Annotated in this window: 49 protein-coding genes; 41 read left to right on the top strand and 8 right to left on the bottom strand. The window is 38.1% G+C overall.

The features are described 5' to 3' along the window. Positions 1–839: 839 nt before the first annotated feature. From RZN25_05705 to RZN25_05610, 20 genes are all read left to right on the top strand, one after another. Positions 840–1,340 carry a sigma-70 family RNA polymerase sigma factor gene (locus tag RZN25_05705; protein MEQ6376320.1) on the top strand — a complete coding sequence of 167 codons (501 nt, stop codon included), beginning with the start codon at positions 840–842 and terminating at the stop codon, positions 1,338–1,340. Between the two features lie 807 nt (positions 1,341–2,147). Further along, entirely contained in the window at positions 2,148–2,396 is a 249-nt protein-coding gene (locus tag RZN25_05700) for a type II toxin-antitoxin system Phd/YefM family antitoxin (GenBank protein MEQ6376319.1), read from the top strand. A 267-nt stretch (positions 2,397–2,663) separates the two neighbouring features. Then, positions 2,664–3,029: a sigma factor-like helix-turn-helix DNA-binding protein gene (locus tag RZN25_05695; protein ID MEQ6376318.1), complete on the top strand. Its 366-nt coding sequence runs from the start codon at positions 2,664–2,666 to the stop codon at positions 3,027–3,029. Between the two features lie 637 nt (positions 3,030–3,666). Next, positions 3,667–3,858: a YwbE family protein gene (locus RZN25_05690; protein MEQ6376317.1), complete on the top strand. Its 192-nt coding sequence runs from the start codon at positions 3,667–3,669 to the stop codon at positions 3,856–3,858. A 240-nt stretch (positions 3,859–4,098) separates the two neighbouring features. Next, on the top strand, positions 4,099–5,289 hold the full coding sequence (locus tag RZN25_05685) for a sugar diacid recognition domain-containing protein (GenBank protein ID MEQ6376316.1): 1,191 nt from the start codon (positions 4,099–4,101) through the stop codon (positions 5,287–5,289). 144 nt (positions 5,290–5,433) lie between these two features. Continuing rightward, positions 5,434–5,592 carry a hypothetical protein gene (locus RZN25_05680; protein ID MEQ6376315.1) on the top strand — a complete coding sequence of 53 codons (159 nt, stop codon included), beginning with the start codon at positions 5,434–5,436 and terminating at the stop codon, positions 5,590–5,592. 36 nt (positions 5,593–5,628) lie between these two features. Further along, positions 5,629–7,341, top strand: a complete 1,713-nt coding sequence (locus tag RZN25_05675) for a sugar phosphorylase (protein MEQ6376314.1) — start codon at positions 5,629–5,631, stop codon at positions 7,339–7,341. A 19-nt stretch (positions 7,342–7,360) separates the two neighbouring features. Continuing rightward, positions 7,361–8,713 (top strand): glycosyltransferase family 4 protein, encoded by a 1,353-nt coding sequence (locus RZN25_05670; protein ID MEQ6376313.1) that lies wholly within the window; start codon positions 7,361–7,363, stop codon positions 8,711–8,713. A 253-nt stretch (positions 8,714–8,966) separates the two neighbouring features. Then, on the top strand, positions 8,967–10,145 hold the full coding sequence (locus RZN25_05665) for a glycerate kinase (protein ID MEQ6376312.1): 1,179 nt from the start codon (positions 8,967–8,969) through the stop codon (positions 10,143–10,145). 21 nt (positions 10,146–10,166) lie between these two features. Then, the gene (locus tag RZN25_05660; protein MEQ6376311.1) at positions 10,167–11,627 is read left to right on the top strand and encodes an extracellular solute-binding protein; all 1,461 of its coding nucleotides are present in this window, start codon (positions 10,167–10,169) and stop codon (positions 11,625–11,627) included. A gap of 72 nt (positions 11,628–11,699) precedes the next feature. Next, entirely contained in the window at positions 11,700–12,623 is a 924-nt protein-coding gene (locus RZN25_05655; GenBank protein ID MEQ6376310.1) for a sugar ABC transporter permease, read from the top strand. Between the two features lie 12 nt (positions 12,624–12,635). Further along, positions 12,636–13,487: a carbohydrate ABC transporter permease gene (locus tag RZN25_05650; GenBank protein MEQ6376309.1), complete on the top strand. Its 852-nt coding sequence runs from the start codon at positions 12,636–12,638 to the stop codon at positions 13,485–13,487. A gap of 21 nt (positions 13,488–13,508) precedes the next feature. Further along, positions 13,509–14,618 carry an ABC transporter ATP-binding protein gene (locus RZN25_05645; protein MEQ6376308.1) on the top strand — a complete coding sequence of 370 codons (1,110 nt, stop codon included), beginning with the start codon at positions 13,509–13,511 and terminating at the stop codon, positions 14,616–14,618. Between the two features lie 218 nt (positions 14,619–14,836). Then, positions 14,837–16,765, top strand: coding sequence for a glycoside hydrolase family 125 protein (locus tag RZN25_05640; GenBank protein ID MEQ6376307.1), 1,929 nt, complete (start codon positions 14,837–14,839; stop codon positions 16,763–16,765). A 27-nt stretch (positions 16,766–16,792) separates the two neighbouring features. Further along, a complete protein-coding gene (locus RZN25_05635) occupies positions 16,793–17,689 on the top strand; it encodes an ROK family protein (protein ID MEQ6376306.1) in 897 nt (298 codons plus the stop codon). 892 nt (positions 17,690–18,581) lie between these two features. Beyond that, positions 18,582–18,929: a hypothetical protein gene (locus RZN25_05630; protein ID MEQ6376305.1), complete on the top strand. Its 348-nt coding sequence runs from the start codon at positions 18,582–18,584 to the stop codon at positions 18,927–18,929. Between the two features lie 26 nt (positions 18,930–18,955). Beyond that, on the top strand, positions 18,956–19,420 hold the full coding sequence (locus tag RZN25_05625; protein ID MEQ6376304.1) for a hypothetical protein: 465 nt from the start codon (positions 18,956–18,958) through the stop codon (positions 19,418–19,420). Further along, positions 19,395–19,772: a hypothetical protein gene (locus RZN25_05620; protein ID MEQ6376303.1), complete on the top strand. Its 378-nt coding sequence runs from the start codon at positions 19,395–19,397 to the stop codon at positions 19,770–19,772. The genes RZN25_05625 and RZN25_05620 overlap by 26 nt, the downstream gene beginning before the upstream one ends. Positions 19,773–20,063: 291 nt before the next feature. Further along, positions 20,064–20,495 (top strand): hypothetical protein, encoded by a 432-nt coding sequence (locus RZN25_05615; protein MEQ6376302.1) that lies wholly within the window; start codon positions 20,064–20,066, stop codon positions 20,493–20,495. Between the two features lie 165 nt (positions 20,496–20,660). After that, positions 20,661–20,852, top strand: a complete 192-nt coding sequence (locus RZN25_05610) for a YwbE family protein (GenBank protein MEQ6376301.1) — start codon at positions 20,661–20,663, stop codon at positions 20,850–20,852. A 273-nt stretch (positions 20,853–21,125) separates the two neighbouring features. Here RZN25_05610 and RZN25_05605 read toward each other — a convergent pair whose 3' ends face one another. Continuing rightward, positions 21,126–21,746, bottom strand: a complete 621-nt coding sequence (locus RZN25_05605) for a DUF3298 domain-containing protein (protein ID MEQ6376300.1) — start codon at positions 21,744–21,746, stop codon at positions 21,126–21,128. Positions 21,747–22,307: 561 nt separating this feature from the next. On the opposite strand from RZN25_05605, the gene RZN25_05600 reads away from it, so the two are divergent. The 3 genes from RZN25_05600 to RZN25_05590 are packed head-to-tail and all read left to right on the top strand — an operon-like array spanning position 22,308 to position 26,092. Beyond that, the gene (locus RZN25_05600) at positions 22,308–24,434 is read left to right on the top strand and encodes a BglG family transcription antiterminator (GenBank protein MEQ6376299.1); all 2,127 of its coding nucleotides are present in this window, start codon (positions 22,308–22,310) and stop codon (positions 24,432–24,434) included. A gap of 16 nt (positions 24,435–24,450) precedes the next feature. Continuing rightward, positions 24,451–24,714 carry a PTS sugar transporter subunit IIB gene (locus RZN25_05595; protein ID MEQ6376298.1) on the top strand — a complete coding sequence of 88 codons (264 nt, stop codon included), beginning with the start codon at positions 24,451–24,453 and terminating at the stop codon, positions 24,712–24,714. Positions 24,715–24,727: 13 nt separating this feature from the next. After that, entirely contained in the window at positions 24,728–26,092 is a 1,365-nt protein-coding gene (locus RZN25_05590) for a PTS ascorbate transporter subunit IIC (GenBank protein MEQ6376297.1), read from the top strand. 603 nt (positions 26,093–26,695) lie between these two features. Here RZN25_05590 and RZN25_05585 read toward each other — a convergent pair. The 5 genes from RZN25_05585 to RZN25_05565 all read right to left on the bottom strand — a co-directional run bounded on the left by RZN25_05585 (position 26,696) and on the right by RZN25_05565 (position 32,453). Further along, positions 26,696–28,099, bottom strand: a complete 1,404-nt coding sequence (locus tag RZN25_05585) for an MBL fold metallo-hydrolase (protein MEQ6376296.1) — start codon at positions 28,097–28,099, stop codon at positions 26,696–26,698. 84 nt (positions 28,100–28,183) lie between these two features. After that, positions 28,184–29,515 carry an ABC transporter substrate-binding protein gene (locus tag RZN25_05580; protein MEQ6376295.1) on the bottom strand — a complete coding sequence of 444 codons (1,332 nt, stop codon included), beginning with the start codon at positions 29,513–29,515 and terminating at the stop codon, positions 28,184–28,186. Between the two features lie 96 nt (positions 29,516–29,611). Then, the gene (locus RZN25_05575; GenBank protein ID MEQ6376294.1) at positions 29,612–30,436 is read right to left on the bottom strand and encodes a carbohydrate ABC transporter permease; all 825 of its coding nucleotides are present in this window, start codon (positions 30,434–30,436) and stop codon (positions 29,612–29,614) included. Positions 30,437–30,454: 18 nt separating this feature from the next. Then, positions 30,455–31,345 carry a sugar ABC transporter permease gene (locus RZN25_05570; GenBank protein ID MEQ6376293.1) on the bottom strand — a complete coding sequence of 297 codons (891 nt, stop codon included), beginning with the start codon at positions 31,343–31,345 and terminating at the stop codon, positions 30,455–30,457. A gap of 13 nt (positions 31,346–31,358) precedes the next feature. Further along, positions 31,359–32,453, bottom strand: a complete 1,095-nt coding sequence (locus RZN25_05565) for an ABC transporter ATP-binding protein (protein MEQ6376292.1) — start codon at positions 32,451–32,453, stop codon at positions 31,359–31,361. Positions 32,454–32,907: 454 nt separating this feature from the next. Between RZN25_05565 and RZN25_05560 the strand changes: the two genes are divergently transcribed. The 5 genes from RZN25_05560 (at position 32,908) to manA (ending at position 37,433) form a co-directional block, all read left to right on the top strand. After that, a complete protein-coding gene (locus RZN25_05560; GenBank protein ID MEQ6376291.1) occupies positions 32,908–33,747 on the top strand; it encodes an HAD family hydrolase in 840 nt (279 codons plus the stop codon). 53 nt (positions 33,748–33,800) lie between these two features. Continuing rightward, on the top strand, positions 33,801–33,947 hold the full coding sequence (locus tag RZN25_05555; GenBank protein ID MEQ6376290.1) for a hypothetical protein: 147 nt from the start codon (positions 33,801–33,803) through the stop codon (positions 33,945–33,947). A gap of 162 nt (positions 33,948–34,109) precedes the next feature. Then, on the top strand, positions 34,110–35,276 hold the full coding sequence (locus tag RZN25_05550) for a nucleotide sugar dehydrogenase (protein MEQ6376289.1): 1,167 nt from the start codon (positions 34,110–34,112) through the stop codon (positions 35,274–35,276). Positions 35,277–35,548: 272 nt separating this feature from the next. Then, positions 35,549–36,415 (top strand): ROK family protein, encoded by an 867-nt coding sequence (locus RZN25_05545; GenBank protein ID MEQ6376288.1) that lies wholly within the window; start codon positions 35,549–35,551, stop codon positions 36,413–36,415. A 76-nt stretch (positions 36,416–36,491) separates the two neighbouring features. Further along, positions 36,492–37,433 (top strand): mannose-6-phosphate isomerase, class I, encoded by a 942-nt coding sequence (gene manA, locus RZN25_05540; GenBank protein ID MEQ6376287.1) that lies wholly within the window; start codon positions 36,492–36,494, stop codon positions 37,431–37,433. Between the two features lie 277 nt (positions 37,434–37,710). Here manA and RZN25_05535 read toward each other — a convergent pair whose 3' ends face one another. Together RZN25_05535 and RZN25_05530 are read right to left on the bottom strand one after the other, a co-directional pair. Beyond that, complete coding sequence (locus RZN25_05535) at positions 37,711–38,697, bottom strand: aldo/keto reductase (protein MEQ6376286.1); 987 nt, start codon at positions 38,695–38,697, stop codon at positions 37,711–37,713. A 5-nt stretch (positions 38,698–38,702) separates the two neighbouring features. After that, on the bottom strand, positions 38,703–39,488 hold the full coding sequence (locus RZN25_05530; protein ID MEQ6376285.1) for an SDR family oxidoreductase: 786 nt from the start codon (positions 39,486–39,488) through the stop codon (positions 38,703–38,705). Between the two features lie 1,226 nt (positions 39,489–40,714). Between RZN25_05530 and RZN25_05525 the strand changes: the two genes are divergently transcribed. The 13 genes from RZN25_05525 (at position 40,715) to RZN25_05465 (ending at position 57,179) form a co-directional block, all read left to right on the top strand. Next, positions 40,715–42,322, top strand: a complete 1,608-nt coding sequence (locus RZN25_05525) for an ABC transporter substrate-binding protein (protein ID MEQ6376284.1) — start codon at positions 40,715–40,717, stop codon at positions 42,320–42,322. A gap of 584 nt (positions 42,323–42,906) precedes the next feature. Next, positions 42,907–43,848, top strand: a complete 942-nt coding sequence (locus tag RZN25_05520) for an ABC transporter permease (protein MEQ6376283.1) — start codon at positions 42,907–42,909, stop codon at positions 43,846–43,848. 25 nt (positions 43,849–43,873) lie between these two features. After that, positions 43,874–44,713, top strand: coding sequence for an ABC transporter permease (locus tag RZN25_05515; protein ID MEQ6376282.1), 840 nt, complete (start codon positions 43,874–43,876; stop codon positions 44,711–44,713). A gap of 15 nt (positions 44,714–44,728) precedes the next feature. After that, positions 44,729–45,739, top strand: a complete 1,011-nt coding sequence (locus RZN25_05510) for an ABC transporter ATP-binding protein (GenBank protein ID MEQ6376281.1) — start codon at positions 44,729–44,731, stop codon at positions 45,737–45,739. Further along, entirely contained in the window at positions 45,706–46,692 is a 987-nt protein-coding gene (locus RZN25_05505) for a dipeptide ABC transporter ATP-binding protein (protein MEQ6376280.1), read from the top strand. Before RZN25_05510 ends, RZN25_05505 begins: the two co-directional genes overlap by 34 nt. Next, positions 46,689–47,348 (top strand): DUF1028 domain-containing protein, encoded by a 660-nt coding sequence (locus RZN25_05500; protein MEQ6376279.1) that lies wholly within the window; start codon positions 46,689–46,691, stop codon positions 47,346–47,348. The genes RZN25_05505 and RZN25_05500 overlap by 4 nt, the downstream gene beginning before the upstream one ends. Before the next feature lie 21 nt (positions 47,349–47,369). Beyond that, the gene (locus RZN25_05495) at positions 47,370–49,187 is read left to right on the top strand and encodes a helix-turn-helix domain-containing protein (GenBank protein MEQ6376278.1); all 1,818 of its coding nucleotides are present in this window, start codon (positions 47,370–47,372) and stop codon (positions 49,185–49,187) included. A 156-nt stretch (positions 49,188–49,343) separates the two neighbouring features. Then, the gene (locus RZN25_05490) at positions 49,344–50,681 is read left to right on the top strand and encodes a plasmid pRiA4b ORF-3 family protein (protein MEQ6376277.1); all 1,338 of its coding nucleotides are present in this window, start codon (positions 49,344–49,346) and stop codon (positions 50,679–50,681) included. A gap of 299 nt (positions 50,682–50,980) precedes the next feature. After that, the gene (locus RZN25_05485; GenBank protein MEQ6376276.1) at positions 50,981–51,988 is read left to right on the top strand and encodes a LacI family DNA-binding transcriptional regulator; all 1,008 of its coding nucleotides are present in this window, start codon (positions 50,981–50,983) and stop codon (positions 51,986–51,988) included. A gap of 472 nt (positions 51,989–52,460) precedes the next feature. Beyond that, complete coding sequence (locus RZN25_05480; protein ID MEQ6376275.1) at positions 52,461–53,696, top strand: extracellular solute-binding protein; 1,236 nt, start codon at positions 52,461–52,463, stop codon at positions 53,694–53,696. 63 nt (positions 53,697–53,759) lie between these two features. Next, on the top strand, positions 53,760–54,620 hold the full coding sequence (locus RZN25_05475; GenBank protein MEQ6376274.1) for a sugar ABC transporter permease: 861 nt from the start codon (positions 53,760–53,762) through the stop codon (positions 54,618–54,620). Positions 54,621–54,625: 5 nt separating this feature from the next. After that, the gene (locus RZN25_05470) at positions 54,626–55,444 is read left to right on the top strand and encodes a carbohydrate ABC transporter permease (GenBank protein MEQ6376273.1); all 819 of its coding nucleotides are present in this window, start codon (positions 54,626–54,628) and stop codon (positions 55,442–55,444) included. Between the two features lie 46 nt (positions 55,445–55,490). Further along, entirely contained in the window at positions 55,491–57,179 is a 1,689-nt protein-coding gene (locus tag RZN25_05465; protein ID MEQ6376272.1) for an alpha-glucosidase, read from the top strand. Positions 57,180–57,671: the final 492 nt, after the last annotated feature.

Genomic DNA, 57,671 nt, shown 5'->3' with positions numbered 1-57,671 from the left:
GCTTCATTATTAAGTTCTTTCGCTACAGTTATTGTGTGTTTAGATAGTCCACCTTTCATGAGATTAGATAGAAAACGAGAAAAGGGTAGAATTTTTCTTATTGGGAACGGTTACAAATTATGCATTCCCAAAAGTGGTCTTATGGGAGAGTCATTAGACCCTCTAAAATTCAATCAATTTCTTTATTTTCCATAAAAGTCTCTTATTTATAAGACTATTATCCCTTTAAAACTCAAATATTCTACCGCCTCCACAACCCCAAAACCACCCAGTATAAATAATTAACAAATTATACAAATTTGCACATAAATGACACAAATTAGTGTGCTGGTAGGGACGGTTCTCGCCAACACAGCTAAATGCTAAGTGTGCTGGTAGGGACGGTTCTGGCGAGGAATTTTTGTCTCGCATTAATGGGCAGCCAACCATGAAGCAAACTTCACTAACAAGGATGAAAAATTTAATGTTTTTATTTCATGGGGAATAATACTCCACTTCAATTCTTATGTGAAACGAAAAAAAGTAGGCGGGGATAAACTGCCCGTAAGTGTCCGACTGGTTCAAGGGCTTTTAGGTCATAACCCTTGGGTGATAACAATCAATGGGAGTAAAAAATCCCCCGTTGATTGAAGTTTCCCTTTATTTTGGTGGTTTTGTGAGGTTTGGGGATGGGTGGTTCAGGTGGTAATGACGTTTTGCCAGGGAAATTTAGTTGTATGGAAGAGGGGAATATGGTAGATACGTAATGTTTCGGGATTATTCAATGGGTAAAAGGGGCTCTATACTGAGGTTACTGCAGAATACATGAGAGGCATGCTTCTTCCTTGGAGAAGTTTTGAATGGAAGAGTTTCAAGATGTGGTTATTCAGTATGAGCCGATGGTCTACCATATTATGAACAGGCTAGGTATTCGTGATTATGAGCAGGAGTTTTACCAGGAGGGGCTGCTTGCGCTTTGGGAAGCCTATCGTACCTATGAAGAATCGAAAGGGAAATTCAACACGTATGCTTATAGTTTGATCAGGAATCGTTTGATTGATTTGATTCGGTCTAAAAGTCGGAAGCAAGAAAAATTGAATCAATTGGTGGAGGAGCTCACCTATAACTGCCCTAGTTATACCATGAACGAAGAGGTGGACCCCGAATTCTGGAGGCATTTACGGTCTATCCTTACTGACAACCAATGGAATTGGCTGATTGGTAGTGTGCTAGAAGGGAAGACGAGCAAAATGATCGCCCTTGAACATGGAACTACGGTTAGTGCTGTGAAAAAATGGGCAGAGCTTGCAAAACAAAAATTGAGAAGAGACCCGAGGGTGAGACAGTGGTTTCGGAAGTAGGGAAGGATCAAATGGAAACTCTAGGTGTGCTGGTAGGGACGGTTCTCATCGTGAATTTCCTTTATTTACAAGGGTAGAAAGGCCGAAAACCCCGACTTATCCCCGAAGCAGATCTGGTCGGGGGATTGCTATTTAGTTTGACAACTAAATTTGTAAGGGAGCTTATTTTTGGGTCTACCTCCACTCAGCAAAAGTGAATAGGTTTATATGTTAAAGAGTAATGTGGTCATATTTTGCAAACTGAAAAAGACGTATGGTGTTTGCTCGCAGCAGAGGACTTTTCAAATAATAAGAGGTATACGATTTTTGTTATGGTATCGCATACCTCTTGGTTATTATCAAAAGAATTCCATTACCTTTTTGTCTACTACATCCTAACTACGGTAGATTTATGGGTACAACGATTCTAGCCTAAGGAAATCAGGCATCGTAGTCCATACTGTTAAAAAGCAATTGCATCATTTAATGGGAACTGCTCAGGTAGATACGATTTTCGGAAGAAGGGGCATCGCTTAGAATAAGGATAGAACCATTTGTGATGTTATTCGAATCGCAATAATATGGATGTTGCAATATTAAATGAAGCTATAAAAAGTTACTTAGGAAGTAAAGACAAGAATATTTCTTTGTTGTTGAAATATGCAGAAGAGTTAAGGTTTAAGAAAATAATGGTAAGAAGCTACTTGCAGATATTATTATGAAAGGTTCCAGAGATTAGGTAATATGATTTTTGTTTGGTGTTGCATAATTTTACAAATTATCTTACGTAAAATAATGCTATAATAACAACCACGAAAAAGACTTGTTATTATACCAAATATTAAGTCTGTTTCTGATTTAAGGAATTACGAAGTTTTAAAGGATATCACTGTTGGAGAACCTGATTTCTTAACCAAAAATGGGCGAGATAGATTTGCCATTGTGGACATTGGTGATTATGAAAAAATTCAAGCTACAATCAAACTTCTTTCTAAACTGTTAGAAGCAGAGGAAGCGATAAAGACTGGAGTTGAATGGCTTTCTGAAGAGGATATAAAGAAAGATCTAGGAGTTTAATCTTTATGCTTAAACTAAGAATTACCCCCTTTTGCTAAACAGGACTTGATTGGTATCAAGGAATATATTTACCAAGAGTTTGATCATCTTGATGCAGCCGTAAAAGTAATTTCGGGATTTCAGATACCATTCAATGTTATGGAAAGTTAAAGGAGTTCCCTTTTTTAGGAAAATGGTTATCCTCTAAAGTGAAAGTCGAAACTGATTACAGGTATGTAATTTGTGGGGACGATGAAGCGCTTGATAAATTAGGGAAAGAGGTCAATGATGCCAAATAATGATCAAATAACTAAAGAAGACGCTTTATTTTATTTAGACATGATTAACTCAAAGTACGGTCCGACATACAAACCTAAAAGAGGACAATCAAAGGGTTATTACCCATTGTTAAAGGAAAAAGACTCTAAAGAATACAACAGATTTATCCGCGTTTATGTATATTTTAAACATAACCTAAAAGAAAGAGAACAAACTATTTTAAATTTACAATATGGGATAAATAGCAATGTTCTCTCGTTGGGTGAAATCGGGGAAAGTATTGGTGTAACGAGCTCTCGGGTTTCTCAATTAAGAAACAGAGCAGAAAGAAGATTAGCTAGTATTATTCGCGATTACGTAAATGGGATGAAGTAAAAGCAATCTTTCAGTTCACTCATTTCATTACAGTCAGATGAAGTTCTAGAGGAATTGGACTAGCCACTCTCCTTGGAGCCTATCATTCAACATTATTTTGATCAGGAGTAACCTAGATATTACAAGAAACGAAAGGGGTTAGAACACATTCTTTGTCGTATGTGGACAGTAGGAGCTATAAATGAAAAAGGTGAATTTATTGGTGAGCCTGAGCTAGAACCAGAAAACCATAAAACAAAGGTTATTAGACACGTGTCTACAGGTGTAGTTATGAGTCTTAATTCTGCAAAATCTTTATATGATTGGTTAGGAAAACATATTGATACTTTAGAAAAGGAAAGGAAGATCAGAGTGGAGGAGATAAATCATGATTTCTGTCGCTTATGATACTCATCCTATGTGTACTCCTCAAATTAGAAGAAGTATGAATGGTGGCTTAGCTGCATGTCTGACGATTATCCCTCAATAGAGTTAGACTGTAAACATAATAAAATCCGCAGACACCAGATCCGCTTTGCGGATAAGTCGGTTATATGGGTCTTCGGTCCTTATAATAAAGGGTTTTCTCGGTGAGAACCGTCCCTACCAACACACAGTAAGGATATCGAATGCAATAATACAAGAAGGGATGATTTTCTTGAACGGTAAGAATCGAAAAGAAGTACAGGTTGGATCTACGGTTGATATTGTCTTAAAACAAGATCAAAAATCAGGCAAGCTAACAAGGGGAGTAGTTAAAGATATTTTAACCAATTCAGCAACTCATCCACATGGAATTAAAGTTAGGCTTGAGGATGGGTCGGTTGGAAGAATAAAGGTGATTCATTAAATGTATCTCCCGGTGATGGCCGGGTGTTTGTATAAATAGTTGGTTTAAATACAGATTTAAGTAGTTGCTTGGAGTTGTTCGATTTCGCTATCTTAAGGGGAGCGTCTCTTTTGCCTAGAGGGCTGACTGTTTGGGTCAAGGATACTAAAGTGCAAAAGTTGTGTTAATAAGATAAAATAACAGTGTAATTATCTATACTTTGATTTTTACCATATTAGCATTAAAGAATGAGGTGTTACCATGTCCATATCGTCGGATTATGCTCAATCTATAGTAGAAGAGATGGAAAATATCATTCAGCGGAATATTAACTTTATGAATGAAGCCGGAGTTATTATTGCGAGTATAGACAAAACGCGTATTGGAACGGTCCATGAAGGTGCCTTGCAAGCTGTCCAAACGAAGAAGACAGTAGTGATAAAAGATATCGATATAGAAAAAGGTGTTAAGCCGGGTATCAATTTTCCAGTTTTTTTAAACCAACAAGTTGTAGGTGTAATTGGGGTAACAGGTCAAGAAGAAGAAATTGAACCATTTGGTAAGGTAATTAAGAAAATGACGGAGATCCTACTAAAGGAAGCTTACCTTGAGGAGCAGACTGATCTTGAGGAGAGGGCTAAAGAATTCTTCATTGAAGAATGGATTTCTGCAAACTGGGAAAATGACAAGTTATTTGCTGCAAGAGGTTGGATTCTTGGGATAAATGTCCATTTACCAAGGGTTGGTGTTTTAATTAATCTCAAAGATTTTAATGATCTTATCTACAATAAGCTTAAAAGTGCGAATGCAAATGTAGAAGGGGAGCTGGAAATTCAAAAATACCGCCTTACCATACAGAAAACAATTGAGGGGCAGTTAAAATATGAAAAACAAGATATCGTTATTCCGTCAGGAAGTTCAAAATATGTAGTCCTGTTAACGATAGACCCTCATCTCGATAGTAAAATCCAAAAAGAAATGATTGTATATCGATTAGAGCAAATCAGAACGAAATTGAAAGAAAAACATGGAATTGAAACATCGATTGGGATTGGTAGATATCACTCAGAGATGAATGGTCTACCTAAGTCTTTTAATGAAGCGAAGAGAGCAGCAAAGATAGCGAGTAAAAATAATAAGATAGAGTTCTATGACCAGTTGGGATTAGAATCATTCATTGAAGAAATTTCACCGGAATCGAGATATGACTTTATTGAAAGGATACTTCGAATAAGAGAGCAACCAGAAATGGAACAATTACTAGAAACAGCAGATGTCTTTTTCCGTTGCAACCAATCAATTAACGAAACAGCTGACAAGTTATTTGTTCACAAGAACACAGTTCAGTATCGATTAAAAAAGATAAAAGAACTGACAGGGTATGATCCTAGGAAGTTTCAAGATGGTGTTCTCCTTAATGTAGCACTTTCCTTTTACTTGATTGAAAGTTAATGAAAGTACAACTTTAGCATAATCCGATTTTATTCTAGAATCCATTGTTACAAATAACAAAAAACCTTAAATCAAATAAGGTTTTTTTGTTTTGAGTAACATAGTAACCGTTTTTATATTTGTGTAAAATGAAGGAAACTAATCATGGGAGGACAATCAAAGGCTCCCATCTTCAGTAATATTAAAAATATCTGCAGAGGAATAGCCGAAGATGTATATAAAAATGGGATGATTGGCCCTAACTTTTTAAAGAACGCTTCTGAAACCATCCAGCAGAAAAACGTATCAATGAGTAGAGAATAGGTATCTTATAAAAAACTTTCCTAAAGGATGATTTATGTGAAAAACAGCAATGAAATACTAGAAAAATTAACGTTTGTGTATGGAAATGAGAAGGCTCAGCGAATAAACAGCCAGATTGAAAAGCTGAAAGATAAGTATATTGAAAAAGAAACTTTCAATAATAAATGGATTGATGAAAAGGATATTATGGTAATTACCTATGGGGATTCCATTAAAGAAGATGGAAAAACTCCTCTTCAAACTCTAGATGAATTTCTAGTCACCCATGCAAAAGAAGAAATAAGTGCGGTTCATATTTTGCCATTTTATCCGTACTCCTCTGATGACGGATTTTCTGTAATTGATTATAAAGAAGTGAATCCTGAACTTGGAAATTGGGATGATATTAAGAGGCTTTCGAACCATTTTGATTTAATGTTTGATGCTGTTATTAATCATATCTCTCAGCATAGCGAGTGGTTCCAAGAGTACGTAAAGGGTAACCCAGAATATGAAAACTATTTTATTGAAGCAGACCCAAATGCAGACTACAGTAAGGTTACAAGACCTCGAGCTTTACCATTATTAACAAAATTTGAAACAAGTAAAGGTCCGAAATATATTTGGACAACCTTTAGCGATGATCAAATTGATATAAATTTTGAAAATGAAAAGGTCTTTTTAGAAATTCTTGAACTATTAATCATGTATGCAAAAACAGGTGCGCGATTCATTCGTCTTGACGCAATTGGCTTTATGTGGAAAAAATTAGGAAGCAATTGTATTCATTTAGAAGAAACACATAAGATTATTCAAATTTATCGTAAGGTACTTGATGAAGTTGTACCAGGTACAATCTTAATTACAGAGACAAACGTACCTCATCAAGACAATATTAGCTATTTTGGTAATGGATACAATGAAGCGCAAATGGTGTATCAATTCCCGTTACCACCACTAACTTTGTTCTCGTTCCACAATGGAAATGCAACTCAATTATTAAAGTGGGCTGATTCATTGGAACCAACATCTGAGCAAACGACCTTCTTCAATTTTCTTGCGTCACATGATGGAATTGGAGTTCGTCCTGTTGAAGGAATTTTAACAGTCGAAGAAGTGCAAGGCATGCTTGAGAAAGTTACAGAAAACGGAGGGTTTGTATCCTATAAGGACAATGGAGATGGTACGAAAAGTCCTTATGAGTTAAACATCAACTATCTTGAAGCATTATCTAGCGTTAATGATAGTAATGAAACAAAGGTAGCTCGCCTTATTGCGGCACAATCCATTTTATTATCGATGATGGGTGTTCCAGGAATTTATATCCACAGTCTTCTAGGGTCAGGTAATGATTTGAAGGGTGTGGAGGAAACGGGACGCTACCGTTCCATTAACCGAGAAAAATTAAATAGAACTCAGCTAGAGGAAGAGTTAAAGCAACCAGAATCTGTTCGTTCACTTATTTTCTCTCAGTTTAAAAAGATGATTTCACTCCGCAAATCACAGAAGGCTTTTCATCCAAATGCCCTTCAAGAGGTACTGTTTTTAGACGAGCGTTTATTTTCAATTAAGCGTACATCCTTAGATGAGCAAGAAGAAGTTGTGGTGCTAATCAATGTATCAAACGAAACTGTATTTATTCAGGAATCAGTTCGTATTGAAAAGGGTAAGAACTTAACCGATTTAGTATCAGGTAAAAAAGTAGAAAATAAAGATGGAATTATTAACATTGAAATTGTGCCATATCAAGTCTTATGGCTAAAAGCATAATTCAACAAGGGGTGATAACGTGAAAATTGCATTGGCTCATTTTCGAGTTGGGGAAACAGATGGTGTGTCGTTAGAAATGGAAAAATGGAAGCTTGCACTTGAAAAGATGGGGCATGAGGTACTCTTTTTGGCAGGAAGTGGAGGGCAAACATCCGCGTATGTAATTGAGGAGCTTTATTACATGCACCCGTTAAATAATAAGTTTGTATATAATGCCTATGATCGATTGATGGATTATGAAGATGAGGAGTCCTTTAAGAACGATATCCTTCTATTTACTTCAAAAATAGAACAAAAGTTAATGAAATTTATAGAGAATGAAAAAATCGACGTGCTCATTCCAAATAATATCTTATCGTTGGGGTGGGGATTGCCTGCAGCGATTGCATTTTATCATGTAGCTGAAAAGATGAATATTACGTATCTTTGTCATCATCATGATTTTTACTGGGAAAGGGAGCGCTATAGTACTCCAACTTGCTCATTTATCAATGACTGGTTAGAACAATATTTTCCGCCAGCATTAGACAATGTGAACCATGTCGTGATTAACAAAATTGCACAAGATGAATTAATAGAACGACGAGGCATTTCATCTAAGGTTGTTCCGAATGTATTTGACTTTGATGGTAAACGATGGATAGTTGACGATTATAACTATGATATAAGGGAAACGCTTGGGCTTGATGAAGACGATATCATAATCTTACAGGCAACTCGTATTACAGAACGAAAAGCAATTGAGCTCGGAATAGATGTTGTATCTGAAATCCAACGCCAAGTGAAAGGGATGGTTGGAAAAAAGCTCTATAATGGCAAGAAAATTATTCCAACTACAAAGGTAGTTTATGTTCTAGCGGGATTACCTGAATCAATGCCTAGGTATCTGGAATTATTGAAAAAGAAAGCCAACCAACTTGATGTGGATATCCGTTTTGTAAATGAACGAGTTGACCATTCACGAAGATTGGAAAACCAGCTTAAGATTTACTCACTCTGGGATGCATACGTGATTGCGGATTTTATCACATATCCAAGTATTTTAGAAGGTTGGGGAAATCAGCTGTTAGAAGGAGTTTTCGCGAAAAAACCAATTGTAATCTATGAATATCCTGTCTTTCAAACAGACATAGCAGATAAGGAGTTTATGTTTACAAGTTTGGGTGGTCAACATACCGTGGCTTCAAACGGCTTAATTGAGGTGCCAGCTGATAAGGTGGTGCAAGCAGCACAAGAAATTGTTAGGATTTTAACCGATCCAACGCTTTATCAAACTTGTACAGACCATAATTTTGAACTCGGCAAAAGATATTATTCCTATGAGGCATTACAACAATATTTAGAAAGTGTTATGAAACCTCTTTTCGCATAAGCGTAGGAGGTTTTTTAAATAATAAGACCGGTATTTATGTTCTCTGTAACAAAAATTCCTGTGTTAACTTTGTTATGAGTAACATAGAAAACGCTTTTATAGTTTTGTATGATAATAGCAAGCCAGTCAAATTGTATGTACAAGTTAAGTGCTAACATGTGCGCATAAAAAATGGAGATGCAGGAAACGACATTCTCTATCAAGATTTATGAGGAAACTACTGACTCTACGGCCGACAAAAGGAGAGAATAATATGAAAATTGTCATTGCACCTGATTCCTTTAAAGGGTCGGTGCCAAGTACGAGTGCTGCGGCCAAAATTGAAGATGGCATCAAGCAAGAAAATAGTGACATAGAGACAATCAAGATACCAGTAGCTGATGGTGGAGAAGGTACAGTAGAAGCCTTTTTAACATTCATGAATGGTGAAAGGGTGATTGAATGGGTCGAGGATCCATTAGGGCGAAGTATCGAAGCAGCATATGGCTGGATTGAAGAAAGTAAAACAGCAATTATTGAAACCGCTTCCGCATCCGGATTGCCGTTGCTTTCTGAAACTGAGAAAAATCCTCTTAAAGCCTCAACGTTTGGGACAGGCCAACTCGTTAAAAGTGCGTTAAAACGAGGAGCCAAGAAAATCTTGATTGGTCTTGGTGGCAGCGCAACTGTCGATGCGGGTACAGGGTTTTTGCAAGCACTTGGTGTAAAATTTTACGACGAAAATCATCAACCTCTAAAAGGTTGCGGAGATTGTTTGGGGAATGTCCAATCAATAGATTGTTCACAGCTATACCAAAACCTACATGAAGTAGAAATCACGATTGCATCAGATGTAACAAACCCGTTACTAGGAAAAAATGGCGCTGTCTATGTTTTTGGGCCGCAAAAGGGCATTCAAAATGAGAAACTTGAAGAATTCGAGAAAAACATGGAGCATTATGCTTCAGTTGTAAACAGAACAGTATCGAAAAATGAAATTGATTCACCTGGAAGTGGCGCTGCGGGTGGTTTTGGTTATTCATTACAATCGTTTTTAAAAGTTGAGATGAGAAGTGGGTTTGAGTTAATTGCGGAAGCCAGTAATCTTGAACATCACATCAAAACGGCAGACATAGTGATTACCGGAGAAGGAAAGTTCGATACACAATCGTTAAATGGTAAGGCCCCGGTGGGAATCGCAAGAATTGCAGCAAAGTACCATGTACCAGTTGTTGTTTTTACAGGTCAGTTTGAAGGTGATATGTCATCCTTAAAGCAAGAGGGAATACACCTAGTGTCACCAATTGTTGACCAAGTTATGACTCTGAATGATTCAATGGGAACGGGTGAGGAATTACTTGAACGTGCTGCAAGAAGATTAATGAAAGCGATTGAATTAGGAAGAATCACAAATAACTCAGGATTTAAAGTTATAAACACTTTAAAAATATAAAATATTAGGAGGAAAACCTTCATGAAAAAGTTATTTTCAATCATAATGACTGCAATGCTTTTAGTTGGGATTTTAGCTGGTTGTTCAGGCAGTGACAATTCAAATGCTTCAAAAGACACGGGCGAAGAATTCAAAACTGATGAAATTACTCTGTACATCCGTATGATGGAAGCACAAGATAAGTGGTTTAGAGAAAACATTATAAAAGGCTTTGAAAAGGAATATGGGGTAAACGTTAATGTTCGTACGTATGAGTCTGGTGTTGATTTAGAGAACGTTCTAAAGCTTGACAAAGACAAGAACACAATCGGACTTATTAAAACTTTACACTCTGACTTAGTACCATTTGTGGAAAAAGGATTAATGATGGACCTTGAAACTGCAGCTGGTGAAAAAGTAAAAGAAGATTTAAAAGAGTACACAGATATCTCTATTGAAATGGGAACTATTAACGGGAAACCATACTATATCCCAAGAAAAATTGAAACAAACACATTGCTTTATGTGAAGTCTAAGGTGCAAGACGCAGTAGACAACTGGTCAAAGTTTGAAGGCGATATTGAATCAATGTTTAAAGCTGAAAATAGTGTTGGGCTTCCTGCAGATTATGCACTTGAAGCAGATCCAAACGAATGGGATTGGTACGACCTTGCTGTTGTAGGATATTACTGGTCAAACACAGAGTATGATGGTTCAACAGAGCCAAGAATCGCACACCGCGCACAGAAATATGAAGGAACAACAACGGAGCTTGTAACAAAGGTATACCAAGCAGGTGGAACTCCAGAAGATGTACTTGATATGAATTCACAACCAGTAAGGGATATGTTCCAATGGGAAGTATTCATGAAAAACAATAATCTATATAACCCAGGTATGTGGGAAGAAGGTTGGTCAGGTGGTGGAATCTGGCAAGCAATGGCTAACGGTAAAGTATATTTAGCTTTTATGCACCAAATCGATGCTTTCTTTATACACGGTGGATCTGACCCAAGTATGACTGGTTATTTGGCAAATCCAGATGACATGGGATTAGCAATTATGCCTAAAGGTGTATCACTAGACCTTGAAAATGGTCAACCAGTTCGTGAAGGCTCACACGGATCTCAACTAGCAGGATTCTGGTGGGGTATTCCACAATCAACTCCAGATGCAGAACTTTCTTATGAATTAGCTCGTTGGATTACAAATGCAGAAAACCATAAAGCAGAAGCACAACAATTTGGTATGATGCCAATTCGTAATGATATCGTAGAAGACCTTGGCGGTACATTTGCTGAAGAATGGATGCAAGAAGTATTTGATGTAGCAAACCTTCAAGTGGAGGAAGGCGTTCAAAAAATGCCTCAAGTAACAGTATGGCCTGAATATGTACAATTGTATTTAGATGCATGGTATGACATTGTAGTTGATGAAAAATACACAGTAAATCAAGGGATTACTGAGGTTTATGGCCCTAAGTCACAAGAATTAAGCAAGTAACACGATGATTAATGGTGAAAGAGGGAGCACGTTCCCTCTTTCCAATTAATCTTTTGGAATGGAGGATCGTTTATGGGTCTATCAGAAAAAAATGAAGAAAAACGAAGCTTCGTTAATAAGATCAAAAAGAATAGCTTTTTGCTTCTTACGTTAATACCAGGCTTTCTCTATATATTAGCGTTTTTTCTAATTATCGTTTTCTTTATTTTACAGATGTCTTTAACAACGTATGTTGGGGGAATGGTAGAAACCAGTCCAACCTTACAAAACTTTGTAGATTTAACGAGTAGTGAAGAATTTAAAGATGCATTTTCTCGAACTTTTGTGTTTGTTATCATTTCCACCCCTCTTCAACTTATAACTGGTCTTGTGACAGCAATAATTGTCAACAAAAGTTTTAAAGGAAGAGGAATTGTACGAAGTATTTTTCTATTACCCCTTGCAATTCCAACCATTGTTACGACAGCAACGCTATTGTTACTATTCTCCAAAGGTGGACATGTAACGAGCCTACTTATGGGGGACTATAGCTGGTTTCCTGCAATTGTAGATTATGAAATTTCGTTCCTAAACAATGAAACACTTGCAATAGGATTATCTATCCTAGGTAAGGTATGGCGTGATACGCCGATTTCAATGTTGATTTTATTAGCAGGTCTACAATCAATTGATGAATCTCAATATGAAGCAGCTAAGACAATGGGAGCAAATAGTGTAAGGCAGTTCATGTATATCACAATTCCACTATTAATCCCAGCTATTTCTTCGGTTTTAGTATTACGTTCAATCGAAGCTTGGAAAGAGTTTATCTTCCCGTATATCTTAGCACCGTCATATCCGATTTTGGGCGTATTGATCGAGAAATATTTCGTACAATTGAACAATCCGGGAATGGCAGCGGCAATTGGTGTGATTTTAATTTTCTTAATTGTCATCTTTACAGTATTCTTGAACTGGCTCTTGAAAAAAGTAAACGAGCTCTTAGTAAGAGTGTAAGGAGGGGACATAATGATGAAAAAATGGAGCATAGAAAAAATCTTTTGGCTATTTTTAATGGTTTTCTCGATTGTAATCGTGTTGTTTCCAATATATATCATGTTTAAATATTCAATCAGTGACCGTACAAGCTGGATCACAGGTGGCAAATATCCAATCCCTTGGTGGCCCTTTGACCCAAACTTTGAAATGTATAGCTACTACTTATCTGATGGCCGTTTCTGGTCAAGTGCTTGGTTTAGTTTAAAAATTGCATTTTTAACGATCATTATTTCAATGGGCTTAGGTGCACCAGCAGCATATGCCTTGGCGCGCTTTAAATTTTGGGGAATTGGCCTCGTTTTATTCTTAATCTTATCTGTGCGTATGTTCCCAGATGTATCATCTGTACTACCAGTTGCGCAATTCTTTAATTTGGATATCATTTATAACATTCCGATTACACTGAAGGTAGCGATGGGACACACCTTATTAGGACTTCCGTATATTATCTTAATTGCAATTGGAGTATTCCAGACGATTCCGATTGATCTAGAAGAGCAAGCCCAAGTAATGGGGGCAACAAAATTCTACGCATTTACTAGAATTATCTTACCAGTCGCATTACCGGGTTTAGCAGCTGGTGCAATCTATGTGTTCTTATTATCATGGAATGAATTTGTATTTTCTTATTTCATTACGGCAACATCAACAGCTGATGTGATTCCGTTACCTGTTTACTTAAAAACATTATTAGGTGCATTCTCACCAAACCCTGTATCGATTGCAACGTTATCATTATTAGTATCATTGCCAGTTATCATTTTTACATTTATTGTGCAAAAATACATGATTGCAGGGGCAACAGCAGGTGCTGTGAAATAATTGCTTTAGGAGGGTGAAATAATGGCAGGACTTCGTCTTGAACATATGCAAAAAAAATATCCGAATGGCTTTGAAGCTGTTAAGGATTTAAGTATTGAAATAAATGATGGTGAATTTATATCACTTGTTGGCCCGTCAGGCTGCGGTAAATCAACTACACTTCGGATGATTGCTGGGCTTGAGGATATCAGTGGTGGAAAGCTATTAATTGGCGATAAATTGGCAAACAATGTCGCTTCAAAAGACAGAGGTATTGCGATGGTATTTCAAAGTTATGCGCTATTCCCACATATGACAGTGGCAGCAAACATTGGTTTTGGGTTAAAGATCAATAAAGTAGATAAAAAGATTCGTAACGAAAAAATTGAATGGGCACTAGAACTATTAGATTTAAACGGATTAGGTGACCGCAAACCATCTGAACTATCTGGTGGTCAACGACAGCGTGTTGCGTTAGGACGTGCATTAGTACTTGATCCAGAGGTGTTACTATTGGATGAGCCACTAAGTAACCTTGATGCAAAGCTTCGTGTCAAAATGAGAACAGAGCTTAAGAGAATTCATAAGCACTTAAAATCTACAATTGTTTATGTAACTCATGACCAAGCAGAAGCGATGACACTTAGTGACCGTATCGCTATTATGAAAAATGGTGACCTCATGCAAATCGGGACACCAACTGAGATATATACAAATCCAGCAAATCGATTTGTTGCAGGGTTCATTGGAAGCCCTCCAATGAACTTCTTAGAAGGTGAACTTGTAAAAGAAAACGGAATTTATACGTTTGTAAATAACGAAGCGAAATTTGCTCTACCAAATAGTATGAAATCGTATATTGAAACAAACATTACGCAAAAAGAAGTCATTTTAGGCATGCGTCCTGAAGATCTTCAAATCAGTCTTAAGCCAGTGACAGATGGAATTGAAGGTGTGTCTATTGTAACTGAAACTCTAGGATCTGATGACTTTATTGCTATTGAGGTTGGCAAGAAATTATTTAGTGTTCGTACAGAGCCAGGCAGCAATTTTCCATCTGACCGAAAAGTATACCTCACTCCTGCAGAGGACAAATTACATTTATTTAACAATGATGCGATATCTGATGATGCAAAGGTACGATTTGCATAATTGAGCATTTGCCTTTAGCTCGCCAATTGGCGGGCTTTTCTTTATAAGATAACCAGAAAGTATAAAATTCACTTTGAGAATTGTCCAGCTTCAGTGCCTAGCTCCCTGAGTCGCTTTGGGCCAACCACTTGTCACGGCTGACTAAGTAACTTGCTCTTTTCTTATAAATCCTGTATTCTGGATAATTTCATATTATTTACAATTTGGAGGATAAACTAATGCAGTTACAAAATGTAACAAAAGTAGCTAATCTACTGCCATTACTTGAAAGTTCCCTACAAAAACCGGTTGATGTGGGGAATGGTTCACTCGCTGTAAGTATAAATCAGGAAGGACGAATTTGTTCAATCAACCGACCCCACCATGAGCATGGATATATGACACTAGCATCAGTGGAGCAATTTCCGAATGATAAGTTTTATGATACACCTTTTGTTAGAAATTACAGAAGACAACTTGCTGTAAGCTCAACTGGGTTTGGATTCTGTCCATTTGGTTTTAGTAAGAAACCAACGGTGTATCTACAGGATGGAAAATTCCCAACTTATAAATATGAAGATAGCGGTGTTGAAGTCTGCTCAACATTTTTTGTTGAAAAAACAAATGGTGTTGATGTACTTATTCAACAATTGGAACTTGAAAATAAGGGTGAGAATGATAGTTTACTACCAATTGAATTCTCAGGACAATTAAGTTTAAATCGTAGCAGCTATGGGCAGCTGACAGAGGGTGGTCCAATCCCAATTCCACCTGTGGAAAATAATCTTTCCATAGAAGGTAACAAAATCGTACTTCAAAATGTAAATTTAGGAGCACGGGCAGAAATTTTGGTGTTTGAACAAAGCAAACCATTTATTTTAAATGCAGATAAAAAATCTGCAGACCACTCTCTTGAAATAAATCAAACCTTTGAGGTTGAGTTACAGGGGAATGAAAAGAAAATTGTAACTGCTATATATGTAGTAGGAGATGATGCGGAGCGTCAACTTCTAGGGGAAGGTCTCACGATAAAACAAAATCAAACTATACAAGAAGAACTTGCTAGACCGATTGATTGGAAGGAGTTCGTGATTAATCGCAATATCGATTATATTGTGAACTGCTGCGCGGTGCCAATAGGAGAAGAATCATATTGCATCATTACAGATCATCAGCTATTACCATTGGCATGGAATAGAGATGCATATTATATGATGCAGTTATTATTTGCTTCACTGGACTATAGAGGCGGAGAAGAGTTGCAACAAAAAGTTCAAGCTATCATTAAAGGACATCTCATTTGGATGTTTGAAAAAGCGGGACGTCCCGATGGATACTGGGGAAGAGCTTATTTAACGAATGGCTATAGTAAGGATCAGATTTTTCAGCTTGATCAGCAATGTTACCCTGTGTTAGAACTGTGCGATTATTATCATAAATTCAAAGATAGAGCCATTGTGGAACGAGTTCTTCCGACTGTGAAGGAAGTCTTTACGATGCTGATGGAGCACAAGAGTGAAACCCATTGGTTATTTAAAACAGCTGAAACACCAGCTGATGATGAAGTGGAATACCCATACCATTTCTCGAGCCAAATAATTGTGTGGAAAATGTTAAAGGAACTAGATAAACTTAACAAGGACTTACATCTTTTCGAAGAAAACCTTGGTGAAATGGCGAAACATGTTAAAAAGGACTGTTTGACTTATTTCACGTACAATAAGGACGGGAAGGAATTATTCGCTTATTTAACAGATTTAAATGGTGGCTATCAGATTTATCATGATGCCAACGACTTACCAACTGTTTTTGCACCGATTTGGGGATTCTGTGATCGTTCGGATTTAAAATGGCTCTCAACCATGGAGTTTGCTTTTTCTAAAGAAAATAAGGGTGGATACTATGCAGGTGCATATGAAGGGCTTGGTTCAGTGCATACCCCTCATAAATGGCCACTAGGCGATGGCCAAGAGTTACTATATGCCAGCCTGATTAATCATAAAGAAAAAAAAGAATATGTAATGAATAAACTACGTGAAACAGTTCAATGGGATGGTATGTATTCAGAGGCTGTTTATGAAGAAACTGGTGAAGTTGCATCTAGACATTGGTTCTCATGGCCAGGTGCTTTTATATCCTATGTATTCCTTTTCTTAGAAAAGAATTAACCTAACCTTTTGGAGGGATTACCTATTATGACGAATTACACAACAATTGGCATAGATTTAGGTGGAACAAATCTCCGTGTAGCATTAGTAGATGGACAAGGAACTATTTTAGATGAACTTGAAAAGGGTACAGAGCATGAAAAAGGACCGGATTATGTAATGGGTAATATGGTTGAAATGATTCATGCTGTAAAAGGAGACAAGTTGATTTCAGGAGTGGGAATTGGATCCCCGGGTCCTTTAAACTCTAAAACTGGAATCATAATAGAGCCACCGAATTTAACAGGATGGTCTAATGTTCCGATTGTTGAAAAGTTATCAAAAGCGCTCGGAATCGAAGTCGCTCTCGACAATGATGCAAATGCAGCAGCCCTAGCGGAGGCAACAATAGGAGCCGGAGCCGCCCATGAAAGTGTATACTACATTACTGTGAGTACTGGGATTGGTGGAGGCTTTATCGTTAATAAAAAGGTGTTTCAAGGTGCACAAGGGTATGCAGGTGAAATTGGGAATATGATTGTTTCTCCAAACGGACGTAAGCATTCTAATCTCAATCCAGGTGCACTTGAGGCACTGGCAAGTGGGACGGCAATCTCTGCTATTGGACGCGAAAAGCTGGGAATAACAGAAGGTGCAGCTGAAGTGTTTCAGTTAGCAGAAAAAGGGAACTGTGCTGCTCAACAAATTATTGACGAAGCGCTTCAATATCTGGCAATCGGAATTGCGAATCTGGCTCATTCGATTAATCCCGAAGTGTTTGTACTCGGTGGAGGTGTTATGAAATCTAGGAATCAGGTACTTGAACCTCTCCGTGAAAAAGTTAAAGCCCTAGTTTACCCTGGACTATTAGATTCAATTAAGATTGTTCCAGCTGGATTGGGCTCAAAAGCTGGAGTCGTCGGTGCAGCACTTCTCCCTCGTTAAATAGAAGTTTTCATGTTATAGTATTTTACGGTTAAAATAGGCAAAGAAGAAATAAAAGGAAGTGTAAGTATTGAAAGAACCTATTTTGATACCTCTCTTTCAGGAACGAAACGAAGAACTGAATTTGGTTTCCGATCTAACAGGTAAATGCTGGGCTGTGTCTGCCCATCCAATTGGACAGAGTTTTGTGAGCAATGGCCAGTTTAAAGGGGTGTGCTGGTAGGGGCGGTTCTATTAGGGAACAATCGGAGGTTTTGCACGAAAGAGAACCCAACGGGCAGTTTTAAATTAACCGTTGGGTTTTCATTTTTATAAGTTTGACCTGAATCGGCAAAATTTTTGATTGCCCAGAAGGACGAAGTCGCGGCCTTAAATAGAATTACAATTACCATTAAACCGTCAAAAAATATACATATTTAAAAAAGGGTTTTTACGTCGAAAAAGTCGGAAAATACGGAGATTCAATCTTTTTTCTGTTTTTTAAATATTTCAGCACTTTTAACAGGATTAAAACTCAGAAAAGTTCAATATTCCATCTTTGCTACAAAGGGTTTAGCTTTTTTGCCATCGCGTAGCGATTTCGTTCTTCTCATCGTGAATTTCCTTTATTTACAAGGGTAGAAAGGCCGAAAACCCCGACTTGTTTGCGAAGAAATAGAGTCGGGGGATTTTATTATGTTTACAGTCTAACTATATTGGAGTGAGATTCGTCAGACAACAGCTAAGCCGCCATTCATGCTTCTTGAAAATACTCATCATTTCACGAAAAAGAAGGATATCTGTCCATTGTTACTGAATTATTATTAAGTATGCGGTGGTGTTCATACTATTGAAAAGGTTTTTTGTTGAGAATATAATTGTTATAGGGTGAAGTATACATTGGAAGATAGCAATGAAAGAAGAGGTTTTTATTAATTTTAAATATAAGTTTCCTGAGGATTATAATCCATTTTACTCAAATGGAGCATATGGTGGGATTAATCCTAGAGGTGAAATTGTAATGAATTTTTATTTTGAAAGAAATCCTATTCCTTATGAAGAGAAAAGGTTTATAAATGAAAAAGGTGAATTTATTGGTGAGCCTGAGCTAGAACCAGAAAACCATAAAACAAATGTTATTAGATACGTGTCTACAGGTGTAGTTATGAATCTTGATTCTGCAAAATCTTTATATGATTGGTTAGGAAAACATATTGATACTTTAGAAAAAGAAGATCAGAGTGGAGGAGATAAATCATAATTTTTGTCGCTTATGATACTCTTCCTATGTATACTCCTCAAATTAGGGAAAACTCTACATTATCTACCTCTTCGCTAGTAAGAAATTTAGAAAGTGCATCCACCCAAAGACTAAATACACAATATTATAAACAGGTTAAAGAATATCAAAAAAAACGATTTAATCTACAAAAACTTTATTCGTTTAAAGAATTAGAATTAAACTGGAATAATAATCAAGGTCTACCTTTTGATAGAGAGATAATTTTATTTTGTATAGATATAGTAAGCTCATTAACTAAGCAACCTGATGTTTTTCCAACAGGGAGGAATAGTATTCAATTAGAATACGAAAAGGAAAATGGGGAGTATTTAGAATTTGAAGTTTTTCAAAACCAAATTAATGTATTTTATATGAATGGAAATGATGATGAGAAAGAAGACATCCTATCAATTACAGAAAAAAACCAAATTAACGAGATTGTAAGTGAATTCTATGAAGGAAACAATTGACAAAAACGAATGTTTGTTTAGGAAGGTTAAAAAAATCCTAACTTTTGGAAAAATGAGCAGGGGAGACCAGCGTCAGCTCTATTTAAAGATTCAAAAGGTGTATCTGTGGATAGAGATGGTGGAAGAGATGAGCAAGAAGTTATCTCGGCCTTTATTAAACGCATTGGGAAGGGCTTTAGTTAGTGTTGATGCATCTTTTTGTATGGATATAGGTACCCATCTTGTTTATGCTCCTTTACAAGATAATGAATATCATGCAGAAATTCATGATTCTTTAGATAAGGTAACATTGCACCCCAAAAAGGCAAAAAAATTGGCTAACCATTGCAGTTTAGTTGCATTTTTTGATTAATATTTAATATCGGATACCAAAAAAAACAAATATTATTCTTAGAGAAAAAACCAGACCCTTTGTTTGCGGTCTGGTTTTCTTATGGTTGTTCAGTTTGGCTATGTGTTTGGGCGTTTCTTCTTTGACTTCTTGATGAAATTCTTCGTAGGTGAGGTCGAGTGCGTCTAGGATGGTAACAACGGTTGAGGGTTGAAGGGGGTTCTTTAATAATATATTCTCGTTTTTAATAAAGGATAAGAAAAGGTTGTATAATAATCTTGTAAATATTAAGCGAGAGTTTAGGGTGAGTAGATGACTGTTGATAGAAGAATCGAGTTGAATAGGAATTATAAGCCTTTACCGACATATGAAGGGGATGAAGTATTCAGAAATGGATTCTTTTATTTTAATATCACGAGAATTCTGGAGCAAATTGAATCTGGTGGTATTCGGGTAGAGGAAGAGGTGATGGATGTAGAGGACTGGTTCAAGTCCCATTTTCATCATGGTTCAATTAATGAGGGACATCTTCCAACGGTAGACGTAACAAACCCTATTTTGCTGGCAGAGATTCGGCCGGGTATGTTTAATGTCATAGATGGGAATCACCGGATAGAAAAAGCTTACCGAGAAGGAATTCCTACTATTCATGCCTATCGCTTGAGAGGAGAGCAGCTTTTGCCGTTTTTTACGGAGGAAGATAGATATCGATCGTTTGTGGATTATTGGAATTCGAAGTTGTGAAAAATCTATAGTCACCGTGATGCTCCGAATTAGGGAGAATGCTGACTAATCCTCCCCCTTAACAGAAAACATCAGTTGGTTTACTCTATAATAACGTAAATTAAGTGATATAAGAACAACACAGCAAGGATATCGAATGCAATAATACAAGAAGGGATGATTTTCTTGAACGGTAAGAATCGAAAAGATGTACAGGTTGGATTTACGGTTGATATTGTCTTAAAACAAGATCAAAAATCAGGCAAGCTAACAAGGGGAGTAGTTAAAGATATTTTAACGAATTCAGCAACTCATCCACATGGAATTAAAGTTAGGCTTGAGGATGGGTCGGTTGGAAGAATAAAGGCGATTCATTAAATGTATCTCTCGGTTATGACCGGGTGTTTATATAAATAGTTACACTTTTTATAATTTGGGAGAGTGAAATTTATCTAGCTTCAGCGAAAAAGCTTCATTGAGTGATCTTCGAAGGGTGCTTGCACTTTACTAAGCTTGTTGAGAGAAGTGCCTTGCTAAACGCAATACGTCCGGTTATGTTTTCAGAGTACTTTTTTGTATAATATTTCCAAAAGCAGATAAGGGGCTAGAGAGATGCTGTTAGTATCTTGGAATCCCACTCTGCTTTGTCCGTTAATTGTTCGCTGCCATTCGACCGAGTGGTCCGTTTTCATTGATAATATCTTGTAAGTCGTAAACAGAGATTGGGAACATAGGGAACCCAAACACATATGGAGTAAGTTCGTAAAGTTGGAAGTAGATTACTAGTGTTTTGTCTGCGATGTAAAATTCTTGATTGGGTTTAATTGTTTTGAACTCTGTAAGTGTTGGAATCTCACGTTGGTTTATTTGGTTTTGAATTTGGATTGAGATTTGTTCGATATAATTACTTCCAGGTTTGAATAAATCATGAAGTGTGCATGATGTACCTTTTATTAAATCAAATGTTAACGATTTTAGATAGGTCATCCCGTGTGCAGCATGGTAATGGTAAGCATAATTTGAAAATAATAAACTAAGAACGTCGCGCTGGTTATTTTTCATTTCGTAAGTTCCAAGCATTTCTACCAATGGTGAGGGCATTTCTCCCATTTGTTGATTAATAAGTTTTTGGGTTTCGCCTATTATTGACTGATTTATATTGTTTTGTAATTGCTCGTTTTGCATGCTGATTATTTTAGGGTAGTAGATTTCCTTGTTTGGTCCATAGCTAGATTTCATGGTAATCATGTTGACTGGTAATGAAATGTTCATTTTCATTCATCCTTTAGGCTTTTACCCTTAACATATTCTTGAGGGGGAAAAATGGTTCCTGGTGTGCCTGGCACTTCCTGGTTAAAGTTGGACTTATCCATTAATATACCAAGATAAACTAATAATAAAATTTGTGTTTTAATGGTGTTTCACAATTAATCATGGTGATTTACCAAGTATTACATGGAAGGTTGCCATTAGCAACACCTGACATGGAAAAATACTTATTTCCTCTATTACGGTAAAACAGTATTATTATTTTCTTTTTTAAATAAGTTTAGGAATATTAACATGATTTTTTCCTTATTTTCTATGTGTTAAATTCATTGTAACTATTTGTATAATTTTAACTATACTTACATTAGCTAATTCTATTATCTTGTTTTAGACAAAATAGTAAACCCAATCAATTAATAGTATAATTTTGCACAATTGGTTTATACGAAATTAAGGTTTTGTAAGCATTTACATCATTTAATTGTAGGTTTTATAATATGGATATATAGTTAATTAACTATTTTCAAAAAGTCTAAAATTGCACAAGTGCAAAGGTTGGATAATATGACGTTAGATGAAAGGTGTACACAAATCATTACAGCACTTTTAAACTCTGATGAGTATGTATCTGTGGATTGGCTGACGAGCCAATTGGGTATTTCCAAACGAACGTTCTATTATGATGTTCCAAAAATTAATGACTGGCTTGAATCAAATCATTTGGAGCCTGTCAAGAAGCAATATGGGAAGGGTTATTATCTAGAAGAAGAATCAAGGAAAGTTGCTTCTAACTTAATAGGTAAAATAAGTAGTGTTCAGTATTTTTACAGTCAAGAAGAAAGAATAACCTTAATTGCTATTAAGCTACTAACCAATCAACGTGATGTGTTTATGGAGGATTTGATGGAATTGACACAGGTTAGCAGAGCAACGGTTTCAAGTGATTTGAAAGAAATCAAACGTGTTTTTTTAAATGAAAATTTAAATGTGAATTTTCAACGTAATACGGGCTATAAGGTGATAGGTAAAGAAGAGGATAAGAGGGGGCTGTTAGTAAACTATCTAGCAGAGTTAATCACTACAAAGAATGATTGGAATAACTTGATAGATCAGCAGATTAATCTGTCTCTCCATGGAAGTGATTTGGAAACCAAAGATTTTTCTCTCCATCTCAACAGGATGAGGATTTTTATTGAAGATTGTGAAAAAGAGCTATCTATTGAACTAACAGACGAAATGGTTCATCTTCTTGCCTTGAAATTGTTGGTCATTACTCAAAGGTTGTTGCTCGGATATCGGATTCAAGTTGACGCTGATGAACAGGAAGTTTTAAGATCGACTAAGGAATACCAAGCGGCGAAGAATATTGCTCTAAAGCTTGAGAGGACTTATAACATTCAGATTTCTAGCAACGAAATTGGGTTTATTACGATGAATCTCTTGGGTTCAAAGGTAAACTATTCTGAACTGGAGCAAAACCAAAGTAAAGAAATGGATAAGTTACGCTTAACGGTAAAGGATATTGTTCAGGATTTTCAAAACTATGCCGCTGTTCTTTTCCATGATGTTGAGCAGCTAGAAGCCTCACTGTTCAAGCATTTAAAACCAGCGTATTACCGGATTAAGTATAATGTTAGTTTGAGAGATGAAACCTCGGAGAAGTTGCGGAAAGAGTTTCCTGATATTTTTAAACTCACAAAGAAGTCTATTGGTAGATTTGAGGAGTTACTTGGAGGACCAGTAGATGATTCTGAAGTAGCCTATATAGCTATGCATTTGGGTGGTTGGCTTCAACGGGAAGGAAAAAAGCCAGTTCAAAGAAAAAAGGCCATTATCGTTTGTGAGAATGGACTGGGTACATCTAACATATTGTGGGGACAGTTAGAAAAAATGATTGCTGCCGTTGACATTATTGGTTGTGTTTCCAAAAGGCAGTATGAAAGCAAAGAGTATGACGTAGACTTTGTATTTGCCACATCTTCTGTCAACAAGAAAAGGCATCCTGTACTCATCGTCAATCCCATTCTGACAGATAGGGACAAAGAAGCAGTTTTATCATTTGTTAATAACTTTAGTGATTTTTCTTTAGATCAAAAAATAGGAACTCCTACCCTTCATACCATCATGAATGTTGTAAGAAAGCATACTTCCATCATAAATGAAAAAGAACTAATTCAAGATTTATCTTTATTATTCAGCCTGGACCAAAGTACAACTATGATCAGGGAGGAAAAACCTGTGTTAAATGAATTGCTTACGAAGGAAACCATTCAATACCAATCCAAGGTAGCTAATTGGAAGGAAGCCATTCGAGTCGCCTCTGAGCCATTGATTGTTAATAAAAGCATTACAGAGGATTATGTAGATGCGATGATTGCCAATGTAGAAGAACTGGGACCGTATATTGTCATTGCTCCAGAGATTGCTTTACCTCACGCTCGACCAGAGTGTGGAGTCAAAAAGATAGGCATGAGTCTTCTGCGACTAGAAGATAGTGTTTATTTTTCAGAAAAAGAAAAGCATCGAGCTAGGCTGATCGTAGTCCTAGCAGCTGAAGACAATGAAAAGCATTTAAAAGCATTGGCACAGTTGTCCACCATGTTTTCCGACGAGGGCGTTTTGGAAAATCTGATGAAAGCAAAAAACGAGGAAGAAATCATGGAATATATTAACAAATATTCAGCTGTATAGAAGGAGGATTTGCTATATGAAGATATTAGTAGTTTGCGGAAACGGATTAGGAAGCAGTTTTATTGTAGAAATGAATGTAAAAGCCATTTTAAAAGAGTTAGGTATTGAGGCTGAAGTTTCTCATACCGATTTAACTACAAGTAAATCAGAAGATGCTGATTACTATTTAGGGGCAGCCGATTTACTTGAAAATTTAGAGGATGGGAAGCGAAATCTTATCAAGTTAAATAACATTATGGATAAAAAGGAACTTCGTGAAGCATTAGAAAACAATCTATAGGAGGGTTTAATTTATGATCGATTTAATCATGAATGACATACTTGGTACTCCTGCAATATTAGTTGGTTTATTTGCACTTTTAGGATTGCTTTTACAACGTGCGGCTATTACGAATGTGGTCTCTGGCACATTAAAAACGGTTATGGGGTTTGTTATATTAGGTGCGGGAGCTAATGTCATCGTTGGTTCTTTGAGTAACTTTTCAGCTATGTTTGAAGATGCCTTTAACATTCATGGGGTTATCCCAAACAATGAGGCAATTGTAGCTCTAGCCCAAGATGCGTTTGGTACAGAAACAGCCATGATCATGTTATTCGGTATGTTAGTTAACATTCTATTAGCTCGTTTTACTCCATTTAAATATATCTTCCTTACTGGACACCATACGATGTTCATGGCTTGTTTGATCGCTGTTATATTAATGACTGGAGGATTATCTGGCGTACCGCTTGTATTTATTGGCTCAATTATTTTAGGATCTCTTATGGTTCTAATGCCTGCTCTTATTACACCTTATACACGTAAAGTAACTGGAACAGATGACTTTACAGTTGGTCATTTTGGAACTATTGGTTATTTTGTTTCTGCCTTTGTGGGTTCTAAAGTTGGCAAAAACTCTAAATCTACTGAAGAGCTAAAAGTTCCTAAGTCTCTTGGATTTTTACGGGACACTTCAGTTGCCGTATCGTTAACTATGTTTCTTCTCTTTTTTATCGTAGCTTTATTCTCAGGTCCTGCATTTATTGAAACGGAATTAAGCGGAGGAACCAACTTCTTGGTATTTTCTTTCTTGCAAGGTTTAACCTTTGCTGCAGGTGTCTATATCATCCTTGCCGGTGTACGTATGTTGTTAGCTGAAATTGTTCCAGCATTTAAGGGTATTGCAGATAAGGTTGTTCCTAATGCTATTCCAGCATTAGACGTCCCAGCGGTTTTCCCTTTTGCAAATAATGCTGTAATTGTTGGATTCTTATTTAGCTTTATCGCAGGTTTAATCAGCATGTTCTTACTTCCACTCGTTGGATTAAGTGTCATTGTCCCAGGACTTGTTCCTCACTTCTTTACTGGAGCAGCAGCAGGGGTATTTGGAAATGCAACAGGTGGTAGAAGAGGCGCCATCTTTGGGTCCATGGCTAATGGATTCCTTATCAGCTTCTTACCAGCCTTGCTCCTTCCAGTTCTTGGTATTCTTGGATTTGAGGGAACTACTTTCGGAGATGCGGATTTCGGGGTAGTTGGCGTTGTACTTGGTGGTATTGTTGAAATCTTCTCATCACCAGCAGCATTCATCTCTGTTATACTCGTAATCCTAGCTGGAATCTTTGGAATTGGAATCGCAAAAAACAAAAAAACCGTAAAAGAAGAAGAAGCAGCTTAAAAGTAAAATTTTAAAGAACCAGACCTTCAATTGGTCTGGTTCTTTTTTTGGGACATTGACTATTGTGGCCTAACCCCAGCTCAGCTAAAGTGTGAAGCGTTAATGTTTTAAAGGGTAATAGTGTCATATTCCGCAAAATGAAAAAGCTATATGCTCTTCACTCGCAGCAGAGGACTTTTCAAATAATAAGATGTATATGCTTATAGCCACTCGATTTTACCACTCGTGACATGTTGTTTACCGGTGAACGCCAAAGGGATTTACCGACTAATGCCAACATATTTACCAACTTAACCCCCCCTACAATTTACTAGTTTAGTAAGCTGTGGGGGGGTACTTTATAAAAAACGGATCGTAGTTGCTCAACTTTCGCAGAGTGAAAACGACAAATATATGGCATTAAAATAGCCATTATAAACGCAAAACCGGTGGGATTAGCTTCATCGGTTTTTATACTACTCTAGGGAAAAGTATCGGAAAGCCTATGATATCAAGGGCATTTTAATTATGCGATTGATTAATGAAGGTGGGAGATGTTTTGGAGAATGGATAGAGACTGTTTTGGGACAGTGAACCTAACCTGTCCCTTGTTCTGCCCTTGTCCTATTTCACTTCTTCGGTCATCTTTCCACCAGTTAAGATATAGGTTACTCCATAGGATGGCAATAGTTGTATGCCATGTTTGGACTTCAATCGTTCAGGATGAAAACTATGAAGCGGAATTAAAATGGCAGGATCCAGTTCGTCCACGATGTACTTCAAGTGCTGAGGGATTGCATGTCCGCCGGTGCCAATCTCCATCCGTTCAAGGCCGATATTTTGTAAGATTTTCTCAAGATTTTCAAAAGCAGGGTCAAAAGAGCCTAAAGGTACTCCATTAGAGTGAAGGTAAATTCCATCTTTAACGTGAAGATCGAAAAGCTCCAATGAATGCTGATACGAATTTTGCACGAAAAATTCGTTTGGATGTTCATTTATATCTTTATAAGATACGGTAGGCAAGGTGTCTAACAGTTTAACCTGCCATTCAGGCAAGGAGTTATTTGCCTTTGCTTGTCGCAAATCTTCTGATTCATAAATAAAGAAATCAACCTGAGCTAATAATTTGCTTGTGATTTCAGCCGTTGAAATCTCTAATACCACTTTCCGATTCGAAATTCTCGCGGCTTCGATTATACCTTGAATGCGGTCCATATTGCGGTGATAAATATTAAAAATACCAATCCCCTTTGTATCCTTTAGGATTTCTCCCATTTTAATCGGAATCATTTTTTCGGTTACAAGGTCACTAGGGAGGAGGGGACTAGCCATAAGTTCTTCACTTGTAGGTTCCTCATCTCCACTTAGAGTGGTTCCTTCCATGATTACCGCATCGAAGCCTTTAGCTTTTGCCGACTTGATAAACGATTCAATGCGATCCGGATGAGCTCCGTGCATTCTGAGGTCACCAGTATAAACGATTGCGCCATCTGGTGTTTCCAAATGATAGGCACAAGCCCCTAGAACATCATGATCAACGATGAGCGGAGTAATTTTAATGTCTCCAACAAAAAAAGCCTGATTATATTCGCAGCTTTGATAACTACGTGAACTGGATACTCCTTCACCAACCGTTTCTAATGCTCCATATAAACGAAGAGAATCACTGGTCATGTAGACAGGAATTGAGGCATCAATCGCCCCCATAGCACCCATATGGTCCAGATGCAAATGAGAGATAAGTACCGCGGTCTCGCGCTGATCTTCTTGTGCAGAAAGAAGGGAAGGCTCGTGTAAGAGTGCCTCTTTATGGTAGATGCCGTCAATCTTATGAAGCATCCCTAATTTTAAATAATCTCGTATAAAAGCAGATGGACGCTGCTGGACTTGGCCGTCAAAAATATTTGAAGCAGGAGAATAGACGAATCCAAAATCAAAAAGAACCCGTGAATTTCCATATTCTAAGGAAATAATGGTCCCGCCGATAGTTCGAAGTCCACTATAAAATGTTAAAGTAGTTTTGCTCATCAAAGATACACATCCTTTTAGTTAATCGTAAAAACGTAGGAACCTGAAAAATATCCAGGTTCCTACTATTAATTGTTTGTTCCATTACTTCCCAAGTTCTTTATTGGCCATTGCTTCCGCTGCTTCTAACCCTTCCTCAACGGTTAACTCGCCAAGTAGTACTCGATCAAGTTCCTTCGCGACTGCATTTTTCAAACCATAGGCACCAACAATACGTGGATCATAGAACCCAGCATCAAATTGCTGTTCACCAACACCGTATGCAGGGTTCTCTGCAGTGTAAGCTTTCCATTCTTCACTTTCTAAAGCAGAGTAGCGGACTGGCAAGTAACCAGAAGCCATAGCCCATTTCGTTGTGTTTTCAGTGTTGATAAGGAATTTCATGTATTCCCAAGCAGCTAGTTTTTCCTCATCAGAAGCGGAGGCAAAAATGGAAACATTCGTTCCGGCAAACGGAGTGGCTGCTTCTTCACCAGCAGGTAGAACGGCAGCAGACCAGTTAATCCCATTTTCCTCTGCTGGACCGGCAACATAAGGGATACCCGCAGAAGAACCGATATAAAGAGCTACATCTCCACGAGTAAATGGCCCAGACATATAACCATCCTCACCAGCTGTACGTGCAATTCCATCTTGAATCATTCGATTTACAAATTCTAAAGCCGTTTTTCCTTCAGGAGAATTCATCATGAACTCCCCGCTAGCTTCATTAAAATATTCTCCGCCAGCTTGGTGAACCCACTGGTTGAATTCTAAAGTAACAGAGTTTTCTAAACCAAGGCCAACGACTTGTTTCCCGTCTTTTTCCCCAGTTAACTTTTCAGAAGCAGCGCGAAGTTCTTCCCAAGTTTTTGGTACTTCAACACCAGCATCCTCTAGGTAGTCAACGTTGTAGAACATGATTCGTGTACTTTTGTTGAAAGGCAATCCATAATATTTTCCATCCCAAATATTGGCTTCACGGAAAACATCGACGATATCATTTAATTCTTCTTCGCTCATACCATACTCTGAATGATTTACATATGGAGTTATGTCTGCAACTAAATCATTTTGAAGATATTCGGTAATCCAATCTTCATAAGCTTGAGTCATAACAGGGAGAGTATTTGCTTTTGCAGCGGCCATATTCTTTTTAGACAAATCATCATAGCTGCCTTGGTTTACAAGTTTTACCGTGATATTTTCTTGAGAACCGTTAAAATCATCTGTAATTTCCGTTAAAACTTTCTCGTGGTCACCGCTCATTGCGTGCCAAAATTCAATTTCAACCGGTGAATCAATGACCACTTCTTCAGAGCCATTCTCTGAATCGGAGCTTTCATTTTCAGTATTAGTTGATGCCTCGCTATTTCCACATGCAGCTAAGATGAGCACGAATAATAAAGTGAAAACTGACATGAATAATTTTTTCAAAGTTTTATCCTCCTAAATTGAGTTTAGTAATATACAAAATCGAACCTGGACGATGCTTGAGTTGAAGTACCACCCCCCTTAATGGTTTAAATGGTGCTAGCCTTTAATCCCAGCTTTCGATACACCTTCGATGATGTATTTTTGTAAAATTAAATAAAGAATAATCATTGGCAGAATAATCATGGTTGATGCGGCCATGAGTAATTCATAGACGGTCCCAGCCTCGGTACTAAAGGAGGTGAGTCCGACAGGTAGCGTGCGCATTTCCTTTGATTGGGTCACAATTAGTGGCCATAAAAAGGCGTTCCAACTGCCAATTGCTTTTAAAAGGGCGATTGTTATTAGCGCTGGTTTCGCTAATGGAACCATAATTGTCCAAAGGAACCGGAAATTACTGCATCCATCCATCTTCGCCGCATACGAAAGTTCTTGCGGGATCCCTAAAAAATACTGACGCAATAAAAAGATGGAGAAAATACTTGCGAGCCATGGAACAATCAGTGCTTCGTATTGATCAATCCAACCAAGGTTTGATAGTGTCACAAAGTTCGGGATTAATAGAACCTCACCAGGTACCATCATTGTTCCAAGTAAAACGGCAAAGACTATGTCACGGCCATAAAAGTGAATTCGTGAAAAGGCATAAGCGGCGAGAATCGTTGTTAGCAGTTCGCCGATTGTCGATAAGATGGTGACGATTAAACTATTCAGTGTATATCTAGCAAATGGCGCCATCTCCCATGCGATTGCATAGTTTTCCCACTTAAGGTCAGAGGGAATCCACACAGGTGGCATCCTCATTACTTCACCCGCAGATTTTAGAGATGTACTAACCATCCAAATAAACGGCAAAAGCATTAAAGCACTTCCAAGAATGAGAATGAGATAGATGAATCCTTTTGATAAAGCGGCCTTTTGCATTCGTTTCTCCCCTTTCCACTAGTAAGTCACCCTGCGTTTTCCAATGTATAGTTGGACAAGGGTAAAAATAAAAATAATGATAAAAAGAATGTAGGCAGCAGCGGAGGCAATGCCAAATTCCCATTCGTTGTAAAATTTTTCATAGATATAATAGACTATGGTTTGCGCACTGTATGCAGGTCCGGGTTTTCCGTTGAACAAAGCAAAGATTTCATCAAAGACCTTAAAGGAATTGATGATTGCTACGATGCTGACAAAAAAAGTCGTAGGGGACAGCATTGGAACAGTCATATGCAAAAATCGTTTCCAAGGTCTTGCCCCATCCATTTGGGCGGCTAAGTAATATTGTTGATCGATATTTTGCAATCCGGCTAAAAAGATGATGATGTTATAGCCTAAGCCTTTCCAAATACTCATAATAATCAGTGCCGGCATCGCCCATTGTGGGTCGGTTAACCATTGAATTGGATCAACTCCGAACAGGCCGAGAAAGTAGTTGAATAGACCATAATCGGTATGGTAAATCCAGCGCCAGACGATGGAAACGGCAACAACCGAAGTGACGAAAGGTAAAAAGTAAATCGACCGGAATATTCCGCGAAATTTAATCTTGGAGTTTAATAGAATCGCAATACCGAGTGAAAGAAGAATCGACATGGGCACGACGCCAAGAACGAAAATAAATGTATTTTTCATCGCGACCCAAAACTCGGAATCATTAAAAATAAACATAAAGTTATCAAAACCATATTCATGGACAATGTCTTTGAAGTAGTCATAGTCCGTATAAAAGCTCATTAAAAACGATTTGATAATGGGATAAATATTGAAAACCCCTAAAATAATTAGAGCAGGTGCTAAATAGAGAAGGGCTTTCAATGTTGATTGTAAAGTTGGTTTTTGCTTCAACAGTGGCCCTCCTTTATAAGTTGTTCCTAAGCAGGTTTATTTCTGTTTGGGCATCAAATAAGTGAAAATGTTTCTTTCGGATTGTGAACTTCACCTTGTCCCCTTTTTGAACGGTTACATCAGGCTGAACTAAGGCGCGAATCGGCTGATCCCCTATTGTGGCATTTAGGAGTGTATCACGACCGATATGCTCAATCACCTCCACCTTCGCGGTCAGGAAACCATCATCCGTATCGCTGTTAGCCAGTGTGAAATCCTCTGGCCTTATTCCTAATAGCATCTCTTTTCCAGAAGGAAGATCGAGCCTCGTGTGACTAGGGAGCTTGAGGCATTCTCCGTTACTGCTGAGGTGCACACTTTGTTGATTTTTATCAAAAACAACAGGAATCATATTAATCGGTGGATTTCCCATGAAAGAACCGACAAATGAATTAACAGGCTGATCATACATCTCTTGCGGGTGACTATACTGCTGGAATTTTCCATCCTTCATGAGCAATACCTTGTCCGAGATGCTCATCGCTTCTTCTTGATCATGTGTGACAAAAATTGTTGTAATCCCAACTTCCTGCTGGATGCGGCGAATTTCCTCGCGCATTTCAAGGCGAAGTCGGGCATCTAGGTTTGAAAGCGGCTCATCTAAGAGTAAAAGTTTTGGCTGCTTGACAAGTGCTCGAGCGATGGCCACGCGTTGCTGCTGTCCTCCAGAAAGTTGCTTCGGTTTTCGGTCAAGCAGATGGTCAATGTGAACTAGCTTGGCCATTTCAACAGCACGTTCGGCTGCTTCCTTTTTCGGGACTTTAGCCATTTTTAATGGAAACATAATATTTTTTAACACCGTCATATGCGGGTATAAAGCATAGTTTTGGAAAACCATTCCTATTTCACGGTTTTCTGGTTCAATTTCATTTACGAGTTGATCGCCAAAGTACAATTCTCCAGAGGTAGGCTTATATAAACCCGCCACCATAAAAAGCGTCGTACTTTTTCCACAACCGCTGGGACCTAACAGGGAGACAAGCTCTCCTTCATTAATGGTTACATCTAAGCCATTAACGGCAATGATATCGTCAAATTTCATCGTTAAGTTCTTTAACTGTAGCTTCAAAGATGGGACCTCCTATTCATTTTGCTAGTGTTCGGCAATAAATTTCTTCGCTATTGCTGCAAATGAAATTCCTCGTATGCTGCAAATGGAAACTACGAAACTACTAACGAGCTCAACTGCCGAAAATGGCAAAGCCTAATTGGATGAAATCAATCAGGCTTTGCATACATACCTAACCATCAGTAGAAAAAAGGGGGTACTTCTCCTGATGGAAGTCAGCTCATTTAGTTGAAGAGGTGACATGTTTTATTCTACTGACCGAATGCTAAGTTAACATAAAGGAATTGTGAAAATTAAGTAAATTCATTTGTGATTTTATAGAATAATGTCAAAATACAGGGTAATATAACAAAAAAATGGGGACAAAGGGGCAGGTACTTTGTTTTGGCGTCTCCTATACTTTTTAGGGTCAGGGACAGTGAGCCTTTCCCTGTGTCCCAACTGGGAGGTAGTTATGGGTAATTTGTTAACAGATAGTGAATTATTTATTTTTGATCTTGATGGGACCTTATATGAAGACACCGATCATTTTGAGTATTATGCAGAACAATTAAAACAGGAGCTCCCAGAAGCATTATGGCCTGAGTTCAGTAAAGAATATGAAAAAATCGTCGCTGGGGAACATATTGTAACCATAGGAAAAGTGTATGATGTGGTAAGAGACCATGTTTTAAAAGTAGATTCGATGGATTCAACCGTGATTCAGGCTTGGAAATGGACAGGGGTCGAGCTAGAAGAGAATGAAGTTCGAACGCTTTATCCTCACCCAATCAGCTTTGATTTTGATTCGATGATTGCCATTGGTGATGGCTGGTGGCTACCAAATGTGTGTGCGAGACATTACGGAGTGGTTGATACCCATACGTCTTACGTGAAAACAAAGAATTTTATGGCGACAGATCAATTTCAATTAACAAAAATACCAGGATTGCGTGAGGCGTTGTTGAATTTAAGGGAAAAAAAGCAACTGGTTCTGCTCACAAATAGTCAAGAAGACGATGTGCATCGGCTTTTACAGCTCTTAGATCTTGTGGGTATTTTTAAAGAGGTTATTACGGAGGCCCGTAAACCACAGTATACAAAGAATCATTTTGCAAGGCTATTGGAACACTATCAAATTTCCCCTGAAAAGGTTCTTTCGATTGGGGATAATTATGTTAACGAAATAGCACCTGCCATCCACTTGCAGATGCAAACGATATTTATTGATTTCTTTGAACTCGATTATCCGGAATACACTGGTGTAAAAGTAAAAAGTATATCCGACATAATTATGGAAATGAAGTCGGTCTAGAGTAGATTGGGACTGCCCCTGGCACTGAGGGGTTAGTGGATAGGGTGAGTTTTTTGAATCCTAAAGAAGCCCTTTCGCAATTAAGCCAAGAACAGTTAAATGAAATATGGGAGAGGCTAAGAATCGTTGTTGGGGAACAGTGTGAAAGAGCAAAGGTATTAGTTGAAGGTGCTCTAAAAGAAAATATAGATAAGAATTGAACCGTTTAAGGGTGCCGCGAAGACATGGAATGCTAGGGATATCGCAGCTTTTTATTAAGATTTTGAAAAGTTACATCGTGTTTATAGTTTTTAGTAAGGAAACTAATAATCATATCATTCATTCATTTATTTTTTTGAAATATGGAGAGAGGGGAAGTTAATATGAGGATTACTATAGCTGGAGCTGGGTATGTTGGCTTATCTAATGCGATATTGCTTGCTCAACACAATGAAGTGATTGCGTTAGATATTATTCAAGAAAAAGTAGATATGATTAACAATAGAAGATCTCCAATAATGGATAAGGAAGTTGAAGATTTCTTAGCTTCGAGGGAATTGAACTTATCGGCTACGACGGACAATTATAAGGCATTTAAAAATGCTGAATATGTAATCATCTCTACACCTACTAATTATGATTCGGAAAAGAATTATTTTAATACTAGATCTGTAGAAGCTGTTATTGCTAATGTTTTATCCATTAATCCAGATGCAGTCATGGTTATTAAATCGACAGTTCCGGTAGGTTATACCGAAGCAGTAAAAGAAAAATTCGAGACGGAAAATATAATCTTTTCACCAGAGTTTTTAAGGGAAGGTAAGGCATTATATGATAACTTGTATCCTTCAAGAATTGTTGTTGGGGAACAGTCTGAAAGAGCAAGAGTTTTTGCTGATTTATTAATTGAAGGTGCTCTAAAAGAAAATATAGATGTCTTGTTTACTAATGCAACAGAAGCTGAGGCTATAAAGCTGTTTGCAAACACTTATTTAGCAATGAGAGTTGCTTTCTTTAATGAGCTAGACTCCTATGCGGAAGTAAGAGGATTAGACACCAAGCAGATTATCGATGGTGTCGGTCTAGATCCACGAATAGGTACACATTACAATAATCCTTCCTTTGGATACGGTGGTTACTGCCTTCCTAAAGATACAAAGCAGTTATTGGCAAATTATGAAGATGTTCCAAATAATATCATTGCAGCAATAGTAGATGCCAATAGAACCAGAAAAGATCATGTTGCTACGATGATTATCAAAAGAAAGCCTAAAGTGGTAGGAATCTATCGGCTTACGATGAAACTAGATTCTGATAACTTTAGGCAATCGGCTATTCAAGGGGTTATGAAGCGCATAAAAGCTAAGGGAATTGAAGTCGTGGTATATGAACCAGCACTCCAAGAGGATGCATTCTATAATTCCAGAGTAATTAATGACTTCGAAGAATTCAAAAGACTATCAGATGTAATTGTCGCAAATCGATTATCAGATGATTTGCGTGAAGTTGAGGATAAGGTGTATACACGAGATTTGTTTAGTAGGGATTGATGGTGCCTGTCACCACCCGAAAAATCTCGTTTCACAGAATTGTTCCACGAGATTTGTGAGTTGGTGGGTGTTTTGAGATAAATGTTCTATTTCTTTGGGATTCATATGGTAAAATAAGGGTAATAAAGTGTGCAGTGTGCTTAATCCAAAGAAAGTATGAAATTTAGGGTTCTTTATCATGATTCCTACTCTGTTTTTCATATGGAAAAAGCCAAAGGATAGACCAGGATTGGGAACAAAAGTCTTGAAATTTTAAATCTGGAGGAATAGTAATGCTAGGAGCAATTGAAGCAGGCGGCACCAAGTTCGTTTTTGCCGTAGGAGATGAAGCGGGGAATATAGTGGAAAAAGGCCAGATTCCAACAACAGTACCATCCGAGACTATCCCGCAGGTTGTAGAATTTTTTCAAAAATATCCAATTAGGGCAATTGGTATTGGATCATTTGGGCCAATAGATGTGAATGCGGATAGCGCTACATACGGGAATATCACCTCGACACCTAAGCCAGGGTGGAAGGGCTATCCTTTTGTCCAGGAAATAAAAAAAGCATTAGAAGTTCCAGTTGGATTTAATACAGATGTTAACGCTGCTGCATTGGGAGAAGCCACCCTTGGTGCAGCGAAAGGACTGGACAGCTGCTTATATATTACGGTTGGAACAGGAATTGGGGCGGGCGCAGTCGTACAGGGAAAACTGCTCCAAGGGCTTTCACATCCGGAAATGGGGCATATCCTTGTAAGAAGGCATCCAGAGGATCACTATAATGGAAAGTGTCCTTATCATTCGGATTGCCTTGAAGGACTTGCGGCGGGTCCTGCTATTGAAGAGCGCTGGGGAGCAAAAGGTATTGAACTGGTCGGACGCGATCAAGTTTGGGAGATGGAAGGTTATTATATCGCCCAGGCACTGATGCAGTATATCCTGATCCTTTCACCGAAAAAGATTATTCTTGGCGGAGGAGTCATGAATCAGAAGCAGGTATTTTCGTATATTCATAAATACTTAGAAAAGCTCCTGAATGGCTATGTTGCTTTGCCAGACCTGTCTGATTATATCGTAAGTCCAGGTCTCGGTGATCATGCAGGAATTATAGGTTCTCTATTACTTGCCAAAAATGAATTGGGAGTACAGGAATAGGAAGTAAACATTGCTCTTCCTGAACATGTCTATTAATATGGGAGTTATGTGAATCGTTACTATGGAGGTTTAGAACATGTCGATACAACCATTATTTTTTGAGCCGGTTTTCAAAGAACGAATTTGGGGCGGTGAACAGCTGAAGTCTTTTGGCTATGAGATTCCTTCCGACCAAACGGGCGAATGCTGGGCATTTGCTGCTCACAGCAACGGTCAGAGTGTCGTTAAGAACGGGGAGTACAAGGGATTAACTTTGGGAGAGTTATGGAAAAATAAACGTGAACTGTTCGGAAACATGGAGGGTGACCGTTTTCCATTGTTGACGAAAATCCTGGATGCTGCTCAGGATTTATCTGTTCAGGTTCATCCTGATGACGAATATGGCCTTAAACATGAAGGTGATCTGGGCAAGACAGAATGTTGGTACGTCATTGATTGTAAAGAAAATGCAGAAATCGTTTATGGTCATACTGCTAAAACAAGAGAAGAGCTCGCAGCTATGATCCAGGAAGGAAAGTGGGACGAGCTTCTTACGAAAGTACCAGTTAAGCCAGGCGACTTTTACTTTGTTCCAAGCGGGACTGTTCATGCGATCGGAGAAGGGATTGTCATTCTGGAAACCCAACAAAATTCGGATACAACATACAGAGTTTATGACTATGATCGCAGAGACAATGAAGGCAATCAGCGGAAGCTGCATATCGAGCAGTCGATTGCGGTAACGACAGTTCCTTTTGTAAAGCCGGAAATTAAGCCTGTTGTTAAAACGTCAGGTGATATGAAAATCACTACCTTCGTAGAAAGTGATCATTTCACTGTCCACAAATGGGAATTGGAAGGCAACGCAAAAATGAATCAAAACCTCACCTTCCAGTTAGTGAGTGTTATTGAAGGAACAGGATCCCTAATAAAGGATAAAGATCAGTTTAAATTCAAAAAGGGTGACCATTTTATGCTCCCATCTGGATATGGCGAATACGAATTGGATGGGAATGCCAAATTGATCGTTTCACATTAATTGGTGCCTGTCACCACCCGAAAAATCTCGTTTCACAGAATTGTTTCACGGGAATTGTGTGTTGGTGGGGACGGTTCTCACGTTGAATTGCCAGTCACCATCCGGAGTTTGAGGCAGCAGTGCGGTGTTATGAGCAGCTGTTTGCGGTTAATTAAGCCATTAAGTGCAGGGGAAAGAGCTGGGCACAAAGTAATAAGAGCCATTAGAACAGAATTCGTTCTAATGGCTCTAGGTGCCTGGCACCTATGAAACTTGTTCCCTCTTGATCCTTAGACCTTTACAGATTTACAGACTTCATTCCTGTTTCCTCATAGCGTTCCCCTGCAGCCGCGCCTTTTGGGGCCACTTCGTCTATCCGCTGCAAATCCTCTTTCGTTAATTTGATTTGCAGGGCACCAATGTTTTCCATCAAGTAAGAGACCCGCTTGGTTCCAGGGATGGGAACGATATCTTCCCCTTGGGCCAACAGCCAAGCAAGCGCCAATTGGGAGGATTTACAACCTTTTTCCGCAGCAATCTCCTCTATTTTTTGTACTAGATCAAGATTCTTTTGAAAATTTTCACCTTGAAAGCGAGGAGAGAATCGACGGTAATCGTCTGGTGCCAAATCCTCAAACTTTTGGATCGTTCCTGTCAAAAATCCTCTTCCCAATGGACTATATGGTACAAATCCTATTCCCAGTTCACGGCAGGTTGGCAGGATTTCGTCCTCTACATCTCTGCTCCAAAGGGAATATTCAGTTTCCAGCGCGGTAATCGGGTGAATCGTATATGCTCGGCGGAGGGTTTCCGGCTTTGCCTCTGACATTCCAAGGTAACGGACTTTTCCTTCCTTGACAAGATCCGCCATAGCTCCTATGGTTTCTTCAATCGGAACCTGTGGATCAACCCGATGCTGGTAATAGAGGTCAATATGGTCTATACCTAAACGCTGAAGGCTGGCGTCACAGGCTTTTTTTACATAATCGGGATGACCGCTGATGCCTAGGAAGGAGCCATCCTCTCCTCTCACATTACCGAATTTAGTGGCAATTACCACTTGATTCCGCCTGTCGGCAATGGCACGCCCTATTAACGCTTCATTCTCACCAACCCCATACATATCTGCGGTATCGAGCAGCGTGATGCCTTGCTCTAGTGCGTAGTGGATTGTTTTGATGGATTCCTTGTCATCCCTGCCGCTGTAAAAGTCAGACATCCCCATGCAACCTAGTCCTAAAGCAGATACTTCTAATCCTTCTTTTCCGAGTTTTCTTTTTTCCATTGCAATCACATCCTTTTTTTGTTAAACCAATTTTCAAATTCGGTTGCTACGATTCTCTCTCCCGTAATCCCATCTGATTCCTGCGAAGCTAAGAATACTACCGGCTCTGCCATTACCATCGGATCGAGCAGCTGGAACTTTGTTTCGATTTCTCTACGCGTTTTGTCAGGAATCATTCCCGTTACTGTGGCGCCCCCCGGTAAAAGCATATTCACATCAATATGATATTCCTTTAGGTCCTCCGCCATAATATGTGATAAGGATTCGGTTGCCGCTCTCGATGGACCATAGGGAACAAACCCTTTTCTTTTCATAGTCTCATGATTCATTGATATATTAATGATTTTCCCTTTTCCTTGTTCAATCATGAGGGGGGCAAATCCTCTGGAAACTAGAAAATATCCTGTCAAATTGGTATCGATAAGATCGCGAAATTTCTCAGGCATTACACGAAAAAAGGGTTGCGGCTCCGTGAGAAAATCAGGATTGACAGTTTTCATCCCGATGCCTGCATTATTAATCAGTACATCAAGGCGTCCCCATTCCTTCCTTACCCATTGTACGGCCTCGTCCACCGACTGCTCTTGGCGGACATCCAAGGGCAAACCAACAACAGAAAATCCCTGTTGCTGGAGCTTCTGAACGGCGTCTGTTAATTTGCTTCCAGGCCTTGACGCTAAAGCCACCGTAGCACCAGCTTCTGCCAGCCCTTCTGCCATCGCATAGCCCAAACCGCTTGACGCCCCGGTAACGAGTGCATATGTACCCTTAAGGCTTTTTTTCTCAAACATGGTAACTCCTCCTTACGTCTCTCATTTTTATTGGATATTGAGAAAGGCTTCCGTGACCTGAACCGAACAATAACAGCCTCCCTCATTAATGTATCACAGTTCATTAACAAAACAAAAAACATCAGCGTGTTGGTAGGGACGGTTCTCATCGTGAATTTCCTTAGCGACACCTACCTTGTGTCGGTGCCTGTCACCACCCGAAAATTCTTGTTTCACAGAAATGTTTCACGTGGGTTTCGATGATCCTCATTTCGTCATTCAATGGTTCAACTGCCTTCATGAATTATCTCAAGTTTGACAGACTTGATTTTGCTAGAAACGTAGATTTGTCATCTTTATTTACATTAAAGTGGCATCAATCACCTCATCCCTTGAGACCTTGAGACCCCTGAATGGAGTTAGGGTTTGCTTCCAAAACGTATAATGATCCACTTTGTATGGATTGCAAATAAGAGTGCTGATGGTGTTCGGGAGCATTGGGATATGCACAAAGAAAGTAGGGGATCTAGTCACATCTCCTATAAATGAGAATAAAAGAAGGGCCGTCCCGATTGCCCCAAAGTTAACACGCAAATTTTCTCCTAGTCTTTTTTTCACAATTCCTCCACATACATAAGAACAACAAGCAAATGTTTATCCCGCATTAACGAGCAGCCAACCATGAAGCAAGCTTCACTAACAAGGATGAAAAATTTAATGTTTTATTTTCATGGGAGTAATACCCGCACCTCAAGTATTAAGTGAAACGAAAAGAGTAACTGCCCATAATGAGGGGCCTTTAGGTCATGCCCTTGGGTACTAACAAGCAGTAGGGGACGGCCACTGATTGAAGTTCACTTTATTATCGTATAAATACAATTGGCAGTTATCAAAATTAAAAAGTTAAAAGCATTAAGAGAGACTGTTGATACTGCGAAAGAAAATAATCAAATAGATCGTGAATTGGCCCCACTCGAGCGAGCAGTATTTAACTATATATTTAAAGCATAAGCGCGTAACAGAACGCTTATTTTTGTGAGATTTCTTAACAGGACAATGGACAGAAAACCAAATAGCCTGATTAAATGCTGGTTTTCTAGGGTTTTTTAGTGTGTTGGAAGCATCATTTTAATATTTTTTGTGAAGTATCCCAAAAATATTAAAATGATTTTTGGGAGAACTTCTGTATTTATTCTTTCTGAAATGTATTATTATTATATTTAGAAAATTCAAAAAGGGGGATTTTTATGAAGAAATTTTCACTATTGATTAGTTTGATTTTATTTTTACTAGTTCTTGCAGCATGCTCACAGGATAACGGTAACAGCGAAGATACCGGATCATCAGATGATACTGGAACAGAAGAAAAGTCTGGGGAAGATAGTTCTGAAGAATCACAGCCAAGTGGAGACCCCGTTGAAGGAGGCGAATTAAGAATCGCTGACCTAAATGGTGCACAAGGATTGGACCCGCATAAAGAAACTGGTGCGCAATCAATGCGCTACATTGAAAATATGTACAGTACTTTATTCAGATATAAAGAAGGTACATATGGTGAGATTGAGGGTGAACTAGTTACAGATTACCAAATTTCTGGAGATGGTAAAGAATATACCTTTACACTGGCTGATGGGGTAACTTTCCATAATGGAGATACTTTAACATCAGAAGACGTAAAGTATTCTATTGAAAGAATTGTTGAGATGGTAGTACGAGCTCCTCAATTTGAGGCAGTTGAATCGATTGAAACACCAGATGAGACTAAGGTTGTTATTAGACTAAGCGAGCCTGTAGCGCCGTTTTTAACTTTCTTGGCTAATCCTATGAATGCGATTGTGAATCAAACGATCGTTGAGGAAAATGGGGGAAGTTTAGATAATGTGGACGCAGGAAGTGGGCCATTTGCTTTAGTAGAATGGAATAAAGGAGAACAATTGGTTCTAGAAAAATATGAAGATTACTTTAAAGAAGGATTACCTTATTTAGACAGAGTTGTATGGAAAACAATTCCTGATGAAACAGCAAGAACAACAGCAATCCGTAATGATGAGTTAGACATTATCTTGCAGTTATCACCAAAGGACATTCAGTTACTTGAGCAAGCCGAAGGTCTAAATGTAGAATCAGTAACAGGTAGTTACTGGGAGTATATTGGCTTAAATGTCACTGCTGGACCATTACAAGAAAAAGCAGTACGGCAAGCAATTGCTTGGGCTATTGACCGTGAAGAATTAAATAATGTAGTAAAGTTTGGTATGGCAACACCGCTTACTGGTGGACCAATTCCTCCAGGACATTGGGCTTACGGAGATTTAAACACATATCCTAACCGCGATATTGATAAGGCAAAGGAGTTATTAGCTGAAGCAGGCTATGAAGGTGGCTTCGACATTACTCTAAAAGTAGGTCAAAACCAAGCGCAAGTAGATGCAGCTCAAGTAGTCAAACAACAATTAGCTGATGTTGGTATAAGTGTTGAAGTACTTCAGCAGGAAGATAGCATTTTCTTTGAAGGTTTAGGAAATCATGACTTTGAAATGACTATTGTTGGTTGGGTTGGTTTCGTTGATCCAGATGAGTTCTTATATAACATCTTCCATTCTGGAGAAGTTTATAATCAGCAAGAGTATTCTAATCTAGAGGTTGATGAGCTCCTTGAAAAAGGACGTGTAACTAACGGTCAAGAAGAAAGAAAAGAGATTTATACAGAAGCACAACGATTAATTGTAGAAGATGCACCAATGGTATTCTTATATGCGAATCAACAAGCATCAGTGCTTCGTGACGGTATTCATGGATTTGATGTTAACCCTACAGTTACAACAAAATCATTAGAAAACACATGGATTGAATAATAAATAAAAAAGGGGGATGAACCTATCATCCTCCTTTTTTAAAAGATAAAGTATAAAATTTGTCTAGCTCCAGCGAAAAAGCTTCATCGAATAATCTTCGCCCGGAGTAAGGAAAGCTACTTAGAGCTACTTCGCAGAGACAAGTGCTTTTCTAATTTCGAAGGGCAGCCTATCGACTAGAGTCGGTTCCCTCCTCTCCATCGATAAGTCAACATCGATGAAGGAGGTTCGGTTAAAAACGCGACATCGTGTTGGGACTGCGATTACTCGTCCCACCGAAATGATTCGCAACACCGAACGGACTCGCTTCCTGCGAGCCCTCGTGAACCGTGTTTCCTTTATCTCGGAGGATCACCGCCACATCGTGTGGCAACGCCTACGTGACCCACATCTTGTGGGCCTCACCGGCTTACGTCGATGATCGAGGGCGCTTGCGCTTTTCTTACAGATAGGAAAGTATAAAACTTTCCTATCTGCATAAGTGCAACTAAGCCATTCGCCACAAAGGCTTGGCAAATGCCAAGTTTTCTTAAGAAAAAGAGTATGCGCTAATCAAATAAAAAATCTCTTAAGGAGGTGGTCTAGTGGGAAAATATATATTTAAACGATTATTAGTCGCCATTCCCGTTTTATTTGGAATTTCGATAATCTCATTTTTTATCGTTAGACTTGTTCCAGGTGATACGGTTACCGCATTATTAGGTGCTAATTATAACGAGGAACAGGCAACTATTTTACGAGAAAGGTTAGGATTAAATGAACCTTTAATTGTGCAATATGGCTTATGGATATCCAATATAATACAAGGAGATTTTGGGTTTTCTTCCTTTTCAAATCAACCTGTATTAGATGCAATAATTGACCGACTTCCTGTAACACTTGAACTGACAGTGATTAGTGTTGTATTTGCAATTGTTGTTGCCATTCCTTTAGGTACGTACGCTGCAATAAAAAGAAATTCGATTATGGATTACGGTGCCAGTTTCTTTGGTATGTTCGGAATTTCCGTACCCAATTTCTGGCTAGGCACACTGATGATGTTGCTTTTTGCATTGCATTGGGGCGTCCTTCCGTCTGGGGGATTTGTGCCAATTACAGAAGACATATGGAATAATTTTAGATCGATGGTCATGCCAGGACTCGCTTTAGGCACGGCAGTTGGTGCGGTGGTTATGCGAATGACTAGATCATCCATGCTTGAAATTGTGGGTGAAGAGTATATGAAGATGGCAAAAGCAAAAGGGGTTTCTAACAAGCGATGGGTTTGGAAGCACGGATTGAAGAATGCGCTTATTCCTGTCATTACCGTTGTTGGTATACAAACTGGTTATTTACTTGGAGGTTCGGTAGTCATCGAGCAAATTTTTTCGTTACCGGGGATAGGGCGTCTTGCTTTACAGTCGATCACCAATCGAGATTATGCCTTATTGCAGGGGACAATTTTATTCATTGCGTCAGCCTTTGTTCTTATTAATTTAGTAGTTGACATTATTTACGCATTTTTAAATCCTAAAATAAGATATTAACACATGACAGAGGAGAGGTGAGACAATGAGTGATTTATGGAAAAGATTTATACAAAATAGAATAGCGCTAGTAGGGTTCATCTTTATTTCTATTATTCTACTAACTGCCATTTTTGCCAAATGGTTAACTCCTTATGACCCTTATGCAATGAACCCGATAAGTCGTCTCCAGCCTCCGAATGGTGATTATTGGTTTGGAACTGATCAATTCGGTCGTGATATATTTAGTAGAATTATTTATGGTGCTAGAATTTCTCTTCAAGTAGGGCTTATAGCTGTTGGGTTCTCCTTTGTAATTGGAACTTTGATTGGATTAGTCTCGGGATATTTTGGTGGATGGATAGATAACATCCTTTCCAGAGTTACGGATGTGCTATTTTCTTTTCCAGATATCTTATTAGCTCTAGTTATTATGGCTATATTAGGTCCTAGTTTAAACAATCTCATGCTAGCTATCGGTATTGTTTACACACCAATTTTTGCTAGAATAGCGCGAGGCACAGTATTAAATATTCGTGATTCATTATATATAGAGGCAGCAAGGTCCATGGGGGTAAAAGCCCACACTATTTTGCTTCGACACATACTCCCAAATGCAATGGCTCCATTAATTGTTCAAATTACTTTGTCGTTTGCGTTTGCAATCCTGGCTGAAGCTGCTCTTAGCTTTTTAGGGCTAGGCGTATCACCAGATACCCCTTCCTGGGGAATTATGCTAAGTGAGGCGAAGGATTGGATGGAACTGTCATGGTGGGCAGCAGTATTCCCAGGTATCGCCATTACATTAGCTGTATTTAGTTTTAACGTAATGGGGGACGGTTTGCGTGACGCTTTAGATCCTAGGTTAAATAACGAAAAATCATAGAAAGGAGATGCTACGGTGGAAGGTATTTTATTGGATGTAAAAAACTTAACAACACAGTTTAGAACAGGAAAAGGCGTTGTGACAGCGGTAGATGGTATCTCCTTTCAAATTAAACGAGGGGAAATACTCGGCATTGTTGGTGAGTCTGGATGTGGTAAAAGCATGACATCTCAATCTATCCTTAGGCTTGTAGGAGCGAAAAGAAATGAAACAATAAGCGGAGAAGTGCTGTTTAATGGTGAAAATCTATTGGAAAAAAGTGAGAAAGCGATGTTGAATATTAGGGGAAGTAAGATAGGCTTAATTGCTCAAGATCCAATGACATCTCTTAATCCTGTTTACACTGTTGGTAATCAGATTGCAGAGGTTCCTTTGATTCATGAGAAAGTTTCTAAAAAGACAGCTTGGACTCGAGCAATTGAAATGTTAAAAAAGGTAGGAATCCCATCGGCAGAGGAGCGTGCGGCACAATACCCTCACCAGTTTAGTGGTGGTATGAGGCAACGAGGTGTTATTGGGATGGCGCTCGCAGGTAACCCGTCTTTACTTATCGCAGATGAACCTACTACTGCATTAGACGTGACTATACAGGCACAAGTGTTAGATCTAATTCTCAAGCTGCGAGAGGAGACTAATGCGGGCATTATGATGATTACACATGACCTAGGTGTTGTAGCTGAAATTTGTGATAAAGTAGCTGTCATGTATGCAGGGAAAATTGTTGAACAGGCAACTGTCGAAGAATTATTTGAAAATCCTAAACATCCATATACAAAAGGGTTGTTAGCATCTTTACCTAAATTTGGGAGCAAAGAGAGGCTAGAACCTGTGCAGGGACAACCTCCTACTCTAACTGATTTACCTGAAGGGTGTCGTTTTGCGGATAGATGTCCATTTGTATTTGAAAAATGCCATTCTGTACACCCACCATTTTTTTCAACTGGTGAGGGGCATGGGACTGCTTGTTATTTATATGAAGAGGAGGTGCAGGAATGGAAACAAAGAGACAAGAACTTGTCCGAGTAGAGGGATTAAAGAAACACTTTGCCCTAGGGGGGAAGTGGTTCCAAAAAGATAATCCCGTTGTAAAAGCAGTAGATGATTTAACATTCTCCATTTACCAAGGAGAAACACTTGGGATAGTAGGAGAATCTGGTTGTGGGAAATCTACGATGGGGAGGCTATTGTTAAGGTTGCTTGAGCCGACGGAAGGAAATATTTACTTTGAAAATCGAGATGTAACCAAGTACTCAAAAAAAGAATTGCGAGAAAAGCGAAGAGATTTTCAAATGATTTTTCAGGACCCTTATGCTTCTCTTAATCCTAGAATGACTATCAAACAAATTGTTGATGAACCGCTTAGAACATATAATGAAGATAAGAAATCAAGAGATAAACGAATTAAAGAGTTATTAGATGCTGTTGGTATCCCTGAAAGCTACTTGAAACGTTACCCACATGAATTTTCAGGTGGTCAACGACAAAGAATTGGAATTGCTAGGTCACTCGCATTAAATCCAAAATTTATCGTTGCAGATGAACCGGTAGCAGCGCTTGATGTTTCCATACAAGCACAAGTATTAAATCTAATTAAAGATTTGCAAAAGGATTTTGGTTTCACCTATTTGTTTATTGCCCATGACCTAAGTGTTGTTGAATATATTAGTGATCGAATTGGTGTCATGTATCTAGGAAAAATGGTTGAGTTAGCAGACAGTGAAACCTTGTATACTAATCCAGTTCATCCTTATACTCAAGCACTGTTATCAGCTATTCCAGTTCCAGATCCGAAGCGGAAACGTCAAAGTATTCCACTAACTGGGGAGATACCAAGTCCAGTAAATCCACCTACAGGATGTCGTTTCCATACTAGATGTCCACTTGCTAAGGAAGTATGTAAAAAAATAGATCCAGAGTGGATTGAAGTGGAAGAAAATCATTTTACAGCATGTCACGTTGTTCAGGAGCGATTACAATGACCTTTTCTATTGTTGCTAAATGTAAAGAAACTGGAAATTTTGGGGCTGCTGTTGCTTCATGCTTTCCAGCTGTTGGTGCCTATTCACCAACAATGAAACCAAACATTGGAATTATTGCATCTCAAGGTTGGGTAAACCCAAAGCTTGGGCCAGTTGGGATGAAGCTTTTAGAAAGTGGGAAAACAGCTAATGAAACATTAAATAGTCTTTTAATGAAGGATCATGGCAGAGAATTACGGCAGCTAATTATTATGGACCATTTTGGGAATAGTGCCGTCTACACTGGGGTTGAAAATGATGACTATAAGGGCCATATCGTTGGTGATAATTATGCTGTTCAGGGGAATTTATTAACAGGAGAAGATGTCCTCACAACAATGGTTGAAACATTTGAAAACACTACTGGATTGTTAGAAGAACGGTTACTCGCTGCACTAGTTGCTGCAGATAAAATTGGAGGTGACAAGCGTGGAAAGCAGGCTGCACTTCTTAAAGTAGTAGCAGAAGAAGGTTTTCCTTATGTAGACTTTAGGGTGGACGACGATGAAGAACCGATCAAGTTGCTAGCAAATATGTATGAGAAAAATCGTGGAGTGCTAATTGATCGTTATTATGAATGGGTCGAAGCAGTAAAAACTGGTATTAAATTTAAATAATTGGAGAAGGAGAGAAGTAGCATGCAGGATAATCAGAAGCAAAGCAATCCTATGAATGATTTACTCGCATATTCTCTCCAACGGGCAAATGAATTAACAGATTACTACAGAGATAAGAAATTTGAAGAGCGTTTATTAATGGCGATAATAGAGTCCATCCCTTATGCTAATGCAGGATTTTTCTTTATCTATGATGAAAAGATGAAAAAGTTATTGGTGAAGACGGCAATTGGATATCATGAAGAGAGTTATCGTAAAACTCAACTATCGCCGGGAGAGGCAATTAGTGGAACAGTGTATCAAACATTGGAATCAATCGTTTTAAATGGTCAAGATTCTATTAATGAATATATGAAATCAATGACAGAGCAAAATTTACAGCATTATAAAGACTCGATCATTGGTGATGGTTTTCCGACAGCTACCATATGTTTTCCGCTACTTTATAACAACAAACCGATTGCTATTTTAACGATTAATAGCTTTGATAATCAAGCATATTTTAATAATTATACGTATGAAATGGTAAGGGAAGTAAGTTCTTACTACGCTCTATTATATGGACATCATTTACTATTAGTTGAACAAGATAAAACTAAACAAGAACTAGAAATTACTTACAAGGCCTTGAGAAAAGAACATACACAGTTGCAACGTACAACTGATTTATATAATGACTTAGCTTCCTTAATTAGTAAAAACAAAAGTATTGATGATTTGATGACTGCAATCTATGCTATCACCAAAACACCAATTGCATTTTATGATGAGCTATTATTCCCAATATCATCATCGGGAGTTAGTAATAATCTTAGACTTCCTGATAACTTCCTTTCAATTAAAGAAGTGCAATATGCGATCTCGGTAAAAAAATGGCAGTTAATTGAGGGTTCAAAAAATTCACTACTGGTACTGCCTGTCGTGGGTGCGGAAGCAGTTATCGGATTTCTTTGTGCTTGGATTGAAGAAGGATCGTTTCAAGATGGTAATCGTCTCCTCTTGGAATACAGTGCATCCATGTTAGGTTTAGAGCTGATGAGAAAACGTACGATTGAAGAGACTCATCGTAAGCTTGCAGGAGATATTTTTGAGAAAATTATCTCAGGACAATTTGATGAGGACGTTATCAAACAAGCAAATAACCTCCACCTTGATGAGAAAGATTATTATACGGTAATGATCTGCGAAGGGAACCAAGATAAACCTAGTTTTAATCAATATTTTATTAAGGAATCTTGGATTAAGTGGATTCAACAAACCATGAAGCTATCCCACATGAATGGGCTTGTTACACAACAAGGGTCTGATATTATTGCGTTTTTAACTGTTCCATATGATAAAACAAAAAACGAAGCAAGGGCAAAGTTGAAAAATTTCACCGATAAAATAGAAAATATTCCCTACGATGTAAAAGTAGGCATTGGTCGAGTATATCAGGGATTTATAAATGTTAGGAAGTCGTATAGTGATGCACGGCAATGCATTGAAATGTTAGCAAAGAAAAGAAGTGGAAAAGTGTTACGCTTTTCAGATGGTGGAATTTATCGACTATTACTCGATCATGATAAAGACGAACTTGATTTATTTGTTTATGATCACTTAGGTCCGTTATTGGAGCTAGAGTCAAAGAAGGATAAAGAACTTCTTCAAACACTTTTAGTATATGTAGAATTTAATCGAGATCTAAATCAAGTAATAGATAAGTTGTCCATTCATCACAACACACTATACTACCGAATAAAAAAGATAGAGTCGATTTTAAACCTATCTTTCTCAAACCATGAACAATGGTTTGATATTACCATCGCATGCCAAATCTATCGGTTTTTAAATGAATAGAAATTGGTTGGTGCCTGTCACCACCCGAAAAATCTCGTTTCACAGAATTGTTTCACGTGAGTTTTTGTGCTTGTCTCCATTCTGTTCATTGAATGGTTTAAATGGCTCCATGAATTATGATATACTTCCATAGAAACCTAAGGAGGACTTGAATGAATGAGTAAAAAGAGCAAAACTTACATAGAACAGCTGTCGATTGATAGTTTTCTGGAAAATACACTTGATTCAAAACAAACGGAATCTATTCCTGCTGAAAAAGCTACTTTCGTTCCTGCTGAAAATCACAGTTGGTCAGCGTCTCAAAATAGAAAAACTTACCCAGTTCATCTGCTCGAAGACTTTAACCAGTTCATGATTTTTGTTAAAGAAAATATGGTCCAGATCACAAAGAAGGCCGAATATATTTCACCCAAATATCTGCTTCTGATTAATGAACGTCTATCAATAAAAGCACAGGATGTAACAGCTTATACAAAGCAAGAATATTATCCGTATATCCATTTTTTTTATCATCTTGCACTTGCTGGGGGACTGATTGAAAAGATATACCACGATTCAACTTCAGCGAAACCAATAATCAAAGTGACCGAAAGATGGAACCTGTATAACGAGAGAACGGAAACAGAAAAGTATATATTTTTGTTAGAAACATTTTGGATTGATGTGAATTGGGCAGGCTTGCTCGGTCAGCGTACAAATTTTGTGTCCCATATTCTCCCGGTTGTGTTCGAAAAATTAATGGACAAAGATGCACATTTTCGTATAGATTTTGACCGTGAAAAAGAGTCTTTGCTTGCAAATCTTACCCACAATTGGCATCACTTTTTTCTATTTTTAGAATGGTTAGGCATATGGGTCTGTGAAAAAAACCAGGAAAAAATGGATGACTATGGCAGGAAAAATTATTATTTTGTAAAATCAATAACTCTCACCGATTTTGGTAAAAAGATAGTTCCTATACTTTGGCAGCAACGAAAAGTAGAATTATGGAACCTCGCTTTACGGCGGGAGCTTGGAGAAATAAACCCAATTCCTGGATCGGATTTACCTGATATGGAGGACGACCCAAATCCTTCAGAGAAACCGCCGCTTTTTTATCAGGCTTTTTCACATATCTTTGACAAAAGGGAGTTGCGGGAAACCTTTCCGAGAATAGAACGGGCCTTCATACCAGGAGTATACAGATTCAAAGTTGCACTTGATAAAAATTCTTGGTGTGAAGTTGTTTTGGATGGGGAACAATCTATGGGTGATTTAAGCAATAGCATCTTGCGGGCATTCGGGTTTGATCATGATCATCTTTATTCCTTTTTTATGGATGGAATCAAGTGGTCCCATGAAGCTATCGTGTCTCCAGCAGATAACTCAGGGGAGCCAATCGCAGATGAAGTCAAAATTGGCTCAGTCGGCCTCCGTAAAGGCAAGCAATTCCTCTATTTGTATGACTACGGCGAAGAGTGGACATTCAAAGTTACAGTAAAACACATTGATTGAAATTGGTGCCTGTCACCACCCGAAAAATCTTGGGATTGGTGGGGACGGTTCTGACCAACACGGTGGTAGGACATCTGTGTTGGTCAGAACCGTCCCTACCAACACACCCCCGCGAACATGCTTTTTTAAAAATCCCATTGCAACCGTTTTTAAGGTGTGCTATCATGAAGTTACGTAAACGTTTACTCAATAAATTTGCTCTTTCGTTTCCTTAATGGATTCATATTTTTTGTTGAACAGAACAGTAGCCTCACGTAGAAATCGATCTATAAGAAATTATCTTTAGAGGAGTAACTTAGATGCCGATTACTATTAAGGATGTTGCCAAGAAAGCCAATGTTTCAATTGCAACAGTTTCAAGAATTGTAAATAATAAACAGGGCTATTCTAAGGAAACGGAAGAAAAGGTCCTTAAGGTAATTGAAGAACTTGGTTATCATCCAAACAGTATTGCTAGGGGATTAATCAACAAACGCACACATACGATAGGGGTTCTTGTTCCTAAATTATCGAGCATGCTCATGAATGAATTTATTCGAGGGATAGAGGATACTACTCACCAATGTGGTTCTAGTGTGATTGTCTGTCACACAGAATCAAATGGTCAGAAAACCTTGCAGTACTTACACCTGCTCCATGAAAAACAAGTTGATGGGATTGTTTTTACTAGTGAGTTATTAAAAGAAGAATATTATCAATTTGTGAATAAAATGGAAATACCTATGGTGCTGTTATCTACTGAATCTTATGATTTTTCTGTTCCTTATGTAAAAGTAAATGATCAACATGCTGCATACACTGCAACAGAATATTTAATTAAAAAAGGACACAAAAAAATCCGTATGATCAGTGGAAATAAAGAAGATATAATTGCTGGGATACCTAGGATCAATGGATTCTTACAGGCCATGAATCATTATGGGATACCAGTTTCCAAGGATGACGTTTTTTCAGATGGTGGATTTAGCTTTGAGGACGGGGTCAATTGCTTTCGCCAGTTGATTCAAGATGCACCAGATACTACGGCAGTATTTGCAGCTAGTGATGAAATTGCCTTAGGGTTAATTTCGGCTGCTTATCAAATGAATATTAATATACCGGATCAAATATCCGTGATTGGATATGACAATTTAAGTATTGCTGAAATGAGTATACCCCCTTTGACTTCTGTGGCTCAACCACTATATGAAATGGGGAAGAAAGCAACAGAGATGGTATTTGAAATGATTGATACGAAACGTAATGTCGAAAGCCGAATATTTCCTCATATAGTAGTTGAAAGGGAAAGTGTAAAAGATTTGAAATAGATTTCCCTTGTGTTTTACGTAAACGTTTACTCAAAATGAGTTTAAGACTAACAGGTTTTATCCCATATGAACGGGTAGCCAACCATGAAGCAAGCTTCACCAACAAGGATGAAAAATTTAATGTTTTATTTTCATGGGAGTAATCCCCCGCCTCAAATCTTAAGTAAAACGAGAAGGGTATAGGGGATAAACTGCTCGTAAATGTTCGAATGATTCAAGGGCCTTTAGGTCACATACCTTTGGGTACTAGCCATCAGTGGGACGGGCACATATTGAAGTTCACTTTATTTAGTAAAGTGTAAATCAAACAATTTTCAGTAGGTTGGTTTTTATCTCACATGAACGGGTAGGTAATACCCCCAGCAGATTAAAGTTTCACTTTTTTGTTTACGTAAACGTTTACTGTGATAATAACTGTATAATTTGTTTTTCATAAATAGATAATAAAAAAGAAAAAATTGGAGGATTAATCATGAAAAAATTTACTAAAGGATTGATTACTGCAAGTATTGGGGCTTCTTTATTCCTTGCTGGTTGTGGAGCTGGAGATAATGCAGAAGATGGAAAGGTGCAGTTAGAACTCTTTTCCAATAAATCTGAAAGTGTTGAAACCTATAAAGGACTCATTCAAAAATTTGAAGATGAAAATCCTAATATCGATATTCAACTAGAAGCTCCACCCGAAGCAGAAACCGTTTTAAAAACAAGACTAACTAAAGATGACCTACCAGATATTATGTCTATTGGTGGGAATGCTACTTATGGAGAATTAGCAAGAGCGGGCGTATTCTACGATTTTACAGGATCTGAATTAGTAGACAAGGTTCAACCTTCTTATGTTGATATGCTAGGTAAATTGGTTGGACCAGATCAAGAAGGAATTTATGGATTGCCATATGCAACAAATGCAAATGCGGTTATCTATAATAAGGATAAAGTGGCAGACTTAGGGATTGAAATTCCAACCAATTGGAATGAATTTGTTACTGCATTGGAAACTGCCAAAGAGGCTGGAGAAATTCCAATTTACTTTACCTTACAAGAAGCTTGGACGGCCATGCCTTCATGGAATGGTGTAGCAGGAAACCTAGCACCTGATGATTTTGCGGAAAGAAAAAATGAAGGTGAAGCAACGTTTGTAGAGGAGTATGATGAAATAGCTGAAAAAATGCTGACTCTAGTGGAGTATGGCCATGATAATAATTTTGGGATCGGTTATGGTGATGGGAATGCTGCATTTGCAAACGGAAATGGTGTGTTCTATATCCAAGGTAACTGGGCAATTCCTGAAATTTTGAAAGCTAATCCAGACGTTCAATTAGGGACATTCGCCCTTCCGTCTAACGACAATTCTGAGGAAAATGATTTAGTGTCTGGTGTTGACGTGGCATTAGCCGTTAGTGAAACAACAAAGCATAAAGAAGAAGCTTTAAAATTCATAGAATTTCTGATTAATGAAGAAACAGCAAACACTTATATTGAAGAGCAAAAGGCCTTTTCAGCTGTACAAGGTGTGTTCCAAGAGGACCCAATCTTTGAAGGAATTAGAGTGAACTTTGAAGAAGGTAGTTTAACAAGCTTTGTTGATCATTACTACCCAGCGGGAATGGGAGCAGAAAATTTAGTTCAGGACTTCTTAATTAAGAAAAATAAAGAAGATTTCTTAAATACAATGGATTCTGAGTGGAATAAAGTTATCAATCGATAGAGATTATGGGGGCTTCTGAATAAATAGAAGGAGCCCCTTCTCAATTTAAAGGAGAGATTAAATATGGTGAAAAGGCAGTATGCTTATCTTTTCATGGTGATTCCTGCACTAGTACTTTTTTTCACCTTTCATACCTATCCTGCCTTGCAGGGTATCTTTTATAGCTTTACAGACTATAAAGGGTATGGAACATGGGATTTTGTAGGATTTAAAAATTATTTAAATGTCTTTCTAGATACTCGTGCTTTAAGTGCTTATGGTTTTACCTTTCAGTTTGCCATTGTGGCTACTATCCTTGTTAATATCATTAGCTTATTTATAGCTATCGGTTTGAATAGCAATATAAAATTTCGAAAAACACTTCGAGCTGTCTATTTTTTACCGTATATCCTTAGTGTATTAATCGTCGGATATATTTTTAAATTTATCTTCACACACATCATTCCTGGAATTGGACAAGCGCTCAATATTGAGTTTCTTTCCACAAATATATTAGGTAATCCTGATTTGGCTTGGGTTGCCATCGTTATCTTGGCCGTTTGGCAATCCGTTGCTTTTAATACGCTTTTATATTTAGCGGGTCTCTCAACAATAGACCAAGAAGTATATGAAGCAGCTGACATTGATGGAGCAGGGGCATGGGCCAAGTTTTGGAGAATTACGTTCCCATTAGTTGCACCATTCTTTACGATCAATATGGTTGTTGCCATGAAAAATTTCCTCATGGCATTTGATCAAATTGTTGCCTTAACTGGTGGTGGACCAGGTCAGGCTACTGAGTCGATATCCTTATTGATCTATCGTGGAGGATTCCAAGGCGGGGAATTCGCTTACCAATCAGCGAATGCGGTTATTTACTTTATCGTGATTGTTGTAATATCGATCATACAATTACGTGTACTTGAGAGAAGAGAGGTGAAATAATCATGATGGGAAAACGAATCAATTGGAAAGCAACCATCTTGTTAATGCTTGGAAGCTTGTTTATTTTGCTCCCTCTTTACTTAACGATAACGATTGCATTTAAAACCCCACAACAAATGACGGGTAATCTTTTTGCGCTTCCAGAATCTTGGTCCATTCAGAATTTTTTAACTGCTATTGAAATGACTAATTTTTTCCAAGCACTAGGAAATAGCGTATTTGTAACCGTCTTAACCGTTGTGTTAGTTATAACAACACACTCCTTGGTTGCCTACGCCATTGCGAGGAATATGCATAAAAAGTTTTATAAATTTTTGTACCTATATTTTATAAGTGCCATGTTTATTCCCTTTCCTATCATTATGTTACCTCTTGTCAAACAAACTAGCATTTGGGGAATGGACAATATTGTAGGTCTTGCGCTTTTAAATGTTGTTATGCAGCTAGCCTTTAATGTGTTTATTTACGTTGGTTTTGTCAAAACAATACCGAAAGAACTGGAGGAAGCTGCGATTATTGATGGGGCTAATACGTGGCAAGTTTTTTGGAGAATCATTTTTCCGATCATGAAACCAATGCACGCTACAGTTGCGATTCTTACGTCTCTAGCTGCATGGAATGACTTTATGCTTCCGCTTGTTATATTAAGTGATTCTAGTCAATACACATTGCCGCTTGTTCAGTATGCATTCCAAGGGCAATTTAGCACAGATTATAATCTTGCCTTTGCCTCTTATTTAATGGCCATGTTGCCTATGATTATTGTTTATATCATTGCGCAGAAGTGGATTATAGGAGGAGTAATGCGAGGATCCATTAAATAATTAATTGATTACATCACAAATGAGTACAAGGAAAAGAGGGGATTAAATGACTCAAAAAGCATGGTGGAAAGAAAGTGTGGTTTATCAAATTTACCCAAGAAGCTTTAACGACAGTAATGGAGATGGAATTGGTGATATAAAAGGAATCACAGAAAAATTAGATTATCTAAAGAACCTAGGAGTAGATGTTATTTGGTTATCTCCTGTTTACAAATCACCAAATGATGATAACGGTTATGATATTTCTGATTATATGGACATCATGGATGAATTTGGAACAATGCAAGATTGGGAGGAATTGCTAGATGAAATGCATCGAAGGGACATGAAATTAATCATGGATCTTGTGGTTAATCATTCATCTGATGAGCATAAGTGGTTCTTGGAATCAAAGAAGTCTAAGGATAATCCTTATCGAGATTATTATATTTGGCATCCAGGAAAGGATGGAAAAGAACCAAACAATTGGGAATCCAATTTTAGTGGTTCTGCTTGGCAATATGACGAAACAACAGATGAATATTATCTTCATTTATTTAGTAAAAAGCAACCTGATTTAAACTGGGAAAATCCAAAGCTTCGTCAGGAAGTTTATAACATGATGAAGTGGTGGTTAGATAAAGGGATTGATGGATTCCGTATGGATGTGATCAACTTTATCTCCAAAGTTCCAGGGTTTCCTGATGCGCCAAATCCAGAGGGTGAAAAATTTGTGAGTGGTGCCAAGTACTACATGAATGGGCCTCGCATCCATGAATTTTTACATGAAATGAATAAAGAAGTCCTTTCAAACTATGATATTATGACAGTTGGTGAAATGCCAGGTGTCGATGTTCAAGAAGCCAAAAACTATACAAGTCCTGATCGTGAAGAGTTGCAAATGGTTTTTCAATTTGAGCATATGGGTCTTGATAATGGAACAGGTGGTAAATGGGATTTGAAGCCACTTAACTTAAAAGATTTAAAAGAAAATTTATCGAAGTGGCAAAAAGGACTACACGGAGTGGGTTGGAATAGTTTGTATTGGAATAATCATGACCAACCACGCATTGTTTCTCGCTTCGGAAATGACAAGGAGTATCGTGATGTTTCTGCTAAAATGTTAGGAACTTGTCTTCACATGATGCAAGGAACTCCGTACATTTATCAAGGTGAAGAAATTGGGATGACCAATGTAAAATTCGATTCTATTAAGGATTATAAGGATATAGAAATTTTAAATATGTATAAGGAAAAAGTGGTGGAGGGAGACGCAGATCCCGAAAAAGTCATGGAATCTATCTGTGTAAAAGGTCGAGATAACGCTAGGACCCCTTTCCAGTGGGATAGTTCTGAGAACGCTGGATTTACATCGGGGGAACCCTGGCTTAAAGTGAACCCAAACTACAAGGAAATCAATGCTGAGCAAGCTTTGGCTGATGAGAACTCCATCTATCATTACTATAAAAAATTAATTGAACTTCGAAAAAAGCATAATCTTATTGTTTACGGTGATTATGAGTTACTATTACCTGAACATGATCAAATTTATGCTTATATTCGAAGCTTAGAAGATGAAAAGTTACTCGTTGTAACCAATTTCAGTGAGCAACACGTTGATTTCAACCTGCCAGATGACCTTACATTTAAAGCCGAAGAACTCCTAATTTCAAACTACCCAGAACCACAAGACTTAAATGTCAAATCATTCACATTAAAACCATACGAAGCCAGAGTATATAAAGGAGTACGCTGATAGGTGTGCTGATGGGGACGGTTCTGACCAACACGCTGGTAGGATCACTGTGTTGGTCAAAAGAGCGAAATCGCTACGCAATGGCAAAAAAACTTCAACTAGATGAAAGATTGAATTTTTTGGATAATCAACATGTTAAAAATAAGGGAATTTTTTTAAAAATAGCAAAAATATTGAATCTGTGTATTTTTGACGTAAAAATTTTCGACGTAAAAATCAAAAATCCTTTTTTAAATATGACTAATTATGCCGCGACTTCGTCCTTCTGGGACAATCAAAAATTTTGCGGATTCAGGTAAACTTATAAAAAAAAGAAAGCCCAACGGTCAGCTAAAACTGCTCGTTGGGCTTTCTTACGTTCAAGATAAGAAATCATTATGGCTCGCTTCGTAGGAGCCACCATCTACCATGAAAATGAATTCCTAATCAAACAAGGAGTATAAATCTTGTTCATATTTGGGAATACCTTTAATAACAATATGACCAGGTCGA

The sequence above is a fragment of the Bacillaceae bacterium S4-13-56 genome, from assembly GCA_040191315.1.
GTDB lineage: Bacteria > Bacillota > Bacilli > Bacillales > JAWJLM01 > JAWJLM01.
This window is presented reverse-complemented; position numbering and strand designations above follow the sequence as displayed.

Coding starts and splice junctions, on each gene's coding strand:
- RZN25_05490 (MEQ6376277.1), top strand. CDS start 49,344: ATGAGTAAAAAGAGCAAAACTTACATAGAACAGCTGTCGATTGATAGT.
- RZN25_05655 (MEQ6376310.1), top strand. CDS start 11,700: ATGGGTCTATCAGAAAAAAATGAAGAAAAACGAAGCTTCGTTAATAAG.
- RZN25_05630 (MEQ6376305.1), top strand. CDS start 18,582: ATGAAAGAAGAGGTTTTTATTAATTTTAAATATAAGTTTCCTGAGGAT.
- RZN25_05495 (MEQ6376278.1), top strand. CDS start 47,370: ATGCAGGATAATCAGAAGCAAAGCAATCCTATGAATGATTTACTCGCA.
- RZN25_05695 (MEQ6376318.1), top strand. CDS start 2,664: ATGCCAAATAATGATCAAATAACTAAAGAAGACGCTTTATTTTATTTA.
- RZN25_05705 (MEQ6376320.1), top strand. CDS start 840: ATGGAAGAGTTTCAAGATGTGGTTATTCAGTATGAGCCGATGGTCTAC.
- RZN25_05685 (MEQ6376316.1), top strand. CDS start 4,099: ATGTCCATATCGTCGGATTATGCTCAATCTATAGTAGAAGAGATGGAA.
- RZN25_05535 (MEQ6376286.1), bottom strand. CDS start 38,697: ATGGAAAAAAGAAAACTCGGAAAAGAAGGATTAGAAGTATCTGCTTTA.
- RZN25_05590 (MEQ6376297.1), top strand. CDS start 24,728: ATGATCGATTTAATCATGAATGACATACTTGGTACTCCTGCAATATTA.
- RZN25_05680 (MEQ6376315.1), top strand. CDS start 5,434: ATGGGAGGACAATCAAAGGCTCCCATCTTCAGTAATATTAAAAATATC.
- RZN25_05560 (MEQ6376291.1), top strand. CDS start 32,908: ATGGGTAATTTGTTAACAGATAGTGAATTATTTATTTTTGATCTTGAT.
- RZN25_05480 (MEQ6376275.1), top strand. CDS start 52,461: ATGAAAAAATTTACTAAAGGATTGATTACTGCAAGTATTGGGGCTTCT.
- RZN25_05515 (MEQ6376282.1), top strand. CDS start 43,874: ATGAGTGATTTATGGAAAAGATTTATACAAAATAGAATAGCGCTAGTA.
- RZN25_05605 (MEQ6376300.1), bottom strand. CDS start 21,746: ATGAACATTTCATTACCAGTCAACATGATTACCATGAAATCTAGCTAT.
- RZN25_05665 (MEQ6376312.1), top strand. CDS start 8,967: ATGAAAATTGTCATTGCACCTGATTCCTTTAAAGGGTCGGTGCCAAGT.
- RZN25_05505 (MEQ6376280.1), top strand. CDS start 45,706: ATGGAAACAAAGAGACAAGAACTTGTCCGAGTAGAGGGATTAAAGAAA.
- RZN25_05545 (MEQ6376288.1), top strand. CDS start 35,549: ATGCTAGGAGCAATTGAAGCAGGCGGCACCAAGTTCGTTTTTGCCGTA.
- RZN25_05485 (MEQ6376276.1), top strand. CDS start 50,981: ATGCCGATTACTATTAAGGATGTTGCCAAGAAAGCCAATGTTTCAATT.
- RZN25_05525 (MEQ6376284.1), top strand. CDS start 40,715: ATGAAGAAATTTTCACTATTGATTAGTTTGATTTTATTTTTACTAGTT.
- RZN25_05470 (MEQ6376273.1), top strand. CDS start 54,626: ATGGGAAAACGAATCAATTGGAAAGCAACCATCTTGTTAATGCTTGGA.
- RZN25_05500 (MEQ6376279.1), top strand. CDS start 46,689: ATGACCTTTTCTATTGTTGCTAAATGTAAAGAAACTGGAAATTTTGGG.
- RZN25_05640 (MEQ6376307.1), top strand. CDS start 14,837: ATGCAGTTACAAAATGTAACAAAAGTAGCTAATCTACTGCCATTACTT.
- RZN25_05575 (MEQ6376294.1), bottom strand. CDS start 30,436: ATGCAAAAGGCCGCTTTATCAAAAGGATTCATCTATCTCATTCTCATT.
- RZN25_05465 (MEQ6376272.1), top strand. CDS start 55,491: ATGACTCAAAAAGCATGGTGGAAAGAAAGTGTGGTTTATCAAATTTAC.
- RZN25_05530 (MEQ6376285.1), bottom strand. CDS start 39,488: ATGTTTGAGAAAAAAAGCCTTAAGGGTACATATGCACTCGTTACCGGG.
- RZN25_05615 (MEQ6376302.1), top strand. CDS start 20,064: ATGACTGTTGATAGAAGAATCGAGTTGAATAGGAATTATAAGCCTTTA.
- RZN25_05650 (MEQ6376309.1), top strand. CDS start 12,636: ATGATGAAAAAATGGAGCATAGAAAAAATCTTTTGGCTATTTTTAATG.
- RZN25_05595 (MEQ6376298.1), top strand. CDS start 24,451: ATGAAGATATTAGTAGTTTGCGGAAACGGATTAGGAAGCAGTTTTATT.
- RZN25_05475 (MEQ6376274.1), top strand. CDS start 53,760: ATGGTGAAAAGGCAGTATGCTTATCTTTTCATGGTGATTCCTGCACTA.
- RZN25_05645 (MEQ6376308.1), top strand. CDS start 13,509: ATGGCAGGACTTCGTCTTGAACATATGCAAAAAAAATATCCGAATGGC.
- RZN25_05635 (MEQ6376306.1), top strand. CDS start 16,793: ATGACGAATTACACAACAATTGGCATAGATTTAGGTGGAACAAATCTC.
- manA (MEQ6376287.1), top strand. CDS start 36,492: ATGTCGATACAACCATTATTTTTTGAGCCGGTTTTCAAAGAACGAATT.
- RZN25_05550 (MEQ6376289.1), top strand. CDS start 34,110: ATGAGGATTACTATAGCTGGAGCTGGGTATGTTGGCTTATCTAATGCG.
- RZN25_05585 (MEQ6376296.1), bottom strand. CDS start 28,099: ATGAGCAAAACTACTTTAACATTTTATAGTGGACTTCGAACTATCGGC.
- RZN25_05600 (MEQ6376299.1), top strand. CDS start 22,308: ATGACGTTAGATGAAAGGTGTACACAAATCATTACAGCACTTTTAAAC.
- RZN25_05660 (MEQ6376311.1), top strand. CDS start 10,167: ATGAAAAAGTTATTTTCAATCATAATGACTGCAATGCTTTTAGTTGGG.
- RZN25_05625 (MEQ6376304.1), top strand. CDS start 18,956: ATGTATACTCCTCAAATTAGGGAAAACTCTACATTATCTACCTCTTCG.